This is a genomic window from Hyphomicrobium sp., from assembly GCF_009026145.1.
In the GTDB taxonomy this organism is placed as follows: Bacteria; Pseudomonadota; Alphaproteobacteria; order Rhizobiales; family Hyphomicrobiaceae; genus Hyphomicrobium_A.
In genome coordinates this window covers 1-51,860 of the sequence record NZ_WBUE01000029.1, presented here as the reverse complement: position 1 = coordinate 51,860, position 51,860 = coordinate 1, and the positions used below count along the sequence as shown (strand labels likewise).

Sequence of the window (51,860 nt, the reverse complement as noted above, 5' to 3'; positions counted from 1 at the left end):
GGCACGTCGTGCCCGTCTACTGGGGCACCGACCGCGCCGTGCAGCCCAACGCGCAGCGCCTGGCGTTCGGCTCTGACCGCGCGCGCAAGCTGCAGCTCGGCGAGGCGATGGTGACGGTGCCGAAGGTGCACGAGGTGCCGAAGGTCGAGCGGCCGTGGGTCGTCACCATCCCCTACTTCGACGTGACCATCTATGCCGAAAAGGAGGACCCGAAGAAGCACTTCACGGTGAAGGAGATCAAGGCGCTCACCAGAGAGGAGCTGCTGGCGCAGGTGAAGGCGCGCCTCAAGGGCTCCAAGACCTACAAGGATCAGGCGCTGGTGTTCGTGCACGGCTACAACACGTCGTTCGACAACGCGCTCTACCGCACGGCGCAGATCGCCTACGACCTCGACTTCGACGGCGCGCCATTCCTCTACAGCTGGCCGTCCGGCGGCGCGGTGGCGAGCTACACCTACGATCGCGAAAGCGCGCAGGCATCCGAGCCGTACCTGCGCGAGTTTCTCGAGATGGTGGTGAAGCAGACCGGCGCCAAGCAGGTGAGCATCATCGCCCACAGCATGGGCAATCAGCCGGTCATGGACGTGCTGCGCGATATGAAGTCGTCGGCGCCCGAAGGCGTTTCCATCAACCAGGTGATCCTCGCCGCGCCCGACGTCGACGCCGACAGCTTTTCCAACCTCGCCAAGGCCATCAAGGGTCTGGCCAAGAACGTAACGCTGTACGTGGCCTCGAACGACCGGGCGCTGATCGTGTCGCGCAACTTCTGGGGCAGCTACCGCGCTGGCGACGTACCGCCGGCCGGCCCGCTGATCCTGCCCGGCATCGACACGATCGACGTGACGGCGGCGTCGACCGATACCTTCGCCATCAACCACTCCGGCTATGCCTCGAACAACAAGCTGCTCGACGACATCCGCGAGCTGTTGAAGACCGGCTTGCGACCGCCGGAGCTGCGTCCCTTGAAACCCGGCAAGATCACCACGCAGGCCGGCGACTACTGGCGCTACGTACCATCGCTGCAGGCGCCGCCGACGACCTCGACGCCACAGTGAGGCGCCTGCCCGCCGGCCCGTCGGGGCCGGCGGGGCGAAGGGATTAATTTACCGTGCCTTGCGAGACTTGCCCGCCGGTCGATCATCGACCGGCCTTGAGGGCGCGCGCCGGCCATCGGCGGCTCGTGATGTGGTGCATGCGTCGGCGGCTTCCGGTTTTCGACACTCACGTATCCCGTGCCTCGTCGCGAGCCCGGCGCCTGACGCCGTCGGTGGCCCTGGCGTCATGCCTCGTAGCGAGCGCCATGCTCCTCTTTGCTGCCACCCCGGCACCGGCCGAGGGCGAGGAGGTCATCGAAGGCGGCGAGGTCGTCGATATCGGCGATGAGGCGGAAACGGGAATGCCGGCGTCCAACGCGCGCGTGAAGGCGATGCTGGCCGCGCACCCGCACGAGTTCGTCACCATCTGTGTCGCCGGCTGCGCTGGTAAGCCGACGATCGTGCAGATCTTGCCGAAGCCGATTGAGAGCCGCGCCGGCGCTATGCGCACCACGGCGGGCGACCGCCGCCCCAATTACGGCGGCCACGGTGGCCCCGACTCCGATGCGGTGACGTGCGTTGCCGGATGCGCCGGCCGTCCTGGCCAGGTCGTGCAGCGCCTTCCCGGACTGCCGCCGCCGAAGGCGCCCCCTCACGCGGCGGCGAAGGAAGGCAACGAGCCGCTCGACATCATCCCCTGAGCGCCGGCGTTACTCGATGAGCTTGCGCACGTCGGCGTAGCTGGCGACCTTGTGGACCATCCCGTTCTTGATGAAGTACAGCCAGTCGAGCTTTTCGCTGGCGGCGAGGTTCTCGGGCGTCACCGACTGCAGGGCATCGAAGTTCTGCTTGCGGAACAACACCGCCGTCGTCTTCGATGTCTCCTCGTCGAGATAGCCCCAGTCCTCCTCTTCCGGCAGGCGCGTCGCCGCCTCCGGCTCGAACACGACCTCGTTCAGTGCCGACGGCGGCAATTGCCCGGCCTTGATATACTCGATGGCGGCTTCGATGAAGCCGATCTGTACCAGCCCCGAGCAGATGAACTCGTTGGGCGCATCCCACTGGCGCTCACGGAAATTGCGCACCGCCTCGCGCTCGCCGGTGACGCTGCGCTCCACGCCGAACCACAGGCTGCGCACGATCGAGCCGATCGCCCAGTAATTATAGCTGGCCTTGATCTTGTCGAGCAGCAGGCCGCGCACGCGCGATTGCTTGTGCTGGTCGAACCATTCTTTGCGGAAGCGCTTGATGGCGATGAAGGCGCTCTTGTCGGCGATGTAGTCGCGTAGGTTGGTGAGGTCGACGCCGCCGGTTCCCGCCTCGATGACGAAGGTGCTCGTATACCCCGACTCGAACTGCGGGCCGGTGAACACCATCGCCGAGTGCGAGAATGGCGAGTCGGTGGCCCAGCGGATGGCCCAGGAGGCGAGATCCCATTCGCGGCGCGTCAGGACAACGTCGGCGCGTTCCAGGTACCGGCCGGCGAGGAAATCCTCGACTGGCATCGGCCATATCTCCTCGACGACCTCTTCCTCGAGCGGCAGCGGCTCGGGTGCCGGCTGCGCCGCCGGCGCGGCTGGGGTGGGGGCGGGCGCTTCGGGCGCGGCGGCGGGTACCTGCTGGGTCGGACCTTCGGCCTGCGCTAGCGCCTCCGGTGGCACGGCCGGGACGGGTGCCGGTGCCGTGACCGCCAAGGTCGTGCCGGCAATGGAAACGATCGCCAGCGCGCCCAAGCTGGCTGCGATGAGGTAGCGTTTCATCGATGGCCCCCCTGAAAAAATAACGCAACTTCCCGAATGCCTACGCCGTAGGGCGAGCAAGTCCCCAACATAGCTTGTTAGCCCGAGTAAGGCATCGCTCGGTGCCGAGGTCAAACGCAGCCGAAGACCGGCGTGCGGCCCTGGCGCATCATCAGCCTTGCCGAGCCGCCCCGCCTCGTCCAAAAGATCGGCCCTTAACCCCTGGGCGAGGCTATGGGCGCGACGCAGCCGGCAAATTTCGAGGCTCTCGAGGCGCAAGCGCGCACGCTGCTGGCGGTGTTCATCGCCGCCGGCTACGAGGCGGTTGCGCCCGACATCATCCAGCCAGCGGGCGTATTCCTCGACGTGGTCGGCGAGGCCCTGCGCGGGCGCACGTACGTGTTCACCGACCTCAATGGCGAGGAGCTGTGCTTAAGGCCCGACCTCACGGTGCCGACCTGTCGCCTGTATCTACAGCGGCACCCGGCAGCCGATAGCCAGGCGTTCTACAGCTATAACGGCCCTGCCTTCCGCTTCCAGCCGGCGAGCGCCGATGCCTCGCACCCGCGCGAGTTCCGCCAGGCGGGGATCGAGGCCTTCGGCGACAAGGACGCCGGTGAGGCCGACGCGCGCACGCTGGTCTTGGTCTTGCGCGCCCTGCAGCAGGCGGGGCTCCCGAGCTGGCGCTTGCGCATCGGCGACGTCGGCCTGTTCGACGCACTGCTCGGTGCCGCCAACATGCCGGAGCGCTGGCGCCGCCGGCTGCGGCATCAGTTCTGGCGCCCGGAGGCGTTCCGCGCCGAGCTGAAGCGGTTGTCGAGCCAGCCGGCGCGCTCGGCGGCGGCGTTTCCACGCGCGCTGATCGACGCCCTCGATCCCGAGGATCCGGAAGCGGCCGAGGCTCTGGTCGCCGAGCACCTGGAGAAGGGCGGCGTCGAGCTCATCGGCGTACGGTCGGCGGCGGAAATTGCCGAGGGGCTGCTCGCCATCGCCGCCGACGCCAAGGCGCCTCCGCTCAAGCCGGAGACGGCGGCGCTGATCGATTCCTACGTGCGCACCCGGCTGCCGGCACCGCAGGCGACGGGCGTGCTGCGCAAGCTTGCCAAATCAGCGAGCGATGGGTTTGCCAACGCCCTCGAGGCCTACGATCGCCGCTGCATGCTGCTCAGCGAGAGCGGCATCGACATCGGGGCGGTGGAGTTCTCGGCCGAATTCGGCCGCAGCGTCGGCTACTACACCGGTTTTGTGTTCGAGGTGGTGGTCGAAGGACTGGGGCCCGCGAGCCCGGTGGGCGGCGGCGGGCGCTACGACGGCTTGTTGAAGGCGGTGGGAGCACCGCGCAACGTGCCGGCCGTGGGCGGCGCTATCCATACCGAGCGGCTGCTCGCCGTGGTGCGTGGAGGCAAGCGATGAGCGTGCGCCTGACGTTCGCCGTACCATCGAAGGGGCGGCTGATGGAGCAGACGGCCGAGTTCCTCGGCAGGTCGGGGTTGACGCTGCGGAAGGTGGGACCAGATCGCGGCTATCGTGGCGAGATCGAAGGCGTGGACGGCATCGACGTGGCGTTCATCTCCGCCTCCGAGATTGTGGCGGCATTGAACAGCGGGCGCGCGCACATCGGCGTCACCGGCGAAGATCTCATTCGCGAGAACATCGTCAATGCCGACGAACGCGTGACGCTGCTGAAGCCGCTGGGCTTCGGCCACGCCAACGTCGTCGTCGCCGTGCCGCGCTGCTGGATCGACGTTAACGAGGTCGCAGATCTGGAGGCGGCGGCGGTGGCATTCCGGCGCGAGCACGGGCGTCCGTTCCGCGTGGCGACGAAGTACATCAACCTGGCGCGGCGCTTCCTGTCGGGCAAGGGGCTCGCCGACTATCGCATCGTCGAGAGCCTCGGGGCCACCGAGGGCACGCCCGCTGCCGGCACCGCCGATCTCATCGTCGACATCACCTCGACCGGGGCGACGCTGGCCGCCAATGGACTGAAGGTGCTAGAGGACGGGGTCATTCTGCGCTCGCAGGCGAACCTGGTGGCCTCGAAGGTTGCGCCGTGGCCGGCCGATACGAAAAAGACGCGCGATGATCTGCTCGCGCGCCTCAGCATTTCCCGCACGTTGGAGTAGGCGGCGCCACCGGATAGCGGCGCCGCGTTGCGTCAGTTGGGGCGCACGAAGGCGTCGACGCGCATGCCCGGCAGCAAGGGCACGTTGCCCTCGAGGTTGATGGTCATCTCCAGCACCTCGATGTCCGACGGACGGCGTGGGCCGCGCGCCGAGATGCGCGGGGTAGCCATGGTTGGCGCCAGCGCCGACACGGTGCCTTCGAAATCGCGGCCCGGATAGTTGATCGAGCGCACGAACGCCTTCTGCCCCACCTTGATCTTGGCGACGTCGCCGTCGTCGACCTCGGCCTTCACGCGCAGGTTCGACAAGTCGCCGACGACGACCAGAGGCTGGTCTGGCGAGGGCGAGACGATCTCGCCCTTCTTGACGTTGAGCTGCAGCACGTGACCGGCGCGCGGCGTACGGATGCGCGTCTTGTCGAGCTGCGAGGCAGCCAGTGCCACGTTGGCACGGGCGGCAGTGAGCGCCGATTCGAACTGGTTGGGCGAGGGCAGGTTCGCCTTCGCCTGTGCCTGGGCGTAAGCGAGGCGCTCGCGCTCGACGCGCTCCTGCGCTTTGGCGAGACGGCGGCGGGCGTCGGCGAGCTGTTGCTCAGTGGCTTCGCCGCGGCGCTTACCGGAAAGCGCGGCGTCGAGCTCGAAGCGTGCACCGATGACCTCGCGCTCGGCCGAGAAGACGTTGTCCTCGCCCTTGGTCACGTCCTCGCGGCCACTCGTCGACGGCTCGGCGTCGCGCTGGCGCTTGCGCAGGCCCGCTTCGGCTTCCGCCGCGGCGAGACGCGCGCGCGCCTCCTCGTCGTCGAGGCGGATGAGCAGCTCGCCTTCCTCGACCTTGTCGTTGAGCTTCACCGTCACGTCGGCCACCTGACCGAGAATGGCGGCGCCGATGTTCACCTCGCCGGAGCCCGGCTCGACGCGGCCGGGGGCCGCCGCCACCCATTGAGCGCCGGTCTTGGCCTCTTCCTTGGTGGTTCTGCCTTCGCCGGAGAAGTAGGTTCCCTCGCTCAGTACGTAGCCGAAGATCGCCGCAGCGGCCAGAGCGGCGACAATACCGATTGTTCTAAGCATGGCGTCTGATCCTATAGCGACCGCCGAGGGTCGTCGGCGGAGTTGTGGGGTTGTCGTCGTCAGGCTGAGGCTCGGTGACAGGGTTCACCAACTCGGCGCGTGAATGGGCTTCGTGTTGTTCGGCGGCGTAGGTCGGGTTGGCACCCTTCAACGGCCGCTCGTCGCTGTGAATCTTTCCGTCCTCGATGCGCACGATGCGGTCTGCATAAGGCAGCGTGCGGTGATCGTGTGTAACGGCGAGAACAGCTCGGTTCGGATCCTTGGCCACCTCAGAGAGCAGCGCCATCACGGCGCGGCCATTCTCGGCATCAAGCGCAGCCGTCGGCTCGTCGGCGAGGATCACCGACGGCGCGCCGGCGAGCGCACGGGCGAGCGCGACGCGCTGCTTTTCGCCGCCCGATAGCTTGGCCGGGAAGGCCTTGGCGCGATGGCCGAGGCCGACCGCGATCAGCGCGTTGAGGGCGTGCGTCGGTGGATCGACGACCGGCTTGGCGCGCACGTCGAGGGCCAGCATGACGTTCTCGCTGGCCGTCATCGTGGGGAACAGGTTGTAGCCCTGGAAAACGAAGCCGACGTGGTGGCGGCGCAGATTGGCGAGACCCTCCGCATCGAGGCCGTCGGTCGTGTTGCCGGCAACCTCGAGGTGGCCCTCGGTCGGCGACAAGATGCAGCCGAGGATCGACAGCAGCGTCGTTTTGCCGCTTCCCGAAGGTCCCATCAGCAGCGTCAGCTCGCCCGCGTAGAGCTTGAGGTCGATACCTTTCAGCGGCCTCACCTCGCCGGCGCCCGATCCGAACACCTTGACGATGTCGCGGGCCTCGAGAAGCACCTTGCGGCTGGCGTTGTCGATGTCGGTCATCGGCTGAACACTCCTGCGGGATCGATGCGCGTCACCTTGAAGATCGCCGATACGGCGGCGATGGCGCACATGCCAATGGTCAGAACGAAGAGAAGAAGGGCGAGGCCTGGCGTCATCACGATGAGCAGCGTCGTGTCCTTCGACGCCCAGATGACGAGCATCGACAGCACCATGCCGACGCCGTAGCCGAGCACCGCACTCATCATCGCCTGAATGAGGATGACCTTGTGGATGTAGCCGGCCGAGGCGCCGAGCGCACGCAAGGTGGCGAACTCGTTCAAGTGATCCTTGGTGCTCGAGTAGAGCGTTTGCGCGACGATGACTATGCCGACGATCATGCCGAGCGCGGCACCGGCGATGAGGGCGGCTCCAGCGCCGGTCTGGAACAGCCAGTAGTCGACGCTGCGGTTGCGGAACTCCTGCTGTGTCAGCACCTCGCGATCCTGCAGGCGTGCGATGAGATCGGCGCGCACCTTTTCGAGGTCGGTACCGGGCTCGAGGCGCACCAGCGCATACGAGGCCTGGTTGCTGCCTGCATCGAGCAGCATGCGCGCCTGCTTCAGCGAGGTGAACACGTAGGGCAGGGTGGTGAACGAGCGGATCGCGTGCGTCACGGCGGCGATACGCACGCGCACATTGTTGATCTCCGCCGTGTCACCATTTTTTTCGACGCCGAGATCCTTGAAGTAAGTGTCATCGACGGCGACCGAGAACGGCGCGTCGAGATCGCCGAGGCTGCCGGCGACGATGTTCCACGGCTTCAGCGTGCCGTTCTCGTGGTCGGATCCGACGAGCAGCACCGCGGTGGTGCCACCCTTCGGTTTGCGCCAGGCGGCGAAGCCGACGACGAGCTCCTCGCTCGTGGCAACGCCTTTGGTGGAGAGCACGGAGTACTTCTCGTGGCCGATGAGCAGCGAAGGATCGTCGAAGCTCTTGGTGCCCAGCGGCACCACCCACAGGTCGCCCTGCGATTGGTCGAGCATGGCGGCGATCATGCGCTCCGAGCCGATGTACAGGCCGCACTGAACGGCGACGAGCACGACTGAGAACACGATGCCGGTGAGCGTTACGACGAGACTGAGACGATCGTGAAAGAGGTTTCGGTAGGCGAGCTTGGCCGCCATCTTGACGGTCTTCGGCTTGCCCTGCGGTACCTGTGCCGTTAGCGGCATAGTATCGGCATGCGCCTGCATATTGAATCCCCTTCGCCTGCGGAATGGATTGCGGGCGTTTGTGGCGGTCTTCGGCAATAGATCCGGCCGACGCCGGAGAGTGTCACGAAGCCGCGAGCCGGTCCAACCGGCTCGCGGCCTTTCGAAGGTCAATTCCTCATTCGCAAGGCACTGTGAGCGTCATGCCAACGGAGGGAAAGAACTTCTTGCAGTCAAGTTTGCTCGCGGCCTTCTCGGGCTTTGCCTCCACTTTGGCGGTCTCGCCCGCGGCCTTAACCTCGGCGGGCGCCGTGGTTTCCGGCTCGATGGCGGCCGTATCCTCGATCGGCTCGAGAGCCGCCGAAGTGATCGAGGAGTTCTCGTTGTCGGCGATCACGTCGACTTCCTCATCGACCACCGGAGCCGTGGCAACGACCTGCGGCTTGGACACCTTCTTTTCGACCTTGGTGACCTTCGACATCGACGGCGTCGCCTTCTTGGCCACGTAGACCTTCTTCTTCTTCGCTACGCGGCGGGCGATGTAGAGTTTGCGCTTGTAGTGGTGATGGCCGTGGCCGTGCGCCGTGAAGTGAGGCAGCGGGCCGCCGAAGCCGAGGCGAATCTTGAGGCCCGCTTCCGCCGCCGACGAGAACGTGGTCGCGGCCGCGATGAGCGCGGCGATGAGAGCGACCAGTGACTTGTTCATTGCTTCCTCCAGTGGATGCAAATTTGTGTTTCACCCGATGATCGCCGCGCGAGCGACACTCATCTTGGGTGCATCATCGCCGGCACGAATACTGGACGCTGTTCCGGCAGTTACATCTCAGAAATGTTCTGCCAGGCGTCCGACGCGTCGTTTAGGAGGCGCGAAAGGACAACGGCCCCGGGCGTACTGCCGAGGCCGCTTTGCATGCTCACCGCGTCGCGTCTTACTTGGCGCAGGGCACCGACAGGGTCATGCCGACGGAGGCGAAGAAGGTCTTGCAGCCGACGTCCTTGATGGCGGTGGCAACCTTCTGCGCGGGGTCCTCGGACTTCACCTCGGCAACCTTCTGCTCGGGCTTCTGCTCGGGCACATCGATTCTGGTCTCAGCGGCCTCAGCGGCGCTGGAGATCGAGGAATGCTCGACCTCAGCCAGTTCCTCGGCCGGCTCTTCGGCGGGTGCTGGCTTTGCAGCGGCCTTGGCGACGACGGTGGGCTTGGAGACGGTGCGGCTGGCGACCACGACTTTCGGCTTATGGCGGCGTACCGACTGACGCACCACGCGACGCCGGAAGGCGCGGACATGGGCGCCGCCGCAGCCGGCCTTGTGGACTTGCGAAAATCCGCCTGGCGCGTTGAGGCGAACGTTGAAGCCTGCTTCGGCGCCGGTGGCGATGGCGGCAATGGCGAGAAAGGTGGCGGCGATCACGGTGAGCAGCTTGTTCATGGTCGTCTCCAGCGAGGTGGGGTTAATCACTGCGGCAATCGTGCGCGAAGCGGCGCGCCCTCGCTGTCCCGGACGGAACACGGCGCAGAGTTTCGCTGTCACGGTGGGGAGATGAAACGACCCCGGCCGTCGGCCGGGATCTGGCTAGTCGGCTGGCGCTATTCGCAGGGGGCCGACAGGGTCATGCCGGCAGAGGCGATGAACTTCTTACACCCCACCTCTCTCACGAGGGGAGCACGACCGAAGCTGTCGTCCTCGGCGACCTCGTCGTGCTCGCTCGCGATCGATGAGTTTTCGCCGGCGATCTTGGTACGCGGAGTGCGGGGCTGCGATTGTGCGGGGGCGGCAGGCTTCGGCTCGGCCACATACTTTTGCTGAGCCGCCTTCTTCGTCTCGGCGCGCTCGGTCTTCGCACGGCGCCGCGCCGCCTTCGAGACGCTGCGCTGCTGAGGCTGATAGTAGCCTTCCTCTTCCGCTTCCTCACGCGCCGCTTCGCGCTCGTAGGCCCGCTCGTAGGCTGCCTCCCGTGCCTCGTAGGCGCAATCATCGTCGCACCAGGCATGGGCGCCGGGGCTGGAGACGACGGTAAGGGTGAGGAGAGTGGCGGCAGTCACGGCCAGCAGTCTGATCATGGTCGTCCCCGAGCGGTTGGCATCGCGGGGAGCATGATGAACATCAGCTGAACGCACGGCAGTTCCGGACGTTACACGGCGTATCCTGCGGCCGTCGGATGCGCGGTGCCAGGGCGCAAAGCAATCGATCCCGGCGGTGAGACCGGGATCGAAGCAGTCACGCACTTTGTCGGCGAAGATCGTTCGCGATTACTCGCAGGGGACCGAAAGGGTCATGCCGACCGAGGGGAAGAACTTCCGGCAGTCGAGATTCTTCGCCGTGTCGATCGTCTTTGCATCGTCCTTGGCGGCGATCGAGATCGACGAATTCTCGGTTTCCGCGGCGGCCGTGCCGGTCGAGCCCGTCGTCGCCGGTGCCGGCAGTGATTTGTTGGCGTTCTGAGCGATGCTGCTCGCCTCGTTGCTGGCATCAGAGGCGGGCGTCGCGGCGACAGGCTCTTTGGCAGCCTGCTGCGTCGTCTCTGACTTGGACTTCTTGGCGGAGCGCACCGTGGTCTTCTCCTGACGCTCGCGGCGGGCGGTCCGCGCCTTCTTGCGCTGGCGGTATTCGCGCGCCTCGCCGCTCTTGGACATGGCGCCGAGCGCACCGAGGGCGATGCCGCCGACGCCGATCCCCACGCCGACACGCATGCCCGCCTGGGCGGTCGACGCAAAGGAGGTGGCGGCGAGGACGAGGGCGGCGGCGAGGGCGAGCAGCTTGTTCATGACAGGTCTCCGTCGGTTCAGTGCGTGGCGCCCGGCTGGGCTTCCATGTCGCTGAGAGTGACGCAGCAGCCATCATGCCGCTGTTCCGGCCGGAACAGGACAGAAATCTTCGCTCCAGCGCACCGACGGATGGAGCGCTCAGCGCGCCAAAGCGCGAATATCGTGGCAGCTCACAATCTTGAGCTGGCTCGGCTCAGGTCAGACTTTTTTCTCCTTGGCTGTCAGCGGCATGGTTGGCGTGGCGGAGAAGCTGGCGGCGCGCAGCGCTGTCCGGCAAAACTATTCAGGTCGTTGCAGGTTAGGGGGTCGCGGCGCCAGCGCTGTTCCGCCCGTTACAGTGCCGCGCAGGAGTTGCGGGGCGGCCAAGCTTTTCTGATGCGAAACGGGTGCTTGGCCTGCTAAGATGCGTTCAGGGCACGGAGGAGCCGTTTCCGTGTCCCGAGCAGCGCGTGACGGTTGCCAAGATTGCCCGATATGCCGTAACGCTGACCAACCCTGGGCCCAAAGATCTCTAGAGTCGCATGCGCCTCAACAAATCCACGAGCCACGCCGTTCGCATCTTGATCGATTGCGCCAAGGCCGAAGGCCGGCTCATCAAGGTCGCCGATATCGCCAAGCGCCTGGATATCACTCAGCAAAACGCCTTCAAAATCGTCCATCTGCTGTCGAAAGCGGGATTCCTCACCTCCGTGCGCGGGCGCCATGGCGGCGTGCGTTTGGCTCGCTCCGCGGCCCTCATCCGCATCGGCGACGTGGTGCGCTCGATCGAGACCCTGGGGCAGGAGGAAAAGGAATCGGGCAGCCGCGGCAGCCTGCATCGCATCGTCGACGATGCCCTCGATGCCTTCATCAGCGTCCTCGACCAGCATACGCTCGAGGACATGGCCGGGGCCTCGCAGGCCTCCCCGGCGCGGGAATCGGGCGGCCGCTCAGGCAAAACGCCCTTGCGTGGGACCGCAACCCGCTCACGGCGCGGACCGCAGCAGTCCGCCCCGGCGCGGCCGATTGGTTAACGCGCGTCGGCTTGATCTGCAGCAACGACGGTCACGGCCAGGTCGCCAAAATGTGCGGCGTATCGGCCCTTGACAGAAATCTGCGGGCCTTCAAAAGTTGAATGAGCCTTTCCATATTCTAAGGCACGCGCGGCCTTACAAAAAATACGCGCGAGGAAGCCCGCGATGATCGTCTGTTCCTGTACTGAGATTTCCGACCGCGACATCGAGGGTGCACTGCTCGAGATCTTGGGCGCGCCCGACGCGCCGATCCCAACTCCCGGCATCGTCTATCGCCACCTCGCCAAGCGCATGAACTGCTGCAGCTGCGCGCCGCTTGCTGTCGAGACGATCTACAACAAGGTAGATGCGCTCGAGAAGAAAGGGCTGATCTCGCCGAGCCTCAGCGCGTCAACGCGCAGCAAGCTTCTCGAGTTCACGTCTCGCCGAGCAACGCCGCGCATCGCGCAGAGGAATTCTGAGTCCCAGACTCAGGCTTCAGGGGATTGCGTTCGCAAAATCGCTTAATTGCCCGCCGTGCGATTTTTGCGCTGGCATCGCCTCCCTTAATTAACCACAATCGCCCTCGTGGCCTCGCTGAAGGCCCGCACCTGAGTCACGTCGCGGCCCGCCCGCCGTTCACTCAGCTATTGCACACGAATTCCGCCAGGCACGGAGAGGGCAGCCATGAAAGGCAACAAGGAAGTTATCGAGGCGTTGAACTTTGCGCTCAAGCTGGAGCTCGGCGCGGTCAACCAGTACTGGCTGCATTATCGTCGCCTCGATGACTGGGGCTACACGAAGATGGCCAAGAAGGAGCGCGAAGAGTCGATCGAGGAGATGCATCACGCCGATAAGCTGATCACGCGCATCATCTTCCTCGAGGGCTTCCCGAAGATGCAGGAGATCGCCCCGCTGATGATCGGCGAGAACCTGAAAGAGGTTCTCGAGTGCGACCTCAAAGGCGAGTACATCGCCCAGGAGTTCTACTCCAAGGCGCGCGAGCTGTGCCGTCAGCACAAGGACTACGTGTCGATGGAGCTGTTCGAGGACCTTCTGAAGGACGAGGAAGGTCACATCGACTTCATCGAGACGCAGCTCGACCTGTTAAAGAGCATCGGCATCCAGAACTACGGCCAGCTGCAGGCCGATTCGGCCGACAAGGTCGAAGGCAAGGCCGACTAAGCCACTAGGCGCCGTTGCGCTCGGCATCGAGGGCGCGGAAGTGTCCGCGCCCTTGCAGCCACAGCATCAGAGCCAGAGCCGGCACGGCGGTGAGCGAAGTGCCGATGAAGAACAGCGGCCAGCCGAGCGCCGCGGCGGCGAATCCCGTTCCCGAGGAGAACAGCGTGCGTCCCGTCGAGGCGAGCGCGGTGAGGAGCGCGTACTGGGTCGCGGTGTGCAACGGATTGCGGCACAGCGCCGAAAGGTAGGCGACGAAGATCACCGTGCCGATGGCGCCGGAGAAATTCTCCACCACGATGGCGACGGTCAGCGCGCCGGCGCTCGGCGTCTGGTAGCCGAGCCAGATGAAGACGAGGTTGGAGAACATCTGCAGGAAGGCGGCGAGCCACAGTGCGGTGACGAGCGGCAGCGCGCGCGCCACGGCGCCGCCGGCGAATCCGCCGATCAGGAGCGCCGCGAGGCCGACGCCTTTGACGATCGCCGCGTAGGTCGCCTTGGTGTATCCGAGCGACAATACGAACGGCGCCGTCATGGTGCCGGCGAGCGCGTCGCACAGCTTGAACAAGACGACGAACAACAGGATGCCGAGCGCTGCATCGCGCCCTAGGAAGTCCGCAAAGGCACCCTTGGCGGTCTCGTAGAGCCGCGCCAGCGCGCCGCCGTGCACATGCGATTCGAGCTCGCGCTCACGCGCGGCCTGCGGCTCGCTCGCCCACAACGTAGCGGCGAGGCCGGCCAGCACGAGCAGCGCTGCCGCGGCATAGGCGAGCGGCCACACCGCGTCCTTGCTCAGCCCCTGCGCTTCCAGCCAGGCGCTGAAGCCGATGACGCCGGCGCCGGACGCCAGCATGCCGATGCGGTAGGCGGCGACGTACCCGGCCATGCCGGCCGCCTGCTCGTCCGTCGGCAGGCTCTGCACGCGGAATGCGTCGACGACGATGTCCTGCGTCGCCGAGGCGAAGGCGACGATGAGCGCGCCCAGCCCGATCATCCATGGGGCATTGATCGGGTCGCGCGTGCCGAGAAAGACGACTGCCGCCATCAGCACGAGCTGCGAGGCGATGAGCCAGGCGCGGCGTCGCCCGAGCCGTTCCGACAACCACGGCACGTGCCAGGCATCGACCACGGGCGCCCAGATGAATTTCAGCGTGTAGGGCAGGCCGGCGAGCGACAGCAAGCCGATGGTGCCAAGGTCGACGCCGCGGTCGGCCATCCACACGCGCAAGGTCTCCCCGGACAGCGCCAGCGGCAGACCGGAGGAAAACCCCAAGAGCATGATGACGAGCACGCTGGGGCGGAGGTAGACGGTGAGCGCCTCGATGTAGGACGGGCCTTGTCGCGTTTCGCTCTGCGTCGGGGCGCTCATACGGGGCAGGCTCCGGTGGGATTAGACGGCAGGGCTTGCTACTAAGGCGCGGCGCATCTGTCGATGCATGTCGACGATTAGAGTGACCGTAGTGCGGCAATAAGAACCGGGGAGGGCGGCATGGCACGCTACGTGCTGGCGATCGACCAGGGAACGACGTCGTCGCGGGCGCTGCTGTTTGACGAGCACTGCCGCGTGGCGGCTGTAGAGCAACAAGAATTTACGCAGCATTTTCCACGCTCGGGCTGGGTCGAGCACGACGCCGAGGAGATCTGGCAGACCGTCACAGCAACAACGCGCGAGGCAGTAGAAAAGGCCGGCGGGGCGCGGAATATCGTCGGCATCGGCATCTCCAATCAGCGCGAGACCTCGCTCATCTGGGAGCGTGCGAGCGGCCGGCCGATCTATAACGCCATCGTCTGGCAGGACCGGCGCACGGCGGAGGCCTGCGAGATGCTGCGCGCCGCCGGGCACGAGCGGGCCGTCGAGGCAAAGACGGGGCTACTGCTCGATCCGTACTTCTCGGCGACGAAGATCGCCTGGATCCTGGATCACGTGCCGGGCGCGCGCGAGCGGGCGATGCGCGGCGAGCTCGCTTTCGGCACCATCGATTGCTTCCTGTTGTGGCACCTGACGGGCGGGCGCGTGCACGCGACCGACGTGACGAACGCGGCGCGCACCTGCCTGCTCGATATCCGCACCGGCGCGTGGGACGATGAACTGCTATCGGTCTTCGGCGTGCCGCGCGCCCTGCTTCCGGAGGTGCGCGACAACGCGGCCGAGTTTGGCGCGACGGAGCCCGCGCTGTTCGGCGCGCCGATTCCTATCCGCGGCATGGCCGGCGATCAGCAGGCGGCGACCATCGGCCAAGCGTGCTTCGAGCCCGGCATGCTGAAGTCCACGTACGGCACGGGATGCTTCGCCGTGCTGAATACGGGCGAGGAATGCATCGCCTCCAGGCATCGGCTGCTGACTACCATCGCCTACCAGCTCCGCGGCAAGCGCACCTACGCGCTCGAAGGTTCGATCTTCGTCGCCGGCGCCGGCGTGCAGTGGCTGCGCGATGGGCTCAAGGTCGTGGTCCATGCCTCGGAGACGGGGCGCATGGCACGTGCCGCCGACCCGCAGCAAGACGTGGTGCTGGTGCCGGCGTTCGTCGGGCTCGGGGCGCCGTACTGGGACCCCGATTGCCGCGGCGCGCTTTTCGGGCTGACGCGCAACACGGGGCCGAACGAGCTTGCGCGTGCGACGTTGCAGTCGGTGTGCTTCCAGACGTTCGACCTCTTGCAGGCGATGCGCGGCGACTGGCCGTCGGCGGGCAGCGGCACGGTGCTGCGCGCCGATGGCGGTATGGCGACTTGCGATTTCACCATGCAGTGTTTGGCCGATATCCTTGACATACCGGTCGACCGGCCGACGGTGCTCGAGACGACGGCGCTGGGGGCGGCGTATCTCGCCGGACTGCAAGCGGGTTTCTATCCGCAGCCCGACGAGTTCGCCGCGCGCTGGGCGCTCGATCGGCGCTTCACGCCCGGCATGCAGGCGGCCGAGCGCGCACGCCGGCTCGCCTCCTGGCACGATGCGGTCCGTCGCACTCTGACAAAGAGGTAGGAGCATCTCCTGGGTCCCGGATCGGCGCTCACCTGCAGTTCGCACCGTCCGGGATGACAATGCGGTTACTGTCATCCCGGACGAGCGACGGCGAAGCCGAAGCGAGATCCGGGACCCAGCACAAGAAGCGTTGAAGACACAAAGTCATCGGATGACGGCGACGACGCGCGCCGGGGCAGCCGAGGCGCCGACGATCTTCAGCGGAAACACCATCACCTCGAAGCCCTTGGGCGGCAGCGCGCCGAGGTTGGTCAGCTGCTCCATGTGCCAGTAGGGGCGCCGCTGGCCGACGCGGTGCGCCTCCCAGAACAGGGTGTCGTCGCCCGTCGCCCTGGCGCGGGCGATCTGGGCGCGGAACGGCAGATCCCAGCCCCACTGGTCGATGCCCATGACGGTCGGGCCGCGGTCGAGCAGCCATTCGGTGGCGGCGGCGCTCATGCCGGTGCCGCGCTGCCAGAACTCCTTGGTGCCCATCAGGCGGTCGCGGCCGGTACGGATAAGCACGATGGTGCGCTCATCGAGCGTGGCGCCCGTTCTCGCCAGCGCCGCGGCGAGGTCGGCGGGGGTGATGGCGTCGTCGTCGTCCTTATGGGTAAGGTCGAGCACGACGCCGGGGCCGATGCACTTCTCCAGCGGGATCTGCTCGATGGTCGGCGCTGGAGCGCCGCCGCACGTCGGGCCGTAGTGCCACGGCGCATCGATGTGCGTCGTCGAGTGCACGCCCATCTTCGTGATGGTGTCGTCCGCCCAGCCGACGAAGTCGCGCGGAAACAGGCGTGCCGGAAGGCCGAGCAGCCAGACGAGCACCTTCGCCGCCCGATGCGACTTGTGACGGATGCGCACCTGCATGAAGCGCGGATCGCCGCGATTGAACTGGATCGGCTTCGAAAGGTCGATGATCTGCATGCCTGCCCCTAGACGATCTTGTTGGTAAGCTCGCCGATGCCGTCGATGGCAAGCGCAATGGTATCGCCGCGGGCCAGGAGACGGCCGTGCTCGATGCCGCTACCGCCGGGTAGCGTGCCGCTGCCGAACAGCTCACCGGGGTAGAGCAGCTCGCCGCGGCTGGCATGGGCCAGCACCTCGCCCAGCGACCAGCGCGCGTCACGCGTGGCGCATTCCGCGACCAGGCGCCCGTTGAGGCGCACGCTGCCTTCCAAGTCGCGCCAGCGCGGCAGGATCTCATCGGCGCTGACGACGACGCCCGACATGGCGCTGCGGAAGTGCTTGGCCTTCTGCGGCCCGAAGCCGGAGCGCATCTCGGCGAGCTGCACGTCACGCGCCGAAAAGTCGTTGAGCACCACGAACCCGCCGATGGCGCGCTCGGCGCTCGGCGCGTCGGCATCGCGGAGCGGCTTTGCCAGCACGAAGCCGAGTTCCAGCTCGTAGTCGAGGGCGCGTGTGTAGTCCGGCACGGTGATGTCCTCGCCGTCGGCGGCAAAGGTCAGGTGGTTGCCCATGTAGTAGATCGGCTGCCGATGCCAAAGGTCATGCGGACTGAGCGAGGGGAAGGTGCGGCGGGTAACGGCTTCGTAGGCGCCGACGAGGGGTGCCGCGGCCGGCATGAAGCGGCGCACGAAGCCGCGCGCGGCGGCTACGGCGTGTGCTCCATACAACATGAAATCGCGGAACGAGCGCGGTGTGAACGGGATGAGGGGGCGCGCATCGTCAGCGGCCGGCGCCGCCTCGGCCGCCGCCGTATCGAGGCGTTGGCGCGCGGCGTAATCCAGCCCCAGCAGGCCGACGACATCGTCGGCAAGGCCCGCATCGAGCCCGGGGAGGTGTGCCACCGCCGCGGCCGCCGGCACCCAGCCTTGGGGCGCCAGAAGCTCCACGCGCACCTTGCCCCCGGCTGCAACGCGCCGCAGCTTCATCTGCCGTCCACCGCTTCTAGCCTGGTTCGCATTGTCGTGACCGACTTTAGACTTTCGGAACTGGCAAATTAGTACGACGTTTGCACGGTTCGGCTGACTTCCGAATGAGGAGAGGAAACACCCATGATTGGCTTCAAGAAAATGATGGTCGGCGCGGTGGCTGCGGCAGCGGCGCTGGCCCTGACCGCCGGTGCGGCTTTCGCCGAGCATCACTTCGTCGGCACGTGGAAGGTGAAGGACACCGGCGGCAAGGACTTCCAGATCGTGCTGGCCGAGGACGGCACTGCCAGCGCCGATCGCAGCGGCGAAGGCATGAAGGGCAAGTGGGCGGAGGAAGACGGCGTCGCGGTGATCACCTGGGACACCGGCTGGAAGACCAAGATCGCCAAGGAGGGCGACGGCTACAAGAAGACGGCTTACGAGGGCGACACCGAGAAGAATTCGTCCGCCGCTGAAAAGGTGAAATAGACGAACGAGACTGCGGGGCGCCAATCGGGGCGCCCCGATCCTTTACTGGGATGGAGAGCGGGACATGGTCATCACCTGGGCGCAGATCATCGTGTGGCTCATCGTCGGGCTGATCGGCGGTACGTTGGCCGGCGCCGTGGTCCGCTGGCAGCGCGAGGGCTTCGGCTGGTGGACCAACCTCGGCATCGGTCTCGTCGGCGCGCTGGTCGGCGGCCTCTTGTTCCACCTGTTCGGCATACTGCCGGGGCTCGACAGCATTGCCGTGTCGCTGCGCGACGTCGTCTCGGCGGTCATCGGCTCGATGCTGTTCCTCGGCGCCCTGTGGCTGTGGCACCAGCGCGGCGGCGGCGTGTAGATGGTGCGCGTCGTCAACATCGACCATATTTCAGTGCGCGTTGCCGACTTCGCGCGCTCGAAGGCGTTCTACGGCGCGCTGTTCAAGTTCCTCGGCTTCAAGGTGCTCGGCGAGTACGACGACGCCATCGGCTGGACCAACGGCAGGACGCGCTACTGGATCGGAGCGGCAGACGCGCAAGGCAAGAAGCGCAAGTTCCGCATCGGCGACGTTGGCCTGCACCACTACGCGTTCGAGTTGCGCAGCCGCAAAGACGTCGATGCGCTGCAGGCGTTCGTGAAGCAGCTCGGCGCCAAGATCGTCGATCCGGCCGGCGAATATTACGACGACTATTATGCCGTATTCTTCGTCGATCCCGACGGAATGAAGCTCGAGGGCATGAAGTGGGGTGAGAAGACGCGCGCAGCCAAACGTCGGCGCGCCGCGGCAAGGAAGAAATCGAAGCCCTGACCAAGCAACTGAGCGAGCGCAAGTGGCGCTGGCTACGCCGCCGCGGAGTGCGGCTTGATCGTCATGGCGCCGGTTGAATCTATGTAGACCCGCAATTGCTCCTCGCGCGCCGGTGCATCGCGCGCCTCGGCGAAGATGCGCAGCGTGCCGCTGCCCACCGGCAGAATGGAGAATGTCTGGTGGTCCCGTTTGTCCTGTGAGGCCGGCTCGGCGCCGTTCGCGTCCACCCCGCACAGCTCGAACACCACGCGCGCGCCCGGGTTGAGGTCGACCTCCTCAGCATCGGAGTTGGCCACTTTGAGGCGCGAGCGGATGTCGACCACCTTGCTGTCACCGGCCTTCTGATACTCGACGAGGGTGACGGCGACCCCGTGCGCGGTCTTGTACATCGAGGCGTTGATGACCTCGAGATGATAGAGGCGCACCATGCGGTTTCCCAGGGCGACGAACGTGTCGTAGCGCTGGCCGGGATCGAGGATGCGCATCGCCAGGCGCGGTCGGGCCAGGTACTCGAAGATGACCGCGTGGCGCAAAAGGCGCCAGTAGAGGTACATCCCGGCGACGAGGACGGCCGCCATGGTTCCGTCGACCACCGGCCAGTCGCGTACGCCGCGCGCCGCCATGAAATCGCGTACGTATTCGTGGAACAGGAACGGCAGCGCCAGGATGAGGAGGACGATGACCTCCCTTTTCACCCCCAAGCTCGCATGCACGATCCGGGCGCCGTTCCAAACCCACGCGAGCAGTCGCATCGCCTACCGCCACTCAAGCACCGACTGACAGCGCGTGCGGCGAGCCTCCACGAGCCCAAGCGGCGCCGCATGGCTTCAGGCGTCTGTCTTGCCTAGAGATTACACATACTCGGGCGGGGATGCGGCGCGCTTCGGCCACGCGGGCGAACTATTTGTCCTCCTCGGGGGGTGGCGGCGGCGCGGCTTCCTGCGTCGTCTCGGGCGCGGCCGGTGGCGCGTTCATGGGCTCGGGCGCTGCCGATGCGTCATAGTCGGCGGGTGCTCCGCTGCCCATTGGGTCGGCATCTGGAGCAGGTGGCGAGTAGCCCGCGGCGCCGCCCGTGCCGCCGTAGCCCTCCTTTTGCTGCTGCGCCATGGATTGCTCCGATGCCACGCTGGCTGCAATCACGGTGAGCAATACCGCCGTCGCGGTCTGCCATTTGAAACCATGCATGACCAGTCCTCCCTCCTCGAATGTCGAAGGCGGTCGAGCATACGCTCGCGCCGCGCGGCGCGACAGCTGGCATCTTCGGTGCAAGGAAGAAGTGCGATGCGGATTCAAACCAAGCGCCCCGGTGCTTTAAACACCGGGGCGAGGATTAGTTGGGCAGTGATGAGTTGGCGGCCAACGCAAGCCGAGCCGCACGCGGCCTCGGTCATTTGAGAGGCGCCGGTTCGGGCGCGTTGAAGTGATAGTTGATACCGACCTTGACGGTATCAATCTCGACGTCGTGCCAGTTATAGAAGCGGTAGCCGATCGGCGAGCTAAGGTCACCGACGTTGGTCTGATAGCCCGACTCGGTGTCAAAATCGAAGTGCAGATACTCAGCCTTGAGGCTCAGGTTCGGCGCAAAGAAGTGCTCAACGCCGCCGCCGAGCACCCAGCCCGACAGGCTGTCGGTGCCAGTCGGCACGTAGCCAGGCTTCGTGGTGGCCTGCATCGCTTCGCCATCGTAGTAGGCATAGCCGCCCTTGGCGTAGACAAGGGTTCGGTCGAAGGTGACGCCGAGACGTGCGGTGATGTCGGCATAGAGGCCGCTGTCGAGCGTCAAGGCCTGATAGTTCGGCGGGGTGGAGGATGGGATGCGACCCTCGCCATCGGGGTCCATGTAGCCGACATCGCCCTCGATGCCTATGAGCAGGCTCTTGTGCTGCCAGTTGTAGCCGACAGTCCCGCCGCCAAACACGCTGTCGAAGGAATAGTCGAATGGTCCGGGCGGAACGCCGTCAGCGGCATTGTTCCTCACTTCTACATCACCCCAGGGCGCCCCCGATGTGCGCGCCGATGTAGAGCCCCGAAAAGTCGCCGGCCAGAGCCGAGCCGGCAGACAAAAACGCAGCCAACGCAACGAGATACCAACGCATTACACGACCCCACTCAAAACACTGTACAGATACGCTATTCAGTATCCTTAGGGCGTAGGCTGATCGAGCTCTAGGGAAATCCTCCCCGCGCCTGCGGAATGGCCGAGTGGAGTGGCCGCAACGCCACAATCGCGGCGTGAGTAGAACGACTGTCTCGCGCTACCTGGAGGCGACGAAGCGGAGGCGGTCCCGCATGGTGGGAAGACCGGGTGCGGCGGCAATCAAGTCGTGACGTCGGATGGGGGGAGTGGTGGTAGCGGGACCCGGACTTGAACCGGGGACCTACGGATTATGATTCCGCCGCTCTAACCAACTGAGCTATCCCGCCACGAGCCGCGTCTATAGGGACGCGCGCACGGCACTGTCAAGAATATGGGGTGCCGTTCCGGCGTCCAAGGCCCAAGATTATTCGGCGGCGACCGGCTGGCGGGCGGCCTCGTCGCGCTTGGCAAAGCGCAGCATCGTGAACAGCCCGAGCGGGCGCAGCGCCTTGCGCTCGACGAGCTCGAGGTCGTCGCACACCTGCACACGCGAGATGTCGAACACCGAGCGCCAGCCGATCTTGTCGGCGAACGGCGCCATGCGGCGCTCCACCCAGCCGCGCACGCCCTCGCGCTGGCTGAAGTGATTGACGAGCAGAACCTCGCCGCCCGGCTTCGTCACGCGCGCCAGCTCGCGCATCACCGCTTCCGGCTCGGGCACCACGGTCATTACGTACATGGCGACGACGGTATCAAAGGAGGCGTCGGCGAACTTGAGGTCGGCCGCATCCATCTCATGCAGGCCGGTGACGTGGTTGAGTCCTTCCTCGGCGACGCGCTCGCGCGCCTTCTCGAGCATGTCGGGCGAAAGGTCGATGCCGACCACCTCGAGATGGCGCTCATAGTCGGGAAGCGAGAGCCCGGTGCCGACGCCCACCTCGAGCACGCGGCCGCGGCTCTGGTTGATCACCTCGACGGAATGGCGGCGCCCCTCGCGGGCGACGAGGCCGAAGGTGTAATCGTAGACGGGTGCCCAGCGGCGGTAGGCGTCGAGCACGGCGGTTTCATCGATGCGGCCGATGCCGACGATGCGGCCGTGGACGCGCTCGATAAGGGCCGGCTGCCGGCGGTAATCAGTCTGCGACATTGTTTTCATTGGGGACCGCTCCTTGCCGTCGCGACCCAAGCCTCTCCAATTCGCTCAACTATCCAAGGCCGTGCGGCTCTGCTCAGGCGCCTTTGCAGCCACCTGCCTGGCGATCGTGCGGGCGATGAAACCTCCGCCCAGAAGGCGGGCGTCGTGGTCGCCGTTGGCGTAGAATACGCAAGCCTGTCCCACCGCGACCCCGTCCTCGCCGTCTTCTAGCATAACCGTGGCCGTTCCGTCCGCCTCGGCAAAAAGTGTCGCCGGCTGCGGGGCTTGCGAGGAGCGGATGCGCGCGAAAATGCGTAATCCGTCGCCGGGCGCCCTCGCGAGCGGCTCATCGCCGAGCCAATTGGTGTTTCTAAGGAGAAGGACTTGCGTGCGCAAGCAGTCACGCGGTCCCACCACGACCTCGTTGCGCTCGGCATCGAGACGGACGACGTATAGCGGCTCGGGGCCAGGAATTCGCAGGCCCTTTCGCTGGCCGATCGTGTAGTTGACGATACCGTCGTGACGGCCGAGGCGACGCCCATCGACATGCACGATGTCGCCCGGCTTGAGCGCGCCGGGCTTCAGCCGCTCGATGACCCCGGTGTAGCGGCCGGTCGGCACGAAGCAGATATCCTGGCTGTCGGCCTTCTCGGCTACCGGCAGCGCGAAGGCGCGGGCGTGTGCGCGCACCTCGGCCTTGGGCATGCCGCCGAGCGGGAACCATAGATAGCGCAGCTGCTCGCGCGTCGTTGCAAACAGGAAGTAGCTCTGGTCGCGGTCGGCATCGACGGCACGCGCCAGCTGCGGGCCGCCGGGTCCCTCGCGGCGCTGGATGTAATGGCCAGTGGCCAGCACGTCGGCGCCGAGCTCCTTGGCCGTATCGAGCAGGTCGCGGAACTTGATCTGCTGATTGCAGGTGACGCACGGGATCGGCGTCTCGCCCGCGACGTAGCTTTCGGCGAAGCTGTCGATGACGGCGGCGCTGAAGCGACTCTCGTAATTGAGCACGTAATGGGGAATGCCGAGCGCATCTGCAACACGGCGCGCGTCGTGGATGTCCTGGCCGGCGCAGCAGCTTCCCTTGCGCCCGGTGGCGGCGCCATGGTCGTAGAGCTGCAGGGTGATGCCGATGACCTCGTGCCCGGCCTGGCGCATCAAGGCGGCGACGACCGAGGAATCGACACCGCCAGACATGGCGACGACCACGCGGCGGCGCCCATCGGCGGCAAGGCCGGACACGGGAGCGCTTGAGGCGCCGGGAGGCACGTTTTCAACCACGCGTGGGGCACCAGCGTTGTGACGTTTGCGGCCTCTGCCGCCTGAAATGGCGCGAAAATCCTGGCTTTTTGCAGTGCCGCGGTTGGCGAGACCTTAGGGCCGGAGCGGCTAGATATGCAAGTCGGCGGGGCCGCCGCGTGCGGGCATGGCCCCGGCAGTCGCCCGCCGCCAGTTGTTACGTAAACCTTAACGGCGCACTGGGAGAGGCAGACGGCTTAGTTTATGTTATGTTTACTCAACGACTTAGGCCAGTCTTAATCGTGTTGGGTTATCACTGATAGCTGGTCAGCGAGTGTGTAATGAGTATCATGACCGAGCAACAGATGAGAGCGCGGGTGCGCTACGTTATCGGGCCCGATGGGAGCCCGCTGACGATTGCGGATCTTCCTCCCCGGGATACCAAGCGCTGGGTGATCCGCCGCAAGGCGGAGGTGGTCGCTGCCGTGCGCGGCGGTCTGCTCAGCATCGAGGAGGCTTGCGACCGCTACAAGCTGACCGTCGACGAGTTCCTGTCCTGGCAGCGCTCGATCGACAAGCATGGGCTTCCGGGCCTGCGGGCGACGCGCGTGCAAGAGTATCGCGACTAGGCATTCGAGAAGGCGGCCGCACCCTGTTGCCCCGCTAGTCCTTTTTCGGAGGGCGCTTCTTTGTGCCGGCGGCCGCGGGCTCTGCTGTCGCTGGCACGTTCTCCGACCAGCCCCCTGCCTCCGTATCCGAGCACCCGAACGCCCCGGCCCCCCAGCGGCGGGCATCCGCCTCCATCGATTTGGCCATCGTGTCCGGCAACTTCAGGTTCTCGAAGAGCAGCGTGGTCTTCTCGCTCTCGGGCGTGATGGCGATGCGGTAGGCCTTGATGCCCTTCGGGTTGTCGGAGAGGCGGTCGCGCTCGTGGATGACGATCTCCGCCTTGCCCCCCTTGCCGGGTGGCTCGGCCTCCGCATGGTAGACGTAGCCGGCTTTCAGCGGACCGCCCGCCCCGAACCAGCACGTCATTGCGCCACGCGCGACGCGCTCATAGACCTCCGTTGGCGAACCGACGATCGGCGCCTCGGTGACCGTCCCGGTCAGTTGCGGAAGGCTGGGGAGCGACGGCGGGCTGGTGCCGGAGCAACCGCCGGCGACAAAGCCCGGTAAGGCGGCGAGGCCGATGAGCGCCGGTCGCAGCATGGTCTCCGTGCCGTGCGAGGCCAGTTCGGAAGGCAATCACCCCGGGCAGCGTGGCCGATCCACCTGCCCCCGTGCGCTTCGTTGACACGCGCGGGGCAAGAAAACAAGGCAGGACCGCCGCCTGCACTGTGCAGGGGCGGCATGTACAAAAGCGTCGCTAATTGGGCCTCAGCGCAGAACGGCGGCGGTGGTGCGCTCGGCGCGCCGGCGGCTGCGCAGCTGGTCGTGACCGGCAGAGGAATCGGCCCGGGCCACCTGCTCCAAGGCCTCGTCGCGCTCGCGCAGGGCAGCCTCCAGCTTGGCCTTGAGGCCGTCGGCCGAGGCACGCAGGTTATCGCGGCGCTGGCTCGCCGATTTGGCAAAGGTGGAATAGGCAAAATGGGCCGGATCGCGAACGCCAGTGCGGTCCTCCTCCGCCTTGATCTGGCGGTCGAGATCGCTGGCCATCCCGTCGAACTCGCGGATCATTTGCTCCAGATCGGCAACCTTGCGCGCCTTCTCGTCGGCGGCGAAGCGCTTCAATCTCAGCGCCGATTCACGTGCTTTCATCGTTCGATACCCCGGACTAATTCGAACTGTGCGGTTTGAACTAACAAAAAGCGTGCCAGCACCGCCGTAGACACCCGCCATCCTGTCCGACGACCCCGCGTGAAACGGCCGTTTCAGGGGCAGCGTGAGGGCGGCGCGCAATGTTCGCACCAAATCTGACACGTGGCCATTAAGTTGCGGTAAAGCAACGCGAAGATCAATCCCTTCGGTATTAGCCGTAATGGGGCGAAAAAAGGGCGGCCGACCTCTAGGGACGCCCCGCGAATTCTGTTACCTCTTGATTCGTAAGCGCATTGGGCTCGACCGGCGCATCCCTGGCCACGGGCGTAAGGGCTGCGCGCCGAGCCGGGTACGTTGGTTCAGCGGCATACCAAGCACATATTTATCGCGTGGCAACGTGGCTTAGCGGCTGCGAACGCCTCGGTTTGCGCGGCCATTCCGCGGATGGCTCGGAGGTGGCTGGCGCCTTAGTTGTCGTAACCGAGTTCGTTAGAGTCTTGGGTCGCGGAGCAAGACTTAATTAGGGTTTGTTAACTTTCGGCGGGTAAATTCCTAACGATGGCTTAGCTTAAAGAGATGCGGGCGCTCTCTTTCGGCTTGTGGGGCAGCGGCGCGGACTAAGAGGAACGACCATGAGAGTCCTTTTGATCGAGGACGACAGTGCAACGGCGCAAAGCATCGAGCTGATGCTGCAGTCCGAGGGTTTCAACGTTTACACGACGGACCTGGGCGAAGAAGGCGTCGACCTCGGTAAACTCTACGACTACGACATCATCCTTCTGGATCTCAATCTTCCGGACATGAGCGGCTATGAGGTCTTGAAGACCTTGCGCGTCGCCAAAGTCGGGACACCGATCCTTATCCTTTCCGGCCTCGCCGGCATCGAGGACAAGGTTCGTGGCCTCGGTTTCGGCGCCGACGACTACATGACCAAGCCGTTCCACAAGGACGAGCTCGTCGCGCGCATCCACGCAATCGTGCGGCGCTCCAAGGGGCATGCGCAGTCCGTGATCGAGACGGGCGATCTGCGCGTCAACCTCGACACCAAGACGGTGGACGTCAACGGCCAGCGCGTGCATCTGACCGGCAAGGAATACCAGATGCTCGAGCTGCTCTCCCTGCGCAAGGGCACGACGCTCACCAAGGAGATGTTCCTCAACCATCTCTACGGCGGCATGGACGAGCCGGAGCTGAAGATCATCGACGTCTTCATCTGCAAGCTGCGCAAGAAGCTGCAGGCGGCCACCGGCGGTCAGCACTACATCGAGACCGTATGGGGACGCGGCTACGTGCTGCGCGATCCGAGCGACGACAACGCCGTGACGGCCGCCTAACGGCGATCAATCGGTTGTTGCGTGGCTGCGTCTCGGGAGCCTTCGGGCTCCCGATTGCGTTTGTACGCGCTAGTTGCTGAGCAGGAGCTTGCCTTCGATCTGCAGGATGCAGGCGTCGATGTTGTGCATCACCTCATCCGTCAAGTGCAACTCCTGCTCGATGGCGGCGAGGTCGTGGAGCGGGGCTTCCTTGCGGAAGAGGGAGGCCATGCGCGACATGGTGGCGATGACGCCGCGGCGCCGGGCGCGCTCGAGGCTCGCCTGTTCTGCCCGCGCCCGCTCCTTCAGGGCCGCCCGCTGCTGACGCAGCAGCGCCCGGCGGTGCAGCCCGACCTCCTTCTTGCGGTGGCGCAGCTCCTTGATGGCGCGCTTGGCGTCGGCGGACGAGCTCACCTGCACCGAGACATCGGTCCCCTCGATGGTGGTGAAGCGCATCGGTGTCAGCTTCATTTCCCGTCCCCGTCGTTGGCTCCGACGCCTCGTATCCCCGCGCCGATTATACGCGGTGCGACGGAGCCGTCAGCATGAGGCGGCATGGCGCCTTGACCGGGCGGTAAGTGGGGCCACCATGGCGGTCGCGCAAAAAGGGGGAACGATGGAAGGACATGATTCGCTGGCGACGCTGATCGGCTTCACGGGCGTGGGGCTGCTGCTGCTCGCCTTCGTGCTCAACCTCGCTAAGCTGCTCAAAGCCGAGAGCGTCCCCTACCTGGCGCTCAATCTCATCGGCGCCGGGCTCGCTTGCGCCTCCTCGTGGATGATCGACTTCATGCCGTTCGTCATTCTGGAGGGCACTTGGGCGGTGGCGACGCTGGTGGCGCTTTTCCGCGTGCTCGCTGGGGCTAAGCAGCCGACCTCAGCATAGACGCGGTCTCGGCGTCCGGCAGCCGGTCGCGAACCGAGCGCGCGAACACGCCGAGCGAGAAGGTGCTGACGATGAGGAGGTCGCCGTACTTGGGCCGCACCCCCAGCCCGCCGCCGTAGTTGCCGAGGAAGGACAGCGCCCCGAGGCCATCGATAAACAGCCAGAACCACAGCGACTGGCGCAGGTCGAGCTTGCCTTTCTCGTCACCCCAGTAGTGCAGCGCGATCAAAACGGCACCACCGAGGATGGCGAGGGCGAACACCTTCCAGTTGGTATCCCAGCCCGCCCAGTAGACGATGCAGCCGACAAGCATGAAGGCGATGGCCGAGATGGCTACGCCGCGCTTTGGCGCGCGCCAGCCAGCGCACTCCGGCGAGGTTGATGATGACGAAGGTGAGCAGCAGCACGGTGGCGACGGCGAGGCCGTGCGGAGTAAGCGCGCGGTCGCCATCGATGGCCGTGGTCAGCCACGGCAGATAATTGGAGGCGTACTGCAGCACCGCCGTGACCTCGATGGGCGCCGTGGCGACATAGGCGATCCAGCACAGCCAGCCGGCCATGAAGCCGCTCATCGAGCCATGCGAGAAAGTAGGGGATGCGGGCTATGGCGCCGGCCAGTGGCAGCATGCCGCCGAGCTCGGCATAGACGAGCGACAGCATCAGCGCCACGCCGCCGCCGATCAGCCACGAGATAATGGCGGCGGGGCCAGCGATTTGAGCGGCATAGAGCGAGGCGAACAGCCAGCCCGAGCCGATGATGCCGGTAATGCCGGTGAACAGGAGGGCGAGGGGGCCGATCTGCCGCTGCAAGGCACCATGCTGGCTCGGAGCCTGTTTGAGCATGCACCTCCCCCAAAGTGGCCGCGTGAATGCGCTTAGCCGCTATAGGCGATTCGCCGAGACAGGAGGCGGCGTGAGGGACTAATCTCCGGGTGTGCTCGGCTGCGGCGAACCGACGACTCGCGCTGTTCCCTAGGGAACTACATTAGCCAGCCCCTCGCCCGCATGGTCGGCCCTTTGGCACAACTCAATCGAGGGAGGCACAGATGATCCGGACTATCCTCGCCATCGCCACCGCTCCTCTTGCGGCCATGACGCTATTTGCCTCCGCGGCAGAAGCCTGCATTTCATGCGAGTACGTCCCGGAGGTCGCACGCAGCTCCTCGACGTCCCACGAGTCGAAGACGTACGCGAGGTCGCGCGCCTATAAGGCGGCGGAGGAGCGGCGCGCGCGCACGAGCAAGAAGCGCTACGTCAAGACCGATGACGGCTCGTCGAAGGCAGGGAAGGCGGAAAAGACCGAGAAGGCCACCAAGAAGGTAGAGACGGCCAAGGCTGCACTGGTCGAGGCGCAGACCGAGCATTCGTCCATGGCCGGTTCCGACACCAAGAAGGTGGAGTCTGCGACGACCGCCCCGGAAACGAGCGGGCAGCAGACGGAAAACTCGACCATCTCGACGGCGGCCGTGGGCAAGAGCGAACCCGCCGACGCCAAGCAAAGCGCGAGCGAAGAGCCGCAGGTGAGCACGAACGTCGGCTGCAAGAAGTTCTTCCCGACGGTCGGCATGACCCTGTCGGTGCCCTGCGAATAGGCCGTCGATCCGAATCGGCGGTGCCACACCTGAAGCGCAAACGGGCAGAGCGCCGTGCTCTGCCCGTTTGCGTTTCTGAGGATAGGATCGGCTAGCCGCGCGGCGGACGGCGCCGCTCGCTAAACCACGCGCGGTACTCGGCCATTTTGCCGCGCTGCGCTCCCGGCGCACGCCGCTTGCAGGTCGAGGTTTCCTCGCTGTTGTCGGGCGCCCCCCACCTGAGCTCGGCGCAATCATTGATATTGTAGGCCATCTCGAGCTGCGCTGCGCGGTCGACCACGTCTTTCAGCGCCAATGTCCACTGCGAGCCATCGCTGCGCGTATAGGCAAACTTGCGCGCGGCAAGCTCCGAGCTGAGCGTGCTTTCCAATGCCGCCTTCACGTCGGCGGCGCTCTTGTCCTTGGGCATCGCATAGCGCTCGGGGCGCCGTGCGACGCGATCGGGGAACCCGCGCACCACGTCGATGGCAATCAACAGTCGCAGATCGCGCGAGGGCGTCGCGAAATCTTCCCAGGCGCCAGTCGTCTCAAAGATCGACGCCCCGTCCGGCATCGCCACCTCGCCGCCGCCGCCCACCTGGTATTTGCGGCCATTCTCGACCGACGTCACGCGCGCCTTCACCTGCTCATCGAGCGCCGTGATCGCCTCCAGCATGGCGCGCGAAGGATCGAGCGGCGCCGGCGACATCACGTCGTCCATGCGATCGTAAAATGCCTCGATCCCGAGTTCCGACTGTTCGAGAGAAAAGTCGCCATACTCGGCACTCTTTGCGATCTCCTCGTTGGAGAGTCGCCGCAGCGTGCCGCTCTTGTCCTGCACGATGGGCCGGAAGCGCTTGAAGCCTGGGCCGCCGAGCGCGGGGTCTTGCGCGAACAGGAAATTGCCGCGCCAAAAACGCTTGCGCGAGACCGTCCCGTCGGGCTGCCCGTCGACGGCGAGGAGGACGCCGGCCGCGCTATCCGTCTGCGGCAGGCGCTTGGCGATCACTAGGATGTGGCCATAAGGGTCGGCGTAGACGGCTCCCGGGCGCAGCGTCTCGTGCTTCAGCGCCACGGGGTAGTAGTCGGTGTCGTCGTCGTCGGCCGCCGTTCGCCCGGAGCCGGAATGGACGCCGTTGGCGACGGTGGTGCGCAGATAGAAGCCGAAGCCCGGCACAAGTCCTGCCGGACGCTGCGGCACTCTATATGCCGGTCGCGCCGCCGCCGGTGGCGGCCCGCCGAAGAAGCCGAACAGATCGCCACCGCCGCCGCCGGCGAAGGTTTGCGGGGGCGGGGCCGGAGGCGGCTCCTCTTTTTGAATGTTCCACCACGCCGGGCATTGCGGTGGCTTGCCGCCGCCGCCGCGCGTGCACTTCGCATAGCCGAACGGCAGGCCCATCTTGAAGGCGAAATAGGCGCGCAGGAAGTAGGGAAGGTCGGCACAGTCAGGTTGGATGACGAGCCCCTTCTGGTCCTCGGCCGCTCCCAGATGGTTGAACAGGAAGTTGCGCGACTTGTCGCGCAGCACCTCGTGCAATGCCTTCCACGACAGCGTCTCCTCTAGCGGCGCGTCGAACAGCTTCTCGATCCACGCCGAGTAGAGGTTCTCCGTCGCGCGGTTCCAGGTATCGCGCACCGGCCAGACGCTCTTGCTGCCCGAGCGGGGTGGTCCCGAAGGGCTCTTGCGAACCTCGATATCGCGCACGATGTTGCGGCACTCACCCGGGGCGCCTTCGCTGGCGAGCTTTGCTTGCCACTTGCCGATGGAGGGCGAAGCGACCTCGGCGAACCAGAAATACGGTGGGCCGCCGCGCCGATCACGCGATGCGATCGCGACCTTGCCGTCGGGCGCGATCAGCGACAGCTCGCCCTCGATCGGCTGCTCGGCGGTGAATACGACGCGCAACGGCGCGCCCTTCCACGGCGACAGCGGCGAAGCGAGGACGGCAAGCCCGGCCGCGTCCCCGCAGCCGCTCGCTGGACCTTTCGCCGGCAAATCCTCGGCCGAGACGAACGACGCGCCTGCGATCAGCAGCGAGGCTGTCGCAGCGGCAGCAGCAAAGTGGCGCTTAAGAAACAATCGAGCCCCCGGGCCTTTCTCGACCGCAGTTGAGCACTATCGCCAAAGCTCTGACTGAATCAAAGCTCCGACTCAAACATGGCAAAATTTATCGCCCAGAAATTGCATCGTCGGGCTAATCCTCCCGGCGCGGCCCGGAAGGCGTTTTTCTTCGATTCTGCAATGAGATGTCGGCGAAGCAGGCAGCCGCTAGGCTCGGTTGGCCGCGCTTCTGCCGCGCACCGAATATCCGTGTGTCTCCACAGTTCCTAAGGATGCAGATCCGCTAACCGCGCAGGATGCGGAGCACGCAGTCGGCGACGCCGTCCTGCCAGGTGGGAAGACGCATGCGGAAGGTGCGCTCGAGCTTCGAGCAGTCGAGCTGCGAGTTGGCCGGGCGCTGCGCCGGCGTCGGATAGTCGAGGCTGCGGATAGGCTCCACCTCGGCGACCGGCCCACCGAGCGCCGCCGACCGCTTGAACACCTCCTCGGCGAAGCCGCGCCAGGTCGTCGTGCCCGAATTGGCGGCGTGGTAGACGCCCCACGGCCCGTTGGCGCCCGGTTTCGACAGACGGCGCGCCAGCTCGAGAATGATGGTGACGAGGTGTGGGGCATAGGTTGGGCTGCCGCGCTGGTCGTCGACGACGCGCACGCGCGAGCGCTCGGCGGCCTGCGCCAGCATGGTCTTGACGAAGTTGCGCCCCCCGGGGCTGAACACCCAGGAGGTGCGCAAAATGACGTGCCTGGGGTTGGCGGCGCGCACGGCCTCCTCGCCCTCGAGCTTGGAGCGGCCGAAGACGGTGACGGGCGAGGTCGCGTCGTCCTCGACGTAAGGATCGTATTTGCGGCCGTCGAACACGTAGTCGGTGGATAGGTGGATGATGGGGATGCCGCGCTTTGCCGCCGCCTCGGCGAGCAGGCGCGCGCCGTCGCGGTTGAGGGCGAAGGCGCGCTCGACCTCGGTCTCCGCCTTGTCGACGGCGGTGTAGGCGGCGGAGTTGATGACGACGGTCGGGGAGATGCCGGACAGAGCGCGCTCGATCGACTTGGCTTCGCAGATGTCGAGGGCGGCGCGCCCGACGGCGCATGCGGTGACGTCGGGGCAGCCGGGCGCTGCCTCGACGAGCGCGCGCGCAACCTGGCCTTGCCAGCCGGCGATCAGCAGTCGCATGGAGCACCGGCGAATTTCTCGATCATCACACTAGTCCCGTTCGACGGCAAGGCTCGTCTCGCCGGCGCCGCGCCCGCGCCGATTGACCTGCCAGAGGAGCGATCCGTCCTCCACGCTGAGGGCGAAAACATGGCCCATGCAGGCGGCGATGACGGTGCCATCGATGAGCCGCACGGCAACCGGCTGGCCACCGCACGGCAAGCCGGCGGGGAGCTCGGCAAGCGCGCGCTCCCAAACGATACGTCCCGATGCGACTTCGAGCAGCAGCACCGACCCGGCGTGGCCGACGGCAACGCACGCGGTTGAACGCTCGGATGTCAAGCGCTCAGGCAATCTCGTCGTCCTTCTGGCTGAGGAAGATGAGCACCAGGCCGATGCAGCCGATGAAGCGGAAGGCGGCCTCTTGGCCGTTCCATGTCTGCGACTGCCACATCTGGAACCATTCGCCGCCGACGGTCATGAAGCCGAAGAACCACAGCGCAAAGCCGGTCACAAGGCCGGCGACGGCGACGTCCTTGGCGGCATTGAAGTGCAGCGCCGGGGCTTCGCGCGCCTGCCACAGGCGCCGCGCGCCGAGCACGCACAGGGCGCCGGTCATGAGCTCGGCGGCGATGATGAGCACGTAGGCCGCATGGTGCAGGGCAGGGCTGGTGATGGCGCGCCAGGTGAGGGCCGAGGACGGGAAAACCGTATCCATCGACATTACATGCTGCACGAAGGTGTAATTGGTGCCGTAGTCGATGATGTTGTCGACGCCGACGAGCAGCGAGAACAGCCCGATCAGCAGCACGAGCAGGACCTTTGCAGTGCGCACGACCATATCCGGGCCCCTCCCGATTCGGCACCGCGATTATGCTGGTCTGGCTAGCTGCCGCCAACTCCGCTACTGAAGGCGCCAGAACAAGCCCTTAACTGTGCGAGGATTAGACCCGCTACATGACCAAGAGTGAGAAGTCCTCCCCTGCCTCCAAGGGCCTCAAGGCGGCGATCGTGCCGGTGACTCCCTTTCAGCAGAACTGTACGCTGCTGTGGGATGCGGCGACGATGAAGGGCGCCGTGGTCGATCCTGGCGGCGATCTCGACCGCATCGAGGCGGCCATTGCCGAGGTCGGCATGCAGCCCGCGAAGATCCTGCTGACGCACGGTCACATCGATCATGCCGGCGGCGCTGCGGAGCTGCGCGAGCGGCTCGGCGGTATCCCTATCGAAGGCCCGCACGCCAACGAGCGGCCGCTGCTCGATGCGCTCGAGCAGCAGGGCCAGGCCTACGGTATGGAGGCGCGCGCGGTGACGCCCGACCGCTGGCTCGCCGACGGTGATACGGTGTCCGTCGCCGGCCACACGTTCGAGGTGCTGCACTGCCCGGGGCATTCGCCGGGTTCGGTGGTGCTGTTCAATCGCGCGCAGCGGTTCGCGCTGATGGGCGACGTATTATTCCAAGGCTCGATCGGGCGCACCGACCTGCCGCTCGGCAGTCACGAGTCACTGATGCACGCCATCCGCACCAAGGTGCTTCCCTTGGGCGATGACGTCGCCTTCATCTGCGGGCACGGACCGACGAGCACCATCGGCCAGGAGCGGCGCACCAATCCATTCATCATCGGCGACGCGGCTTAACTCGCGGATTGCAGGTCGAGCGCGATTGAGCGCTCAGAAGTTGCGCTCCCAACGCAGGCAGCCGAAGACTCCGCATTCGGCGCTGAGAGTGCCGACTCCTATCGGGCTGGCGTCGTCGACGTTGGCCCACACGTCGACGGTGTTGACGCGCAGCGTCTCCGCGCAGCTCGTGCGGCAGTAGACCCAGGTGCCGCGCGGCAGGCGTACCTGATAGCCGACGTCGGTAGCGCGGTACGGGGCACGGATCGAGCCGTTGCCATCGTGGCTGTGGGCGGTGACGTAACCGAGAATTTTGCTCACCGCGCGCGGGCCGGCGAGGGCGTGGCCGCTCAGGGTCGCCAACGCGATGCCGGCAACGACGAGGGGGGCGGCGAAGGTGGGGCGCTTCATCATGATCTCCGGCCTAATGCGCTGTCGAAGCGCCGATTCTCGGGTCGCAAAGTAGCATGATTGCGGCGCACACCCGCCTAAGGCCGTCACTCGGCCAAAGGCTGTGGCACATGCGCACCGCTCAACGCGCAGCCGATCAGCTGTTGCGCGCGAAATTGATGCTGACGCCCTTGAGGGCGGAGCCCTGCGTCGACAGCGAGACCGACTGGGTTTCGCCGCCGATCGACACCGACAGCAGGCCCTTCAGCGCGCCGCCGCCGATGTTGAGTTTCATCTTCTGGTCGTCGGCGCTGCCGGTGATGGTGCCGGTCTGATTGTAGTTGCGCTCCTCCCACGTGCCGGTGACGCGGCCGTTCGAGTACTTCAACACCGAGCGCAGCTCGACCTTGGTCGACGGGTTGGCGCAGATGATGTTGAGCTTCAGCTCCGAGCCGCCCGATCCCGAGTAGTAGCCCTTGCAGGAGAGCTTCTCGCTCTTGCCACCTTCGAGCCGTGCCGTGCCTTTGCCGCTCCACGTGCCGACCAGCGCCGAGAACGGGCTGCCCGCTACCGCTGGTACCCCGATCATCAATACGGCCACGGCACTTGAGGCCAGAACCTTGGCGCTCCCCCTCAACCAGCTCACCACACACCTCCAAAAGCTCTGACCTACCAACCAGGACCCCCGATAAGCCGCCGGAAAATCGGCTGACTGGACATGCGGGTGCCGCCGAATTCAAGGTATCGGCATGTCTCAAAATAGCACAGCTATCGTTAAATAAGTGTCTCGCCTATGCATCGGCAACCCTGGCAGGGCGGTTCGGCGCACAACATTGTCGACCAGCCCAGGTTTACCGGTCGATTGTGGCGGGCACGTTGCAGCGGTTGCGTGCCGGGGATCGGTAGCTATATTGCGCGGCCTGCGCCGGAGGGGTGGCCGAGTGGTTGAAGGCGCACGCCTGGAACGCGTGTAGGCGGGCAACCGTCTCGTGGGTTCGAATCCCACCCCCTCCGCCAGTGCGCCCTCCGAGCCCGATTCCTTCCGCGTTCCAGCGGACTTAGCCGTTCTTTCCGAGAGCGGCGCGGCGTCCGCGCGCCGCCTCGCCGTGCAATTTTTGCAGTGCGGAAATGCGGCAACCATCTTGCGCCGGCGGCGTTGCAGCCTTCATCCCCGTTAAGGAGTGCCGCTATGCTCAAGCCATCCCTCGCCCTCACCTCGCTGGCCTTCCTCGTCGCCGCTCCGGCCACGGGCGCCGCCGCCGATCTCTATGGAGGTTATGAAGTCCAGGGGACCGTCGTCGATGAGGACGGCCCGGTGGTGGTCGAGCGCGAGCGCGTCATCGAGCGCCGCTACTACGCCGCCGCCCCCAACTACGACGAGGATGAGCCGATCATTGAGGCGTATGAGCGCCGCTATAGCCCACCCCACCATCCCGATCAGCATTACTGGCGCGTCGGCGACTAGTGTCCTGACGCTGCTGTCGAGGGAGGCTGCATGCGATCAGCCTCTCCCCGCCTCCGTGCACTCGATGCACTTGGGTGTGCGGAAATTCACACGCTGCTCCTGATGCACACGGGCGGTCAAAATGATAGTGGGCACCTGCGGTCCCTATCATTTGGTGAGGCATGCGCGTTCTCATCACCGGCGCTGACGGCTTTCTCGGTCGCCATCTCGTCCCCGTCCTGTCCGGCCACGCGGTGATCTGCGCGTCGCGCCGGCCGATGCACGGCGTCGAGTGGCGGAAGATGGACGATCTGCGCGGCGCCGTTGATTGGGATGGCCTGCTACACGACGTCGATGCCGTCGTACACCTGGCCAACATTGCGCACCAGCAGGCGAGCGATGATGACTTCGAGCGCGTGAACCACAAGGCAACGGCTTCGCTGTGCGCGGCGGCCAAGCGCTGCGGGGTGAGACACCTCGTCTACGTCTCCTCCATCTACGCCCAGGCCGGCCACTCCTCCCCGCGCATGTTGACCGAGGCCGATCAGCCTGCCCCCATCAATGCCTACGGCCGCTCGAAGCTGGCCGCCGAGCGCGCCGTGGCGCAGAGCGGCGTGCCGTTCACGATCTTGAGGCCCGTCCTCGTGCTCGGCGCCGGCGCCAGGGGCAACGCGGGAACGCTCGCAGCGCTGGCTCGCCTGCCAATCCCGCTGCCGCTCGGCTCGATTATCGCACGACGCTCCTTTCTCGAGGCGCCAGACTTCGCGACGGCCGTCGCGACAGTGCTGTCTGACGCGCGCGCCATTGGTGAAACCTACATCGTTGCCGATCGCGAGCCGCGCACCATCGGCGAGGTCGTCGCCGATATGCGCGCGGCAATGGGGCGTCGCGCGAATATTTTTTCCCTGCCCGGGAACAGCCTCGAGCTGGGCCTGAAGATGATCGGTGCTCGGGGCATCTGGGAGAAGATCGGCTCGCCGTGTATCGCCAGCCCGCAGAAGCTCCTGGCGTTGGGCTGGTCGCCGTCGCGCTAGCGTCGGCCCGCGCAGAATAAATCGCGAGGCCCATGGGGCCCCGCGAATGCACGTGCGCCGGAGGCCAGCCTGAAATCAGAAGCCGAGATAGATGCCGAAGCCCGGGCGGTGGCGATAGTAATAGGGATAGCCCCAGCCGCCGTAGTAGTACGGCCGGTAGTAGTAGGGCCGATAGTAGTAGGGCTCGTAGTAGCCGTAGTCGTAGTAGCGGTAGGGACGATAGTGCCTGTGGCCCCGGCGATAGTGACGGCGCCGATGGCGCACTTCCTCGGTGATGCCGGCGGCCTTTGCTGTCGTGATGTCGGCGCGCGATGCTGCTGGGAGGGCCGACGCGCTCGGCAACGTGACGTAGAAGAGACCGGCAAGAGCTGAAGCAACGAAGGCGGTCGTTCTGAGACGCATCGCGTTCACTCCTATAGTTCTCTGCACCTTCTAGTAGCCGACAGCGCAACTCAGCGTGCTGTCGCCAAGGTTTCGATGCACGCGCGAAGGGCGAAGGAGTATGCGCCGAAGACGGCGAATTCTGACATCGTGTGCGCGGCGCAGAAATTCAAGGGACGTTGGAGCAACGCTCCTATGGCGTTGCAGCGGGGGCAGCTGCGTTCCCGCGCTGCGCCTTGCGGCGGTCGCGCCACTCTTCCAGACGCTGCATGACGACGAACACCGACGGCACGAAGACGACGGTGAGCAGCGTCGATCCGAGCATGCCGGTGAAGACGGCGATGCCAATCGACTTCTGCGCATTGGCGCCGGCACCGGAAGCCAGCACCAGCGGCACGACGCCGAGAATGAAGGCGAACGACGTCATCAGGATGGGACGGAAGCGTGAGCGCGCCGCCTCGACTGCCGCTTCGAGGATGTCCTTGCCTTCGCGGATGCGCAACTCGCGCGCGAACTCGACGATGAGGATGGCGTTCTTGCTCGAAAGCGCGATGAGCAGGATGAGGCCGATCTGCGTGTAGAGGTTGTTGCCGACGCGGAGTGCGAGCAGAGCCGCGGCGGTGCCGAGCAGGGCGAGCGGTACGGAGATGATGACCGTCGCCGGAGCGATCCAGCTTTCGTACTGGCCGGCGAGCACCAGGTACACCAGCAACAGGCTGAGGCCGTAGATGAGGTAGATTTGGTTGCCGACCTCCTTCTCCTGATACGACATCGCCGTCCACTCGTAGCCGGTGCCGCGCGGCAGCGTGTCGTTGGCGATCTGCTCCAGGAGGTTGATGCCTTGCCCCGAGGAGAAGCCCTGCGCCGTCGCGGTGATGACGGTCGCGGCAGGGTAGAGGTTGTAGAGGCTGATCACCGACGGGCCGGCGACGGTGCTGATGGAAGCCAGCGTGCCGAGCGGCACCATGTTGCCGTCATTGTTGCGCACCTGCAGGTACTGCAGGCTCTCGGGGTTGATGCGCGCGGCGGCGTCGGCCTGCACGTAGATCTGGAACACGCGGCCGAACTTGTTGAACTGGCCGACATAGCTCGAGCCGATATAGGAAGAAAGCGCATCGAGGGCGTTGCCGAGCGGCACGCCGAGCGTCTCGGCCTTGATGCGGTCGATATCGACGTTGATCTGCGGCGCATCGGCGAGGAACACGTTGGTCGCCGACTGGATCATCGATTGGTCGCCGGCGCGATCGGCAACGGCCTGCGCCAGGCGCTGCAGCTTGGCGTAGTCGAACGAGCCGTCGCGGATCTCCACCTTCATGGTGGCGCCGGCGACGTTGCCGATGCCCTGGATGGCCGGGGGCGGGATGACCAGCGCGGTACCATCGTTGATGTCTTTGACGCGCGCCGAAAGTCCCAGGTAGAGCCCCAGCAGATCTTCGCCTTCCCCGCGCTCCTCCCAGTCCTTGAGGATGACGTAGGCGACGCCGGCGTTCGACAGGCTGGCGCTGTCGTTGAGGGCGGCGATTCCGGCGATGGCGACGACCTTCTCGACGCCCGGTTGCGCTTTGACTCGGGTGGTGATGTCGTCGAGGGCGCGCGTTGTGCGCTCCAGCGCAGCGCCCTCGGGGAGTTGGACGACGACGAGGAAGTAACCCTGGTCCTCGATGGGCAGGAAACCCGTCGGCACGCGGGAGAGGCCCCAGACGGCGAGGCCAACGAGGGCGGCGACGATGAGCGCCATGATCCCGCTGCGCCCGACCATGCGGGCGATGAGGCCGGCGTAGGCGCGCTCGAGCGCATTGTAGACATAGTTGAAGCCGCGAGAGAGGACGTTGCGCTTCTCGGGCGGCGTGGCGTGGCGCAGCCACAGCGCGCACTGCGTCGGCTTCAGCGTCATGGCGTTGATGGCCGAGATGAGTGCCGTGGCGGCGATGACGAGGGCGAACTGGCGGTACATCTGGCCGGAGAGGCCGGGCAGGAACGCCGCCGGAATGAACACCGCCATGAGCACCAGCGTGATGCCGAGGATGGGGCCCAAGAGCTCGTCCATGGCTTTTACCGCGGCATCGTGCGGCGTCATGCCGTGCTCGATGTGCTTGGCGGCGCCTTCGACGACGATGATCGCGTCGTCAACGACGATGCCGATGGCGAGGATGATGGCGAACAACGTCGACAGGTTCACCGTGAAGCCGAGCGCCGCCATGGCCGCGAAGGCGCCGATGATGGTGACCGGAACCGTAGTCGCCGGAACGAGCGTCGCGCGCCAGTCCTGCAGGAAGACGAGGATGACGACGAGGACAAGCATCGCCGCTTCGATCAGTGTCTTGTACACCTCGTGCACGGCCGAGTTGACGAACTTCGTCGTATCGAAGGGAATGGTCCACGTCATTCCTTCGGGGAAGGACTTGGCGAGCTCCTGCATGCGCCCTTCGACGAGCTTGGCAACCTCCAGCGCGTTGGCATTGGGAAGCTGGTAGATGGCCATGCCGGCAGCGGGCTGCTGATCGAGCTTGAAGGTCTGGCTGTACTGCTGCGCGCCGAGCTCGACCGTCGCTACGTCCTTGAGGCGCGTGATGCGCCCTCCCTGATCGGTCTTGACGATGATGTTCTCGAACTCCGAGACATCGTCGAGCTTGCCGTGCACGTTGATCGAATACTGGAACGCCTGCCCCTGCGGGACGGGCGGCAAGCCGACCTGCCCGGCACTGGTCGAGCGACTTTGCAGGTTGACGGCGTTGATCACGTCCTGCGGAACGAGCCCGCGCGCCTGCAGCTTCTGCGGGTCGAGCCAGATGCGAATGGCGTACTGGCCGGCGCCGAACACGGCCACGTTGCCGACGCCGTCGAGGCGGGCGATCTCATCGAGCAGGTTGATGGTCGCGTAGTTCGAGAGGAACAGGCTGTCGTAGCGGCCGTCCGGCGAGGAAAGCGCCACGATCTCGAGGATCGAGGTGGAGCGCTTGTTGGTCTGCACGCCCTGCTTCTGCACGCTGTCGGGCAACGAGGCGAGCGCGCTCGATACGCGGTTCTGAACGAGGATCTGCGCCTTGTCGCCGTCGGTGCCGATCTTGAAGGAGACGGTGAGCGTGTACTGGCCGTCGCTGGTCGACAGCGACGACATGTAGATCATGCCCTCGACGCCGTTGACCCGCTGCTCGATGGGCAGAGCCACCTCGCGCGCGACGGTAGAGGCGCTGGCGCCGGGATAGCGCGCCGTCACCTGCACGGTGGGCGGCACAACGTCGGGGTATTGGGCAACCGGGAGATTGTAGAGTGCCACGATGCCGAGAATGACGATCAGCAGCGCGATGACGTTGGCGAGGACCGGCCGCTCGATGAAGAACTTGGCGATCATTGGCCGCCAGTCCCGGTTCCTGGACCGGCCGCGGCGGCGGCACTCGTCGTTACCGGCACGACGGTGTTGCCGGGCAAGGCCCGCATCAGGCCGCCGACGATGACGCGCTCGCCCGGCTCGAGACCGCTGTCGATGATGCGCATGCCGCCGTCGATAAGCTCACCGGTCTGCACCTGGCGCTGCTCGACGATATTCTTGTCGTTGACGATGAGCAGATAGCGGCCCTGCTGGTTGTTGCCGAGGGCTATGTCGGGCACGAGCAGGGACTCGACATCCTGTTGCTTGGGAATGCGCACGCGCACGAATAGCCCCGGCTGCAGCGCGGCCTCCTTGTTGTCGAGCACGGCGCGGCCGGCGAGCGTGCCGGTCGAGGAGTCGATTTCCGGCGCCACGTAGTCGAGCGTGCCCGAATGCGGGTAGCCGTGCTCGGTCTGTAGGCCGATGTCGACCTTGATGGGCCCCAGGTCCTTGAGCGTCACCCCTGCAATGCGCATCCTCTCCTTGATGGAGAGCACTTGCTGCTCATCGACGTTGAACTTCACGTAGATCGGGTCGAGCTGCACGATGGTGGCGAGCTTGGTCGGGCCGTCGGCGCCGACCATGGCGCCGGGGTCGACGAGGCGCGCCGAGACGCTGCCGTCGAAGGGGGCCACGATGGTGGTGTACTCGAGATTGCGCTTGGCCTGCTCGACCTGCCCCTTGGCCTGCGCGAGAGCGGCCTGGGTGGAATCGCGCTTGGCGCGCGAGTCGTCGACCTGGGCTACGGACACCGCCGATGTCTTCACCAGATCCTGCTTGCGCTTCAAGTCGGCGTCGGCCTGCAGCAGCAAGGCCTCCTGCTGTTGCTGGGTCGCCTCCGCGATCTGCAGCGCGATCTCGTAATCCTGTTTGTCGATCTGGAAGAGGAGGTCCCCTTTCTGGACGGCCGCGCCATCCTTGTATCCGACCTTCTCCAAGAAGCCTTGCACGCGGGCGACGAGGTCGACGCGGTTGAACGGCGCCGTGGTGCCCGTCACCTCCATGTATAGGGTGACCTTGCGCTGCTCCGGCTTGGCCACGGTGACCTCGGCGGGCGGCGGCGGCTGATAGGTATTGCGGTCGCCGCATGCCGCCAGCAGGAGCGCGATGGTGGCAACCCCCAACCCCAAGCACATTCTTGCTGCAAGCTTCGGCATCGCTTCTAACCTGGAATGTCAGGACGTCGATCGGCGAGGGAACCCCGCAGGGGACATTATGACATCCCCGCTTAACAATTGCTCGATCTCGTGCGTTGCCCGCAGTGCGTTGCCGAACAGGCTGTTGCGGGGCCGCCTGGGGGCGTGTTATGCGCAGCGGCTCGCGACCATCCGAGGTCTGATTTTACACGAGGCGGCGCCTGGGGGGCAATTGCCCGGGCTTGCGCTTGCAGGTAGCTTCGCTACCGCACTCTTATATTTGCGTTCCAAGGGCGGGGGATGTTTTCGAGCCAACTCGACAAGGTGCGGCATCCGCTAGCGAGCCGCAGCCGCGGCATCGTGCTCGGCTCTATCATGATGATCGCCGCCGCCGCCGCGCTCGTCAGTGCCCGCACGGTCGCCTTTACGTTCTGGATCGCCGTCGCGGGGTTTCTCATCGCGGCTGCGTGCCGCCGCGATATCGATGTCAAGCAGTTGCAACCCGGCCCCGTGGCGTTATCGCTCGGCGCGTTCCTTCTTTACGCGCTGCTGAGCGCCACCTGGGCCGCGCTGCCCGCCGTTCCCCTAGAAAAGGCCAGCGTGGCATTGCTCGCAGCCGCCGGCACGTTGCTCCTCGTTACCCTGATTCAGATGGAGACGCGGCCGAACCTCGTGCATATGGGCGAGGGCATCTACATCGGTTTGCTCGTCGGCGTGCTCTATCTCTTCGTCGAGCTGGTCAGCGATCAAGCCATCAAGCTCTGGTTGTACCGCGCGCTCGAGCTGCGGCCGGGTGATCTGACGCCACCGGAATACTTCAGGTGGGATGGCCCCTATCTGTTTGCCATCTCCCGAGAGGACCTGACCCGCAATATGACCGACGCCGCGCTTTTCCTATGGCCGACGGTGATGGCCATCAAAGGCGTGTGGCGAAGGTCCTGGCATCGCATCGGCGCTGCTGCCCTCGTTACCCTCACGGTCATAGTCGTGATGGCCTCTTACCACGCCTCTTCCAAGCTGGCGCTGGTTGCCGGATTGGCTGCCTTCGCGCTGGCCCGGCTTTCCCTTCGCTGGGCCGGGCGCATCATAGCGTTTGCTTGGGTGACCGCATGCCTTGCGGTCATACCCTTGGTGCTGCTGGCCTATAATCTGGATCTGCACCATTCGACCTGGCTGGAGCCCTCGGCACGCCATCGCGTCATCATCTGGAATTTCACCGCCGAAAAGACGCTGGAAGCACCATGGCTCGGGATCGGCGCGAACATGACCTACGTGCTCGGGCCAGAGCTCGAAGATCAGTCGCCGGACCCCTCCGCGGAAGCGCTGAAGCGGACGCTGTCGATCCATTCGCACAGCATCTATCTGCAGACGTGGTTCGAACTGGGCCTGTTCGGTGCCGTCCTGCTCACCCTCGTCGGGCTGTCGATTCTCGGCGCCATCCGTTCGCTCACTCCGCGGCTGCAGGCCTACGCCTACGCGGCTTTTGCCTCCGCTGCGGCGATGGCGGCATCGAGCTACGGCATGTGGCAGGCGTGGTTCATGGCCTCGTTCGGACTATGCGCCGCACTGTTCGCGCTCGGAGCGCAATGCATGTCGACCGCCAAATGCGCTGGCGAGGTATCCCCTCAGAGCCGCGGGTAGTCGATATACCCGTGCGCATCCCCGGCGTAGAACGTGTTTGGATCGGGCGACGCCAGCGGCGCCCCTGAACGCAGCCTCTCGACCAAATCGGGATTGGAGATGAACGGTCGGCCGAAGCAGATGAGGTCGGCGCTGTTCTGCGCCCGCGCTTCGATGGCGAGCTCGAGCGTATAGTTGTTGTTGGCCATGCAGAGGCCGTTGAAGGCGCGGCGCAGCTTCTGCAAATCGAAGGCGCCGGGCGGATGGCGCTCGCCACCCGTGTCGCCTTCGATGACGTGGATGTAGGCGAGCTTGAACGGATTGAGCTGCTCTATCAGCGACAGGTAGACCGGCTCGGGATTGGAATCTCCGATGTCGGCGAATTTGGTCAGCGGCGAAAGGCGGATGCCGACGCGATCGCCGCCCCACACCTTGGTCACCGCCGCGACGACCTCGACGACGATGCGCGTGCGGTTCTCGATCGAGCCGCCGTAGCGGTCGGTGCGCTTGTTGGTCTTGTCGGATAGGAACTGCTGCAAGAGGTAGCCGTTGGCGGCATGGATCTCGACGCCGTCGAAGCCGGCCTCCATCGCGTTCTTGGCTCCCCGCGCGTAGTCGGCGACGATGCCGGAGATCTCCGCCATCTCCAGCGCGCGCGGCGTGACCATCGGCTTGAAGCCCTCGTAGGTGTAGGCCTGCTGGTGCTCGGCGCGCACGGCACTGGGGGCTACGGGCAGCGCGCCGCCCGGCTGCAGGTCGGGGTGCGAGACGCGCCCGACGTGCCAGAGCTGCAGGAAAATGCGGCCGCCCTTGGCATGCACCGCCGACGTCGTCAGCTTCCAGCCTTCGACCTGTTCCTTCGACCAGATGCCGGGGGTGCGGATGTAGCCCTTGCCCTGCGGAGAGATGTTGGTCGCCTCGGAGATGATAAGGCCGGCGGAGGCGCGCTGGGCATAGTAGGTGGCCTGCAGCTCGCCGGGGACGCCTGCATCGTCTGCGCGCGAGCGTGTCAGCGGCGCCATGACGATGCGGTTGGCAAGCTCGTAGGGGCCGAGGCGGACGGGATCGAACAGGTCGGTGTCAGTGGCGACTGCGACGGCGCTCGGTTGGGACATGGGGGTCCTCCTTTAGATGGCCGTCGAACTATCTAGGTCGCGTGTTCCTGAGAACAAGCCGCCGTGTCACATTGGCCGCAGGGGGCTCAAAAAACAAAGAGGCCGCCCTCAGGGCGGCCTCCGTGAGACTTCGGCGGCGAGAGCAGCGGTTGTTGCGCTGCGCCGCTGATGCTTCAGGCGTAGACCGGAGGCATATCCGGCGTGAACCCGAGCGACCGCGACATCGCCGTCCTCAAGATCCCACTCGACATCGGATCACCTCCTTTCAGCTGTTGAACGATGGTCTTAGGCTGTCATGCTTCGCCGCCGTTGGAAAGTTACGATTTTGACAGGCGCAGCCGAGCACGGGGTCTCGTCGCATGATCAACTCGATCGATAGTGTGATCAGCAGCATCGATAGAGTGTCGACGCCAGCGCAGCTTGCTACAGCCCCATATCCTTGTGAGCCGCCTTCATGTGGGTGATGCACCCGTCGGTGTCGCCGGCCTTCATGGCCGCCTTCGAAGCATCGAGATGCGTTTGCGCCGACTTCTGTTTGTCCGCATCCGTCATCTCCGCGATCTTGGCGTCCATCTGCGCCATGTGATCGTCGGTGCACCAGCTCTTGTCGGCCTGGGCAGCGATGGGGCCTAGCGTCATGGCAACGGCGACGGCCGCCGCAAACATCGATTGTTTGAGCATGGTTTCCTCCTGGCTTTCGGTGAAGCACCAGCGACCTTTTGAATCTCGGACATGCCGGTAGCCGACGTGCGAAACGCCGCCATGATAGCATTCGTTCCATGCCGTAAGTAGCCCACTCCCTAGCGGGCAGTCGATTGCGCTTTGCCGAGCCGCGTGCGCAGCTCGCGCGCGGCGAAGTCGAGGAACAGACGCACCTGCGGCCGTGGCAGCCGGACGGCGCGATGCACGAGGTGAACGGGAATTGTCGTGTCGTCGAAGGGTTCGAGCACGGTGCGCAGGCGCTTACGTGCCAAGGCAGCCTCGGCCTGATACGACAGCACCCGCGTCACCCCTAAGCCGGCAATCGCCGCATCGATGGCAGCCTCGGCCGTCGTAACCGACAGTCGCGGCTTCACGCGCACGGCGCGCCGGCCGTGCGCGGCGCTCTTGAACAGCCAAGTTCCTCCAGGGGGCAACGGCGTGAAGGCGATACAGTCGTGAGCGGCGAGCGCGGCAGGTGCCTTGGGCTCGCCGCGGTTGCGGATGTAGGCGGGCGCGGCACAGGTCACCATCCGCAGGCTGCCGAGCTTCGTGGCGACGAGTGTCGAATCCGGCAGTGCACCGATCCGCAACGCGACGTCGATCCCCTCTTCGGCGAGATCGACCACCCGATCGGCCAGGTGCAGTTTCGCATCCAGTCGCGGATGGAGTGCCAAGAAGCGAACGAGGATCGGCAGCAGGTACAGTCGCCCGAACAGGACCGGCGCCGTGATGACGATCTCGCCGCTGAGATCATCGTCGCGCCCGGCGATGAGGCTCTCGGCGGCATCCAGCTCCTCCAGGACGCGGCGACAGGTCTCAACGTAGCTGCGCCCGGCGTCCGTCAGCGACAGGTTGCGCGTCGTGCGGGTGACGAGAGTCGTCCCGATGTCGGTTTCGAGCGCGGCCAGCTGGCGGCTGACCGTCGTGAGCGGTTGGCCGAGTTGGCGCGCGGCACCCGAGAGACTTCCCGACTGCGCAATGGCGATGAAGACGCGCATGGCGCGCAGGCGGTCCAATCATAGTCTCCCACAAAATGGTAGGATGATTTTCGATTTTACCGTCTGTTGCAGGCGTGTCCAGGCTGCTTCAATGCCCCGGCTTGCCTTGGCAGGTGAATTGAGGAGGTACCCGCCCATGCCCAAACTCTACGATCTCGAGCTGTCGGGAAATTGCTTCAAGGTGCGCCTGATGTGCGCCCTTCTGGGCGTGCCGCTGGAGGTCGTCCCGGTCGACTTCCTCGGCGGCGAGCACAAGAAGAGCCCGTTGATCGACATGAATCCGTTCGGGGAGGTGCCGGTCTTCGTCGATGGGAGCGTGGTGCTGCGCGACAGCCAGGCCATTCTCGTCTACCTCGCCCGCAAGTGGGGTGGTGACGCATGGCTCCCGACCGCACCCGCCGAGATGGCCGAGGTTATGAAATGGCTCATGGTGGCCGAGAATGAGATCGCGCGCGGGCCGGCCGATGCGCGCTTGCACGACAAGTTCGGCTATACGCTGGATGTCGCGCTGGCGCGCGAGCGCGCGGCGCGCATCCTGGCGCTCATGGACGCGCATCTGGCGCGCAAGCAATGGCTGGCGCTTGGGCGCCCCACGATCGCGGACGTAGCCTGCATGCCGTACGTGGCGCTGGGCCACGAAGGCGGCGTTCCCCTCGCTCCCTATGCTGCGGTGAGGGGCTGGGTCGAGCGCGTGAAATCGCTGCCTGGATTCATCTCCATGCCGGCCCTCTGAAGCCGTGAGCGGTCCGATGCGCCCCGCGTCCGACGTCGCATTCAGCGCAAGCGTGAAATCCGAGCAGGAGAAGCGCGGATCGCGCAGCCACTATGCCCGCATGGAGGAGCGCGGCGGCTGGCCCGACCGCATCATGCCCGACCTCGAGCAGCTTATCGGCAGTGTGCGCTCGTTCTATCTCGGCACCGCGAGCGCCGCCGGGCAGCCGTACATCCAGCACCGCGGCGGTCCCCCGGGATTCCTGCGCGTTCTCGATGCAACGACGCTCGGCTTTGCGGACTATCGCGGCAATCGGCAATACATCACGCTTGGCAATCTGGCCGAGAACCCCCGCGCCTTCATCTTTCTCATGGACTATGCACAGCGCCTGCGCATCAAGCTGTGGGGCAGCGCACGCGTCGTCGAAGGCGATGCGGCGCTGCTGTCGCGGCTGAGTGAGGTTGCGGGGGGCGCGCCCGAGCGGTGCATCCTCTTTCACGTCGATGCCTGGGACCGCAATTGCCCGCAGCACATCCCCCACCTCTTGCCCGCGGAGGATGTGGAGAGGACCATCGGCGCTCTCGAGGCGAAGGTTGTGGAGCTGGAAGCGCGGCTGCGGGGCGAAGCGCACGCCGGCAGCGGCCCGTGATGCAAGCCGCCAACGTGACGGTCAGCGTCTGATACGGCTGATCTTCGAGCCCTCGAGCGTCAGATTGTACATGAGGCCTTTGGGGTCGAGAATGAAGCCGACCACCGGGCTCGTGATCTTGTTGGTGTCGATCGACCCGCCGATGCCGACCGTAACGATGGCGACCGAGGCGTCGGCACCCACCTTCCACCCTGCCGTGGCGCGGAACTGATCGAGCGCCTCCGGGGTCATGAACATGATGATGACGGAGCGCTCCTGCACGCCGAGCTGGAAGCCGACCGAGGCCGAGAGCGTGTTGTAGTAATCGACCGTGCGTCCGCGGATGCGCAAGGCGCCCTCGCCATACTCGCCGCCGAAGCCGAACCCCGCCTTCACCACCGACGGGAAGACGAGGATGCCGACCGATTTGTGGGCGAGCTCGCGCGCCCCGCGGATGGAGTAGAAGAAGCGGTCGAGCGTCTCGTCGACGCCGACGTCGATCTCGTACGCCGAGGCGGCGCGGCTCCCCTGCGGCGCGACGACGACGAGGCTCAGGGCGCACAGGGCCGCCCATAGCAGGCTACGCGACATTTTTGATTCCCCTCGGTTTCTTCCCGCCGCTGTGTGCACCGGCTTTTTGGCCAAATTAGCGATCGAGGGCATAGCCGCGTGCAGCGCCGGCGCCGCGCTCGCGCATCTGCTGGGTGGCACAAGCGGCGTGCAACCGGCAGTGGCGCCGGTCCGCGGCGCCGGTTTCTGCTATGCTGGACCAAATGAGGCTTACGGGGGCTGCCGCCAACGGGGTGAGCACTTGGGAATGTCCATCGAGACGTTCACGCTGGTGCACGTGGCGATCAGCCTCGTCGGTATCGCCACCGGGCTCGTCGCGCTCGGCGTGCCGGCGTAAGTTTGCGGGTGTATGCGTAGGAGCATCGTCATGTGCCGCAACATCAAGACGCTCTACAACTTCTCCCCGCCGGCGAGCGAGGACGAGATCCGCGCCTCGGCGCTGCAGTTCGTGCGCAAGATTTCCGGCATGAATAGCCCCTCGCAGGCCAATGCGGCGGCGTTCAGCCGCGCCGTCGATGAAGTGGCGAAGGTGGCGGAGGAGCTGCTCTCTTCGCTCGTCACCATGGCCCCGCCGCGCGACCGCGCGAGCGAGGCGGCCAAGGCGCGTGCCCGCTCGGCGATGCGCTTCGGCGTGCGTTGAACGCTCGAGCCTCGCGCCGCTACTGACCCTTCAGGGTGAGACGCACGTAGCCCTCGCGGTGCGCCGGCATGTACTTGCGCGCCGCGGCCAGCATCTCCTCGTGCGTCACCGTCTCCACGGCGAGGTCGTCGATCGAGGAGCCGTCGAGCGTGCGGTCGACCATGCGGTCGAGCAGCGCCTGGTTGTCGCCCGCCTCTTTGCAGCGCTTCAGCGCGATGCGGTCGCGCAGGCGCCCGAGCTCCTTGGGGTCGATGCGCGCCTTCATCCTGTCGATGACCTCGAACACCTTCTTCTCCACCTGCTGCGGGTCCTTGCTGCTCGAGATGGCGATGCGGAACACGCCGCTGCAGGCGTCCGGCTCGTAGACGACGTCGGGCGTGTAGGTGTCGCCGTCCTTCTCGCGCAGCTCGTCGAACAGTGCCGTGGAGAGGTAGGCGCCGAGCGCTAAGAGGATGCGCGCGTCGGGGCCGTTGAAGCACACGCCCGTGTTCCAGGCGATGCGCAAATCGCTCATCGGGCGCTGCAGCTCGAAGGATGGCTCGGTGAGGGCCTTGTAGGTCCGGGTGACGCCAACGCGCGGGATGTCGAGGCGGGGGCCTTGCGCGAATGCGTATTTGCCGAAGTGCTGCGCGACGAGGTCTTGCAGCGCGCGCGGCTCGATGCCGCCGACGAGAAAGAAGTCCATGTTGGCGGGAAGCCGCGCCCGCGCCGCGAACGCGCCCAGCTCGGCGGCGAGCTCGGGCGTAGGCGTCTTGGCCTTGGCGATCTCCTGCTCCAGCGTCTCCTTGACGTAGGGGTGGGACTTGCCGAACAGCTCGCGGTCGAACCTCTGCTGCGCCTTGACGGTGGGGCTGTACTTGTCGAGATACAGCTCCTCCTGCACGACGCACTGCTGCGCGGCGACGGTGGCGTGATCGAACTTCTGGTCGAGCGCGATGGCGGCGAGCAGGCCCGTCACCTGCGGCAGGTACTGGGGCAGGAACGAGGCGTGCCAGCGCAGCGCGCCGGCTTCCGTCGTCGCGTTGCCGTCCTGCACGTAGTCCTTGAACATGGCCGCGACCTGCGCCGCGGTCATGCCGCCGGCGGCGCCCGCGCACGAGGTGTGCTCGCAGATGTGCGCCAGCCCGTCGTGGGTGATCTCCTTGCTGCGCAGGACCAGGCTCGCCGTCACGTAGCCGGAGCCGTTGGCGATGAAGTGGGTGCGCAGGCCGTTAGGGAGCGTGAAGCTCTGCTGGCCCTGCGGGCCGGATTGGGCGGTGACAGGGTAGGCCGCCGCTAATGGTGGAAGGGAGGTCGCCGCAACGCCGGAGAAGAACGCCTTGAGAGTGTCTCGCCGATTGATCTGCATGAAACGCCCCATCGCCGAAAGCGCGCATCATCATCGAGCCTCGGTGTGATGGCGAGGCCCTCAACGCCCGGCGTGCGAATTTATGGAAGGCCGGGCCAACGGCATTTACTCAGGGGTCTGATTTCCTGCAGTTCCCGCGGGAACATGGGGCGCGGGTGCCGCGCCGCATCTTGGCAGCTAAAGGCAATGTGTGAGATGGCCGCTTTTGCAGCGGCCATCTCCTGGGCGCTTAGCCGGTCATCGCGAAGTACATATCGATGGAGCCATGAAGCGCGATGTAGCAGTCGGCCTTCTTGCCCATAGACTGCGGATTGTTTACGGCAGGGCCCGTCTCCTGGAGCATGGCCGCTTGATAAAACGTCTGCCAAGGGAACTTGTGTGGAATTTTCAGACGCCATTGGCCCTTGTGTTCGCCAAGGAAACGACTTAGCGCACTGAGCATGGGAAAGATGATGCCGTCGGGGACGCCATCGGGCGCTACCCGCTTTTTTCCTCCAACGGTTTCACCCTTCACGCACACTAGCCGGCTGAACGACTGCTCGCCCTTTAGCGCGCGGTACAAGTTCCACGCGTCAACAGCGACATCCAGGAAGAACCGATGCGCGCTTGGCCACTTCTCCGGCTCATCCATGACGGCAGCAAAGTCCGTCAAGCAACGAGACCGATGCCGGTACGCATACACCCGGTAAATCGTCTCGGCCGTCTTCTGCTTGCGCTTCTCCGCCGAAGGCAAGGGAATGTCCGTAGGCGCCATCGCGGTTAGCACTTGGATCAGCTTCTCCGTGTCTAGAAAGTCATCGCCGAAGTCAGTCTCGCGGGTCTTAAGCTTGATGCTCGGATCAAGCGACTTCATCGCAGCTTCGAGTTCTTTGAATCTGCCCTGCCGCCCAAAGATCGAGAGATTGGTGACTTCGTTTTGATAGTTGCGGGCGATGGATATGTCGCCGACAAGCTCCTCGTCATCCGTCACAATCAACTCGAAGTTGACTGAGGGATAGTCGAGGTCATCAGGGTTCTCGGAGAAGTAGTCCTTAAGGACGCCCTGCGTCTGGGCGCCGTTGATGATACTTGCACCGTAGAGCGAGACACGCGGCGGCTTCGCGTTATCGTCGACTTTTACGTCGCGGGCCACGATCACGATGCCGGCGTTCAGGAGAGGAAAGTCCTCGCGCCTCTCGCCCAACGTCTCGCGAATGGCGACGTTGACCTTCGTCGACTTTCTGCGCGCTCCGTCTCCATCACGGCCAAGATATGACCGGACATTCTCCTCCGTATTGATGTCGAAGAAGCTGCTCGCCGGTGCCACGCCGCAATAACGGCGCCGCCCCGCTTGAGTATCCTCAGGCGAGTTGACACTGCGAAGCGTGTTGTAGGGGACAATAGTGGGCTTATCACGCCCACTTGAAGTGGGAGATGTCATCTGTAACCCTTTCTTCTGGACCGCCCGCGATAGCCCGCAACCACCATTGGCTGAGGCTCAGGCGAGTCCGTACACGGAGCTATATGCCTGAATGGATTGCGATCGTCAAGCGATCGCGCACGTAGGCCCAGCCTGGGCGACTCGTCTGCGTGCATACTAGCCGCTTAGGGCGCGGGGTTTTGCGCATCGCGCATGCTACCCCGTGCGGCGAGAGTGCTACTCCGTGATGCAAGCGTAGCCGCTGGCGCGCAGGGAGCTACACAGCGTCTGCGCCTGGCCCGCATCGGCGAAGGGGCCGAGCCGCACGCGATAGACGAGGCCGGCGCCGACGACCGTCGTCTCGGCGATCTGCGGCTTGCGCGGCCCGAGCTCGGCGCCGCGCTGCGAGGTGAGGCGGATCGCCAGCGCGAATGCTTCGCTGCGTGAGCGCGCCTCGCCGACCAGCAGGCGGACCTCGGCCGGCGCGGCCGGCGGTGTTGCGCGCGGGGCGACGGGCGGTGGTGCAGGCG

59 protein-coding genes, 2 tRNA genes and 1 pseudogene are annotated in these 51,860 nt (G+C 65.6%); 24 read left to right on the top strand and 38 right to left on the bottom strand.

The window, feature by feature from the left end; translation table 11 throughout:
• Both F9K20_RS17985 and F9K20_RS17980 read left to right on the top strand, forming a co-directional pair.
• Positions 1-1,055: alpha/beta hydrolase (locus F9K20_RS17985; protein ID WP_291005092.1), on the top strand; the 1,055-nt coding region annotated here is incomplete at its 5' end.
• Between the two features lie 245 nt (positions 1,056-1,300).
• Positions 1,301-1,735, top strand: coding sequence for a hypothetical protein (locus F9K20_RS17980; protein ID WP_291005089.1), 435 nt, complete (start codon positions 1,301-1,303; stop codon positions 1,733-1,735).
• A 9-nt stretch (positions 1,736-1,744) separates the two neighbouring features.
• On the opposite strand, the gene F9K20_RS17975 is transcribed toward F9K20_RS17980, so the two are convergent.
• Complete coding sequence (locus tag F9K20_RS17975) at positions 1,745-2,794, bottom strand: hypothetical protein (protein ID WP_291005086.1); 1,050 nt, start codon at positions 2,792-2,794, stop codon at positions 1,745-1,747.
• 213 nt (positions 2,795-3,007) lie between these two features.
• On the opposite strand from F9K20_RS17975, the gene F9K20_RS17970 reads away from it, so the two are divergent.
• Entirely contained in the window at positions 3,008-4,186 is a 1,179-nt protein-coding gene (locus tag F9K20_RS17970) for an ATP phosphoribosyltransferase regulatory subunit (RefSeq protein WP_291005083.1), read from the top strand.
• Positions 4,183-4,815 (top strand): annotated as a pseudogene (gene hisG / locus F9K20_RS17965) (ATP phosphoribosyltransferase); the annotation flags it as partial. The gene F9K20_RS17970 and the pseudogene hisG, both read left to right, overlap by 4 nt.
• A 113-nt stretch (positions 4,816-4,928) precedes the next feature.
• On the opposite strand, the gene F9K20_RS17960 reads toward hisG, so the two are convergent.
• From F9K20_RS17960 to F9K20_RS17930, 7 genes are all read right to left on the bottom strand, one after another.
• The gene (locus F9K20_RS17960) at positions 4,929-5,963 is read right to left on the bottom strand and encodes an HlyD family efflux transporter periplasmic adaptor subunit (RefSeq protein WP_291005077.1); all 1,035 of its coding nucleotides are present in this window, start codon (positions 5,961-5,963) and stop codon (positions 4,929-4,931) included.
• Positions 5,956-6,822, bottom strand: coding sequence for an ABC transporter ATP-binding protein (locus F9K20_RS17955; protein ID WP_367115830.1), 867 nt, complete (start codon positions 6,820-6,822; stop codon positions 5,956-5,958). Before F9K20_RS17955 ends, F9K20_RS17960 begins: the two co-directional genes overlap by 8 nt.
• On the bottom strand, positions 6,819-7,946 hold the full coding sequence (locus tag F9K20_RS17950) for an ABC transporter permease (RefSeq protein WP_291005097.1): 1,128 nt from the start codon (positions 7,944-7,946) through the stop codon (positions 6,819-6,821). Before F9K20_RS17950 ends, F9K20_RS17955 begins: the two co-directional genes overlap by 4 nt.
• A 205-nt stretch (positions 7,947-8,151) precedes the next feature.
• Positions 8,152-8,679, bottom strand: a complete 528-nt coding sequence (locus F9K20_RS17945; protein WP_291005073.1) for a hypothetical protein — start codon at positions 8,677-8,679, stop codon at positions 8,152-8,154.
• A 223-nt stretch (positions 8,680-8,902) separates the two neighbouring features.
• A complete protein-coding gene (locus tag F9K20_RS17940) occupies positions 8,903-9,403 on the bottom strand; it encodes a hypothetical protein (protein ID WP_291005070.1) in 501 nt (166 codons plus the stop codon).
• A gap of 158 nt (positions 9,404-9,561) precedes the next feature.
• Complete coding sequence (locus F9K20_RS17935) at positions 9,562-10,035, bottom strand: hypothetical protein (RefSeq protein ID WP_291005067.1); 474 nt, start codon at positions 10,033-10,035, stop codon at positions 9,562-9,564.
• A gap of 189 nt (positions 10,036-10,224) precedes the next feature.
• Positions 10,225-10,740: a hypothetical protein gene (locus F9K20_RS17930; protein WP_291005063.1), complete on the bottom strand. Its 516-nt coding sequence runs from the start codon at positions 10,738-10,740 to the stop codon at positions 10,225-10,227.
• Positions 10,741-11,261: 521 nt separating this feature from the next.
• On the opposite strand from F9K20_RS17930, the gene F9K20_RS17925 reads away from it, so the two are divergent.
• The 3 genes from F9K20_RS17925 (at position 11,262) to bfr (ending at position 12,917) form a co-directional block, all read left to right on the top strand.
• Entirely contained in the window at positions 11,262-11,753 is a 492-nt protein-coding gene (locus F9K20_RS17925; protein ID WP_291005060.1) for an Rrf2 family transcriptional regulator, read from the top strand.
• A 165-nt stretch (positions 11,754-11,918) separates the two neighbouring features.
• Positions 11,919-12,260, top strand: a complete 342-nt coding sequence (locus F9K20_RS17920) for a hypothetical protein (RefSeq protein WP_291005058.1) — start codon at positions 11,919-11,921, stop codon at positions 12,258-12,260.
• Between the two features lie 159 nt (positions 12,261-12,419).
• Complete coding sequence (gene bfr, locus F9K20_RS17915) at positions 12,420-12,917, top strand: bacterioferritin (protein ID WP_291005055.1); 498 nt, start codon at positions 12,420-12,422, stop codon at positions 12,915-12,917.
• Positions 12,918-12,921: 4 nt separating this feature from the next.
• On the opposite strand, the gene F9K20_RS17910 is transcribed toward bfr, so the two are convergent.
• Positions 12,922-14,283 (bottom strand): MFS transporter, encoded by a 1,362-nt coding sequence (locus F9K20_RS17910; protein WP_291005052.1) that lies wholly within the window; start codon positions 14,281-14,283, stop codon positions 12,922-12,924.
• Between the two features lie 120 nt (positions 14,284-14,403).
• Here F9K20_RS17910 and glpK point away from each other — a divergent pair, with 120 nt between their 5' ends.
• Complete coding sequence (gene glpK / locus F9K20_RS17905) at positions 14,404-15,894, top strand: glycerol kinase GlpK (protein WP_291005049.1); 1,491 nt, start codon at positions 14,404-14,406, stop codon at positions 15,892-15,894.
• Between the two features lie 144 nt (positions 15,895-16,038).
• Here the strand turns inward: glpK and F9K20_RS17900 are convergent, their stop codons facing one another.
• Both F9K20_RS17900 and F9K20_RS17895 read right to left on the bottom strand, forming a co-directional pair.
• Positions 16,039-16,800: a cyclase family protein gene (locus F9K20_RS17900; protein WP_291005046.1), complete on the bottom strand. Its 762-nt coding sequence runs from the start codon at positions 16,798-16,800 to the stop codon at positions 16,039-16,041.
• An 8-nt stretch (positions 16,801-16,808) separates the two neighbouring features.
• Entirely contained in the window at positions 16,809-17,768 is a 960-nt protein-coding gene (locus tag F9K20_RS17895; protein ID WP_291005043.1) for a fumarylacetoacetate hydrolase family protein, read from the bottom strand.
• 123 nt (positions 17,769-17,891) lie between these two features.
• On the opposite strand from F9K20_RS17895, the gene F9K20_RS17890 reads away from it, so the two are divergent.
• From F9K20_RS17890 to F9K20_RS17880, 3 genes are all read left to right on the top strand, one after another.
• Positions 17,892-18,236 (top strand): hypothetical protein, encoded by a 345-nt coding sequence (locus F9K20_RS17890; RefSeq protein ID WP_291005040.1) that lies wholly within the window; start codon positions 17,892-17,894, stop codon positions 18,234-18,236.
• Between the two features lie 64 nt (positions 18,237-18,300).
• The gene (locus tag F9K20_RS17885; RefSeq protein ID WP_291005037.1) at positions 18,301-18,591 is read left to right on the top strand and encodes a GlsB/YeaQ/YmgE family stress response membrane protein; all 291 of its coding nucleotides are present in this window, start codon (positions 18,301-18,303) and stop codon (positions 18,589-18,591) included.
• Positions 18,592-19,041 (top strand): VOC family protein, encoded by a 450-nt coding sequence (locus F9K20_RS17880; RefSeq protein WP_291005034.1) that lies wholly within the window; start codon positions 18,592-18,594, stop codon positions 19,039-19,041.
• Positions 19,042-19,073: 32 nt separating this feature from the next.
• Here F9K20_RS17880 and F9K20_RS17875 read toward each other — a convergent pair whose 3' ends face one another.
• From F9K20_RS17875 to mnmA, 6 genes are all read right to left on the bottom strand, one after another.
• Positions 19,074-19,793 (bottom strand): hypothetical protein, encoded by a 720-nt coding sequence (locus F9K20_RS17875; protein ID WP_291005031.1) that lies wholly within the window; start codon positions 19,791-19,793, stop codon positions 19,074-19,076.
• A gap of 148 nt (positions 19,794-19,941) precedes the next feature.
• A complete protein-coding gene (locus F9K20_RS17870) occupies positions 19,942-20,226 on the bottom strand; it encodes a hypothetical protein (protein ID WP_291005029.1) in 285 nt (94 codons plus the stop codon).
• A gap of 202 nt (positions 20,227-20,428) precedes the next feature.
• Entirely contained in the window at positions 20,429-21,019 is a 591-nt protein-coding gene (locus F9K20_RS17865) for an outer membrane beta-barrel protein (RefSeq protein WP_291005026.1), read from the bottom strand.
• Positions 21,020-21,388: 369 nt separating this feature from the next.
• Positions 21,389-21,465 (bottom strand) — tRNA-Met (locus F9K20_RS17860).
• Between the two features lie 77 nt (positions 21,466-21,542).
• On the bottom strand, positions 21,543-22,274 hold the full coding sequence (locus F9K20_RS17855) for a class I SAM-dependent methyltransferase (protein WP_291005023.1): 732 nt from the start codon (positions 22,272-22,274) through the stop codon (positions 21,543-21,545).
• 45 nt (positions 22,275-22,319) lie between these two features.
• Positions 22,320-23,492 (bottom strand): tRNA 2-thiouridine(34) synthase MnmA, encoded by a 1,173-nt coding sequence (gene mnmA, locus F9K20_RS17850; RefSeq protein ID WP_291005020.1) that lies wholly within the window; start codon positions 23,490-23,492, stop codon positions 22,320-22,322.
• 347 nt (positions 23,493-23,839) lie between these two features.
• Between mnmA and F9K20_RS17845 the strand changes: the two genes are divergently transcribed.
• Positions 23,840-24,118, top strand: coding sequence for a DUF1153 domain-containing protein (locus tag F9K20_RS17845; RefSeq protein ID WP_154740801.1), 279 nt, complete (start codon positions 23,840-23,842; stop codon positions 24,116-24,118).
• Between the two features lie 34 nt (positions 24,119-24,152).
• Here the strand turns inward: F9K20_RS17845 and F9K20_RS17840 are convergent, their stop codons facing one another.
• Positions 24,153-24,698, bottom strand: a complete 546-nt coding sequence (locus F9K20_RS17840; RefSeq protein WP_291005018.1) for a hypothetical protein — start codon at positions 24,696-24,698, stop codon at positions 24,153-24,155.
• 168 nt (positions 24,699-24,866) lie between these two features.
• Positions 24,867-25,220: a flagellar export protein FliJ gene (locus F9K20_RS17835; RefSeq protein WP_291005015.1), complete on the bottom strand. Its 354-nt coding sequence runs from the start codon at positions 25,218-25,220 to the stop codon at positions 24,867-24,869.
• 659 nt (positions 25,221-25,879) lie between these two features.
• On the opposite strand from F9K20_RS17835, the gene ctrA reads away from it, so the two are divergent.
• Complete coding sequence (gene ctrA / locus F9K20_RS17830; protein ID WP_291005012.1) at positions 25,880-26,581, top strand: response regulator transcription factor CtrA; 702 nt, start codon at positions 25,880-25,882, stop codon at positions 26,579-26,581.
• A gap of 69 nt (positions 26,582-26,650) precedes the next feature.
• Here the strand turns inward: ctrA and F9K20_RS17825 are convergent, their stop codons facing one another.
• The gene (locus F9K20_RS17825; RefSeq protein ID WP_291005009.1) at positions 26,651-27,031 is read right to left on the bottom strand and encodes a hypothetical protein; all 381 of its coding nucleotides are present in this window, start codon (positions 27,029-27,031) and stop codon (positions 26,651-26,653) included.
• 145 nt (positions 27,032-27,176) lie between these two features.
• Here F9K20_RS17825 and F9K20_RS17820 point away from each other — a divergent pair, with 145 nt between their 5' ends.
• A complete protein-coding gene (locus tag F9K20_RS17820; protein WP_291005006.1) occupies positions 27,177-27,446 on the top strand; it encodes a hypothetical protein in 270 nt (89 codons plus the stop codon).
• Here F9K20_RS17820 and F9K20_RS17815 read toward each other — a convergent pair.
• Both F9K20_RS17815 and F9K20_RS21375 read right to left on the bottom strand, forming a co-directional pair.
• Positions 27,424-27,759: a hypothetical protein gene (locus F9K20_RS17815; protein ID WP_291005004.1), complete on the bottom strand. Its 336-nt coding sequence runs from the start codon at positions 27,757-27,759 to the stop codon at positions 27,424-27,426. The two genes, F9K20_RS17820 and F9K20_RS17815, sit on opposite strands and share 23 nt — an antisense overlap.
• Entirely contained in the window at positions 27,650-28,006 is a 357-nt protein-coding gene (locus tag F9K20_RS21375; RefSeq protein WP_367238399.1) for a hypothetical protein, read from the bottom strand. Before F9K20_RS21375 ends, F9K20_RS17815 begins: the two co-directional genes overlap by 110 nt.
• Between F9K20_RS21375 and F9K20_RS21370 the strand changes: the two genes are divergently transcribed.
• Positions 28,005-28,325, top strand: a complete 321-nt coding sequence (locus tag F9K20_RS21370; protein ID WP_367115776.1) for a hypothetical protein — start codon at positions 28,005-28,007, stop codon at positions 28,323-28,325. The genes F9K20_RS21375 and F9K20_RS21370 overlap by 2 nt on opposite strands.
• Positions 28,326-28,492: 167 nt before the next feature.
• Positions 28,493-29,038 (top strand): hypothetical protein, encoded by a 546-nt coding sequence (locus F9K20_RS17805; protein ID WP_291004998.1) that lies wholly within the window; start codon positions 28,493-28,495, stop codon positions 29,036-29,038.
• Between the two features lie 91 nt (positions 29,039-29,129).
• On the opposite strand, the gene F9K20_RS17800 is transcribed toward F9K20_RS17805, so the two are convergent.
• The 4 genes from F9K20_RS17800 to F9K20_RS17785 form a co-directional block, all read right to left on the bottom strand.
• A complete protein-coding gene (locus F9K20_RS17800; protein WP_291004995.1) occupies positions 29,130-31,097 on the bottom strand; it encodes a hypothetical protein in 1,968 nt (655 codons plus the stop codon).
• Between the two features lie 265 nt (positions 31,098-31,362).
• A complete protein-coding gene (gene rfbD / locus F9K20_RS17795; RefSeq protein ID WP_291004992.1) occupies positions 31,363-32,247 on the bottom strand; it encodes a dTDP-4-dehydrorhamnose reductase in 885 nt (294 codons plus the stop codon).
• A gap of 30 nt (positions 32,248-32,277) precedes the next feature.
• Positions 32,278-32,580, bottom strand: a complete 303-nt coding sequence (locus F9K20_RS17790) for a hypothetical protein (RefSeq protein ID WP_291004989.1) — start codon at positions 32,578-32,580, stop codon at positions 32,278-32,280.
• Positions 32,573-33,067, bottom strand: coding sequence for a DUF2165 family protein (locus tag F9K20_RS17785; protein WP_291004986.1), 495 nt, complete (start codon positions 33,065-33,067; stop codon positions 32,573-32,575). Before F9K20_RS17785 ends, F9K20_RS17790 begins: the two co-directional genes overlap by 8 nt.
• 116 nt (positions 33,068-33,183) lie before the next feature.
• On the opposite strand from F9K20_RS17785, the gene F9K20_RS17780 reads away from it, so the two are divergent.
• Positions 33,184-33,864: an MBL fold metallo-hydrolase gene (locus tag F9K20_RS17780; RefSeq protein ID WP_291004983.1), complete on the top strand. Its 681-nt coding sequence runs from the start codon at positions 33,184-33,186 to the stop codon at positions 33,862-33,864.
• Between the two features lie 33 nt (positions 33,865-33,897).
• Here F9K20_RS17780 and F9K20_RS17775 read toward each other — a convergent pair whose 3' ends face one another.
• Both F9K20_RS17775 and F9K20_RS17770 read right to left on the bottom strand, forming a co-directional pair.
• Positions 33,898-34,257 carry a hypothetical protein gene (locus F9K20_RS17775; RefSeq protein WP_291004980.1) on the bottom strand — a complete coding sequence of 120 codons (360 nt, stop codon included), beginning with the start codon at positions 34,255-34,257 and terminating at the stop codon, positions 33,898-33,900.
• 133 nt (positions 34,258-34,390) lie between these two features.
• Positions 34,391-34,879, bottom strand: coding sequence for a hypothetical protein (locus tag F9K20_RS17770; RefSeq protein WP_291004977.1), 489 nt, complete (start codon positions 34,877-34,879; stop codon positions 34,391-34,393).
• A 281-nt stretch (positions 34,880-35,160) separates the two neighbouring features.
• Here F9K20_RS17770 and F9K20_RS17765 point away from each other — a divergent pair.
• The 3 genes from F9K20_RS17765 (at position 35,161) to F9K20_RS17755 (ending at position 36,711) form a co-directional block, all read left to right on the top strand.
• Positions 35,161-35,250: transfer RNA gene (locus F9K20_RS17765), tRNA-Ser, on the top strand.
• A gap of 172 nt (positions 35,251-35,422) precedes the next feature.
• Positions 35,423-35,698: a hypothetical protein gene (locus F9K20_RS17760; RefSeq protein WP_291004974.1), complete on the top strand. Its 276-nt coding sequence runs from the start codon at positions 35,423-35,425 to the stop codon at positions 35,696-35,698.
• 161 nt (positions 35,699-35,859) lie between these two features.
• Entirely contained in the window at positions 35,860-36,711 is an 852-nt protein-coding gene (locus F9K20_RS17755; protein WP_291004971.1) for an NAD-dependent epimerase/dehydratase family protein, read from the top strand.
• A 75-nt stretch (positions 36,712-36,786) separates the two neighbouring features.
• On the opposite strand, the gene F9K20_RS17750 is transcribed toward F9K20_RS17755, so the two are convergent.
• The 3 genes from F9K20_RS17750 to F9K20_RS17740 form a co-directional block, all read right to left on the bottom strand.
• Positions 36,787-37,113, bottom strand: a complete 327-nt coding sequence (locus F9K20_RS17750; RefSeq protein WP_291004968.1) for a hypothetical protein — start codon at positions 37,111-37,113, stop codon at positions 36,787-36,789.
• Positions 37,114-37,285: 172 nt separating this feature from the next.
• On the bottom strand, positions 37,286-40,444 hold the full coding sequence (locus tag F9K20_RS17745) for an efflux RND transporter permease subunit (RefSeq protein WP_291004965.1): 3,159 nt from the start codon (positions 40,442-40,444) through the stop codon (positions 37,286-37,288).
• Positions 40,441-41,619, bottom strand: a complete 1,179-nt coding sequence (locus tag F9K20_RS17740) for an efflux RND transporter periplasmic adaptor subunit (RefSeq protein ID WP_291004962.1) — start codon at positions 41,617-41,619, stop codon at positions 40,441-40,443. Before F9K20_RS17740 ends, F9K20_RS17745 begins: the two co-directional genes overlap by 4 nt.
• A gap of 354 nt (positions 41,620-41,973) precedes the next feature.
• Here F9K20_RS17740 and F9K20_RS17735 point away from each other — a divergent pair, with 354 nt between their 5' ends.
• Positions 41,974-43,239, top strand: coding sequence for an O-antigen ligase family protein (locus F9K20_RS17735; RefSeq protein ID WP_291004959.1), 1,266 nt, complete (start codon positions 41,974-41,976; stop codon positions 43,237-43,239).
• Here F9K20_RS17735 and F9K20_RS17730 read toward each other — a convergent pair.
• The 3 genes from F9K20_RS17730 to F9K20_RS17720 all read right to left on the bottom strand — a co-directional run bounded on the left by F9K20_RS17730 (position 43,224) and on the right by F9K20_RS17720 (position 46,051).
• The gene (locus F9K20_RS17730) at positions 43,224-44,333 is read right to left on the bottom strand and encodes an alkene reductase (protein WP_291004956.1); all 1,110 of its coding nucleotides are present in this window, start codon (positions 44,331-44,333) and stop codon (positions 43,224-43,226) included. The two genes, F9K20_RS17735 and F9K20_RS17730, sit on opposite strands and share 16 nt — an antisense overlap.
• A gap of 423 nt (positions 44,334-44,756) precedes the next feature.
• Positions 44,757-45,014 (bottom strand): hypothetical protein, encoded by a 258-nt coding sequence (locus F9K20_RS17725; RefSeq protein WP_291004953.1) that lies wholly within the window; start codon positions 45,012-45,014, stop codon positions 44,757-44,759.
• 119 nt (positions 45,015-45,133) lie between these two features.
• Positions 45,134-46,051: a LysR family transcriptional regulator gene (locus tag F9K20_RS17720; RefSeq protein ID WP_291004951.1), complete on the bottom strand. Its 918-nt coding sequence runs from the start codon at positions 46,049-46,051 to the stop codon at positions 45,134-45,136.
• Positions 46,052-46,169: 118 nt separating this feature from the next.
• Between F9K20_RS17720 and F9K20_RS17715 the strand changes: the two genes are divergently transcribed.
• Both F9K20_RS17715 and F9K20_RS17710 read left to right on the top strand, forming a co-directional pair.
• Positions 46,170-46,766, top strand: a complete 597-nt coding sequence (locus F9K20_RS17715; RefSeq protein WP_291004948.1) for a glutathione S-transferase family protein — start codon at positions 46,170-46,172, stop codon at positions 46,764-46,766.
• A gap of 16 nt (positions 46,767-46,782) precedes the next feature.
• Complete coding sequence (locus F9K20_RS17710) at positions 46,783-47,394, top strand: pyridoxamine 5'-phosphate oxidase family protein (RefSeq protein WP_291004945.1); 612 nt, start codon at positions 46,783-46,785, stop codon at positions 47,392-47,394.
• A gap of 21 nt (positions 47,395-47,415) precedes the next feature.
• Here the strand turns inward: F9K20_RS17710 and F9K20_RS17705 are convergent, their stop codons facing one another.
• Positions 47,416-47,964 (bottom strand): YSC84-related protein, encoded by a 549-nt coding sequence (locus tag F9K20_RS17705; protein ID WP_291004942.1) that lies wholly within the window; start codon positions 47,962-47,964, stop codon positions 47,416-47,418.
• A 346-nt stretch (positions 47,965-48,310) separates the two neighbouring features.
• Here F9K20_RS17705 and F9K20_RS17700 point away from each other — a divergent pair, with 346 nt between their 5' ends.
• Positions 48,311-48,583, top strand: coding sequence for a DUF2277 domain-containing protein (locus tag F9K20_RS17700; protein ID WP_291004940.1), 273 nt, complete (start codon positions 48,311-48,313; stop codon positions 48,581-48,583).
• A 19-nt stretch (positions 48,584-48,602) separates the two neighbouring features.
• On the opposite strand, the gene F9K20_RS17695 is transcribed toward F9K20_RS17700, so the two are convergent.
• The 3 genes from F9K20_RS17695 to F9K20_RS17685 form a co-directional block, all read right to left on the bottom strand.
• Complete coding sequence (locus F9K20_RS17695; RefSeq protein ID WP_291004937.1) at positions 48,603-49,931, bottom strand: insulinase family protein; 1,329 nt, start codon at positions 49,929-49,931, stop codon at positions 48,603-48,605.
• Positions 49,932-50,160: 229 nt separating this feature from the next.
• Positions 50,161-51,351, bottom strand: a complete 1,191-nt coding sequence (locus F9K20_RS17690) for an AIPR family protein (RefSeq protein WP_291004934.1) — start codon at positions 51,349-51,351, stop codon at positions 50,161-50,163.
• Between the two features lie 216 nt (positions 51,352-51,567).
• Positions 51,568-51,860, bottom strand: a 293-nt coding sequence (locus tag F9K20_RS17685) for an SPOR domain-containing protein (RefSeq protein WP_291004931.1), incomplete at its 5' end; no start/stop codon positions are given.

Excerpts from the sequence above, each read along its gene's own strand:
- F9K20_RS17935 (WP_291005067.1), bottom strand. The coding sequence starts at position 10,035 with ATGATCAGACTGCTGGCCGTGACTGCCGCCACTCTCCTCACCCTTACC.
- F9K20_RS17750 (WP_291004968.1), bottom strand. The coding sequence starts at position 37,113 with ATGCGTCTCAGAACGACCGCCTTCGTTGCTTCAGCTCTTGCCGGTCTC.
- F9K20_RS17815 (WP_291005004.1), bottom strand. The coding sequence starts at position 27,759 with ATGCTTGTCGGCTGCATCGTCTACTGGGCGGGCTGGGATACCAACTGG.
- F9K20_RS17890 (WP_291005040.1), top strand. The coding sequence starts at position 17,892 with ATGATTGGCTTCAAGAAAATGATGGTCGGCGCGGTGGCTGCGGCAGCG.
- F9K20_RS17895 (WP_291005043.1), bottom strand. The coding sequence starts at position 17,768 with ATGAAGCTGCGGCGCGTTGCAGCCGGGGGCAAGGTGCGCGTGGAGCTT.
- F9K20_RS17970 (WP_291005083.1), top strand. The coding sequence starts at position 3,008 with ATGGGCGCGACGCAGCCGGCAAATTTCGAGGCTCTCGAGGCGCAAGCG.
- F9K20_RS17980 (WP_291005089.1), top strand. The coding sequence starts at position 1,301 with ATGCTCCTCTTTGCTGCCACCCCGGCACCGGCCGAGGGCGAGGAGGTC.
- bfr (WP_291005055.1), top strand. The coding sequence starts at position 12,420 with ATGAAAGGCAACAAGGAAGTTATCGAGGCGTTGAACTTTGCGCTCAAG.
- F9K20_RS17950 (WP_291005097.1), bottom strand. The coding sequence starts at position 7,946 with ATGGCGGCCAAGCTCGCCTACCGAAACCTCTTTCACGATCGTCTCAGT.
- F9K20_RS17960 (WP_291005077.1), bottom strand. The coding sequence starts at position 5,963 with ATGCTTAGAACAATCGGTATTGTCGCCGCTCTGGCCGCTGCGGCGATC.
- F9K20_RS17845 (WP_154740801.1), top strand. The coding sequence starts at position 23,840 with ATGACCGAGCAACAGATGAGAGCGCGGGTGCGCTACGTTATCGGGCCC.
- F9K20_RS17880 (WP_291005034.1), top strand. The coding sequence starts at position 18,592 with ATGGTGCGCGTCGTCAACATCGACCATATTTCAGTGCGCGTTGCCGAC.
- F9K20_RS17740 (WP_291004962.1), bottom strand. The coding sequence starts at position 41,619 with ATGCCGAAGCTTGCAGCAAGAATGTGCTTGGGGTTGGGGGTTGCCACC.
- F9K20_RS17730 (WP_291004956.1), bottom strand. The coding sequence starts at position 44,333 with ATGTCCCAACCGAGCGCCGTCGCAGTCGCCACTGACACCGACCTGTTC.
- F9K20_RS17920 (WP_291005058.1), top strand. The coding sequence starts at position 11,919 with ATGATCGTCTGTTCCTGTACTGAGATTTCCGACCGCGACATCGAGGGT.
- F9K20_RS17775 (WP_291004980.1), bottom strand. The coding sequence starts at position 34,257 with ATGATGAAGCGCCCCACCTTCGCCGCCCCCCTCGTCGTTGCCGGCATC.
- F9K20_RS17945 (WP_291005073.1), bottom strand. The coding sequence starts at position 8,679 with ATGAACAAGTCACTGGTCGCTCTCATCGCCGCGCTCATCGCGGCCGCG.
- F9K20_RS17925 (WP_291005060.1), top strand. The coding sequence starts at position 11,262 with ATGCGCCTCAACAAATCCACGAGCCACGCCGTTCGCATCTTGATCGAT.
- F9K20_RS17735 (WP_291004959.1), top strand. The coding sequence starts at position 41,974 with ATGATGATCGCCGCCGCCGCCGCGCTCGTCAGTGCCCGCACGGTCGCC.
- F9K20_RS17755 (WP_291004971.1), top strand. The coding sequence starts at position 35,860 with ATGCGCGTTCTCATCACCGGCGCTGACGGCTTTCTCGGTCGCCATCTC.
- F9K20_RS17690 (WP_291004934.1), bottom strand. The coding sequence starts at position 51,351 with ATGACATCTCCCACTTCAAGTGGGCGTGATAAGCCCACTATTGTCCCC.
- F9K20_RS17710 (WP_291004945.1), top strand. The coding sequence starts at position 46,783 with ATGCGCCCCGCGTCCGACGTCGCATTCAGCGCAAGCGTGAAATCCGAG.
- F9K20_RS17725 (WP_291004953.1), bottom strand. The coding sequence starts at position 45,014 with ATGCTCAAACAATCGATGTTTGCGGCGGCCGTCGCCGTTGCCATGACG.
- F9K20_RS17955 (WP_367115830.1), bottom strand. The coding sequence starts at position 6,822 with ATGACCGACATCGACAACGCCAGCCGCAAGGTGCTTCTCGAGGCCCGC.
- F9K20_RS17900 (WP_291005046.1), bottom strand. The coding sequence starts at position 16,800 with ATGCAGATCATCGACCTTTCGAAGCCGATCCAGTTCAATCGCGGCGAT.
- F9K20_RS17695 (WP_291004937.1), bottom strand. The coding sequence starts at position 49,931 with ATGCAGATCAATCGGCGAGACACTCTCAAGGCGTTCTTCTCCGGCGTT.
- F9K20_RS17705 (WP_291004942.1), bottom strand. The coding sequence starts at position 47,964 with ATGTCGCGTAGCCTGCTATGGGCGGCCCTGTGCGCCCTGAGCCTCGTC.
- F9K20_RS21370 (WP_367115776.1), top strand. The coding sequence starts at position 28,005 with ATGAAGCCGCTCATCGAGCCATGCGAGAAAGTAGGGGATGCGGGCTAT.
- F9K20_RS17885 (WP_291005037.1), top strand. The coding sequence starts at position 18,301 with ATGGTCATCACCTGGGCGCAGATCATCGTGTGGCTCATCGTCGGGCTG.
- F9K20_RS17805 (WP_291004998.1), top strand. The coding sequence starts at position 28,493 with ATGATCCGGACTATCCTCGCCATCGCCACCGCTCCTCTTGCGGCCATG.
- F9K20_RS17715 (WP_291004948.1), top strand. The coding sequence starts at position 46,170 with ATGCCCAAACTCTACGATCTCGAGCTGTCGGGAAATTGCTTCAAGGTG.
- F9K20_RS17760 (WP_291004974.1), top strand. The coding sequence starts at position 35,423 with ATGCTCAAGCCATCCCTCGCCCTCACCTCGCTGGCCTTCCTCGTCGCC.
- F9K20_RS17870 (WP_291005029.1), bottom strand. The coding sequence starts at position 20,226 with ATGCATGGTTTCAAATGGCAGACCGCGACGGCGGTATTGCTCACCGTG.
- F9K20_RS17910 (WP_291005052.1), bottom strand. The coding sequence starts at position 14,283 with ATGAGCGCCCCGACGCAGAGCGAAACGCGACAAGGCCCGTCCTACATC.
- glpK (WP_291005049.1), top strand. The coding sequence starts at position 14,404 with ATGGCACGCTACGTGCTGGCGATCGACCAGGGAACGACGTCGTCGCGG.
- F9K20_RS17855 (WP_291005023.1), bottom strand. The coding sequence starts at position 22,274 with ATGAAAACAATGTCGCAGACTGATTACCGCCGGCAGCCGGCCCTTATC.
- ctrA (WP_291005012.1), top strand. The coding sequence starts at position 25,880 with ATGAGAGTCCTTTTGATCGAGGACGACAGTGCAACGGCGCAAAGCATC.
- F9K20_RS17825 (WP_291005009.1), bottom strand. The coding sequence starts at position 27,031 with ATGAAGCTGACACCGATGCGCTTCACCACCATCGAGGGGACCGATGTC.
- F9K20_RS17820 (WP_291005006.1), top strand. The coding sequence starts at position 27,177 with ATGGAAGGACATGATTCGCTGGCGACGCTGATCGGCTTCACGGGCGTG.
- F9K20_RS21375 (WP_367238399.1), bottom strand. The coding sequence starts at position 28,006 with ATGGCCGGCTGGCTGTGCTGGATCGCCTATGTCGCCACGGCGCCCATC.
- F9K20_RS17840 (WP_291005018.1), bottom strand. The coding sequence starts at position 24,698 with ATGCTGCGACCGGCGCTCATCGGCCTCGCCGCCTTACCGGGCTTTGTC.
- F9K20_RS17785 (WP_291004986.1), bottom strand. The coding sequence starts at position 33,067 with ATGGTCGTGCGCACTGCAAAGGTCCTGCTCGTGCTGCTGATCGGGCTG.
- F9K20_RS17780 (WP_291004983.1), top strand. The coding sequence starts at position 33,184 with ATGACCAAGAGTGAGAAGTCCTCCCCTGCCTCCAAGGGCCTCAAGGCG.
- F9K20_RS17875 (WP_291005031.1), bottom strand. The coding sequence starts at position 19,793 with ATGCGACTGCTCGCGTGGGTTTGGAACGGCGCCCGGATCGTGCATGCG.
- F9K20_RS17975 (WP_291005086.1), bottom strand. The coding sequence starts at position 2,794 with ATGAAACGCTACCTCATCGCAGCCAGCTTGGGCGCGCTGGCGATCGTT.
- F9K20_RS17930 (WP_291005063.1), bottom strand. The coding sequence starts at position 10,740 with ATGAACAAGCTGCTCGCCCTCGCCGCCGCCCTCGTCCTCGCCGCCACC.
- F9K20_RS17745 (WP_291004965.1), bottom strand. The coding sequence starts at position 40,444 with ATGATCGCCAAGTTCTTCATCGAGCGGCCGGTCCTCGCCAACGTCATC.
- F9K20_RS17940 (WP_291005070.1), bottom strand. The coding sequence starts at position 9,403 with ATGAACAAGCTGCTCACCGTGATCGCCGCCACCTTTCTCGCCATTGCC.
- rfbD (WP_291004992.1), bottom strand. The coding sequence starts at position 32,247 with ATGCGACTGCTGATCGCCGGCTGGCAAGGCCAGGTTGCGCGCGCGCTC.
- F9K20_RS17700 (WP_291004940.1), top strand. The coding sequence starts at position 48,311 with ATGTGCCGCAACATCAAGACGCTCTACAACTTCTCCCCGCCGGCGAGC.